The sequence below is a fragment of the Aerococcus sp. UMB1112A genome (assembly GCF_030230715.1).
GTDB lineage: Bacteria > Bacillota > Bacilli > Lactobacillales > Aerococcaceae > Aerococcus.
This window is the reverse complement of sequence record NZ_JASPDS010000002.1, coordinates 173,015-224,824: the sequence shown is the minus strand read 5'-3', so window position 1 is coordinate 224,824 and position 51,810 is coordinate 173,015. Positions and strand designations below refer to the sequence as shown.

Here is a 51,810-nt window from a genome sequence, read left to right as displayed (position 1 = left end):
TATGAGAAATCGTTAGTAAACGTTTTCTCATAGTTCGCTCCAGTGGTTCAGGCCTGATCGACTTTTGTCACACTCTCATATCTTTTCTCTTGACCTTATAATTCTGTAAATTTGACAGGCAAGTTATTGCAAAGTGAAATTGAATTATATATCATGTAGTTAATGTTTAAATTAACTTTGGTTCATCCAATGAAAGAGAGTTGGAATATTAAATGGAAAACGAACAAGCTCCGATTCGTTCGGATGCTGCCGAGCGCATGAGTTCGGGCTCAGCCTGGATGACAGTGGGGACCTTTGCTTCCAGATTACTCGGCTTGCTTTATATTATTCCTTGGGTCCGCTGGATGGGAGATCCCCAAACCGCGGCCGAAGCCAATGCCCTTTATGATATCGGCTATAAATACTATTCAATCTTTTTGGTCATCTCTACAGCCGGTGTGCCTTCAGCCATCGCTAAACAGATGGCCTACTACAATGCTCGTAAGCAATATGATACGAGCCAGCAGCTCTTCAGGAGTGGGACCATTCTAATGTTAGTGATGGGCCTCGTTTCGGGCCTCGTCCTCTTCTTCGCAGCGCCCTGGCTGGCAGAATCGACGCCAACACGGGAGGTCAGCCATGCTGTTCTTACTATTCGGTCTTTAGTGCCTGCTTTGGTTCTCTTCCCCTTACTTTCTATCTTTAGGGGCTACTTCCAAGGACATCAGGATATGAAGCCAAGTGCCATTTCCCAGATTACGGAACAATTTTTCCGTGTGGCTTATATGCTGGCTTCGGTTTATGTCATCCGTCGCATCTTCGATGGCTCTGTTGTCACGGCGGTTAGCCATTCGACCTTTGCCGCCTTTATCGGTGGGGCAGTGGCCATTTTGACCCTAGCTTTCTATTATTTGCGCCACCGCAAGGAGTATCCGGTGTCACTGACTAAGAAGGCCAGCTACCAGGTCAAAACGTCCGGGATGATCAAAGAAATTATTATGATCGCTATTCCTTTTATCATTACAGGCTCTGGTATCGAACTAACCCAGTTGATCGATACCAATACCTTCATGCCTATCATGGAGAAGGTGAGCAATTTAGGGCAGGCTGATATCATTTACGAATACGGGATCTTTTCCGCTAATATTAATAAATTAGTGACTGTCCTTGTCTCCCTGGCCCTGGCTATTGGAGCAACATCTATCCCAGTGATTGCGAATACTTATTCACGGGAATTAGACCACCAGGAGCGATCAACTAGCCAACCTATTCTAAGCGAGACTAGCCACTTGGTCATTCATAACTTGCAACTCTTCTTAATGGTTATGTTGCCAGTAGCGCTAGGTCTCTTTATCTTGGCCGGCCCCGTTTATAATTTAGTTTATCGGCCGGATGCCCTGGGGAGCATGTATTTGAGAATTTCTTGCTTCACCGCTCTGGGAATGGGCGCTTACTCGGTCCTAGTCTCCGTCTTACAGGCAATGGACCACCATAAGCAAGCGGTAATCGGCCTAGCTTTGGGTTTGGTGATGAAGTTAGTATGGCAATATCCTTTGATTTTCTTCCTCGGAACACCTGGGGCTATGCTAGCAACGATTATTTCTTTCACAACGATTTCCCTCTACTATCTCTACCACATCCATCGTTTAGTTGGCTTCCGCTACCGGGAACTCCTAAATGAAAGTTTACCGATTGTTCTCTCTGCCTTTATTATGTTCCTTGTGGCAGGGCTGCTCTACTTGATTCTAGCTTATCTCCTGCCCATGCCTAATCTGCTCGGCTCAATTGTCATTAGCCTCTTGGTAGTTGCCGTTGCGGTATGGGTGTACCTCCTCTTAATGCTTAAGAGCCACAAGTTAGACCTGGTTCTCGGTGTACGCGCTGAAGACCTGCGCCGCAAGTTAGGGCTTAGCTAGTTTTTAAAACACAGCGAACTACTTCTAAAGTTCGCTGTGTTTTTATTTATCCTAAATATGAAAGCGCTAGCATTAAATTTTGCTTTACGTTATAATAGGGATAGGAAGGGAAGTCTCCCTATAAATTTAATTAATGTTACAAATGTTACAATAACTATGAAACATTTGTAACAAAAGCCTTCCTATTCCTCTTGGTTAGCGGTATGATAGAAGCACTTAGAAGATTAAATGTTAAAGCGAGGGGGTTTTAACAATGGAAGCAATGACAAAGAACAAAGGACAAGTTATTAAGAAATTATCACTTGCATCACTTGCCTTAGTATCTACTACCGCTTATCAATTATGTCGAGAAAGTGTAAAAGCTGATGAAATTAACCAACACCAGGTCCAAGCGGGAGATTCGCTCTGGAAGATTGGGAATACTTATGGCGTCAGCATTGACCAATTGAAGAACTGGAACCAACTGAAGGATAACTATGTCTTGCACCCAGGGGATACCTTGTATATTCAAGACCAAAACCCTGCAGTTAAGACAGAAGAGCCAGCTAGTCAACCCGCAAAGCCTGCTAGCCAGCTAGAAAATCAAGCACCAGCTAGCACGAGCACACCAACAAGTCCTGCGCCAAAAACTGAGACAGCAAAACAAGCTGAATCTGCGGAAACAACTTACCAAGTTAGGGCAGGCGATTCGCTCTGGCGGATTGCTAAGAATAATGGGGTCAGCTTGGAGGATTTATTGGCATGGAACCAACTCAAGACGGACAGCCTGATTCTTCCTGGTAAGCAACTCGTGGTCAAGGCTCCGGCTAAAGCACCAAGCAAAGAAATAGCAAGTAATAAAGAAACAGAACAAGCTGCTGAAGAGACCGGAAAGCCTTATGTTCGTGACCAAAAGACCTTTAAGGATGTCAATGCAGCAGTTAAATACGCCCGCGACCATTTTGATTACAAGCGCCATAAACAATTCTATGTGAATTGGCAAGCAGATGGCACTTACACGGTCGATTGGGAAATGCAAGCGGGTCAAAGACAAAAACCTGACCTTCGTCAAGATAATAAGAAGCTCCCAAGCGCAGCCACTTATGCTGTGAAGGCGGGAGATTCACTCTGGGCAATTGGCCAACGTTATGGTGTCAGCATCCAAGACCTGATGAAGTGGAACCATTTAACCGCTCAAAGTGTTATCCATCCTGGACAAAAGCTAGTCCTTCAAGCCCCTCAAGTAGCTGCAAATCATCAAGCAAAGCCCACTCCTGCTCCTGAAGTCACAGCACAAGGACGCTTAGTTGATCCTAAACGTTTTGATGATGTGAAGACAGCGGTTCAATATGGACGGGGCCACTTTGATTACACCAAGCACAAAGAGTTTTATGTAAACTTAGGCAAGGATGGCCGCTATGTTCTCGAATGGGAAATGAAGGATCAAGTCGCCAAGCCAAAAGAAGTGAAAACAAGCCATCAAGGCAAGGACAATTACAAAGTCAAAGCAGGCGACTCACTCTGGGCCATTAGTCAAAGAGAAGGCGTAACGGTTAATGATCTGATGAAGTGGAACCAACTGGATGCCAATTCTGTGATCCATCCTGGTGACCAACTGATTGTTAAGAAAGCAGCCACCCAAAAGAATCAAAGACCTGCTCAAGCAGAAAAGAGTACAAGTCCTTATGTCAGAGATGCCAAGCATTTCCAAAGCATTAATGATGCAGTCCGCTACGGCCGTCAAAATTTTGATTACAAGCGCCACAAAGAATTCTATGTCAACTGGGATAATGGCCACTATGTGATCGATTGGGAAATGAAGCCAGGAGTTAAAGAACAGATGGCTGATACTAGCCCCGAAAAGACGAATTATACCGTCAAAGCAGGGGATTCGCTTTGGTTGATTGGGGTTCGTCATGGTGTTAGTGTCGACCAATTGAAGGAATGGAACCATCTGACATCTGATTTCCTACAAATTGGTGACCAATTAGTGATTAAATAGGAGACTGTAACAAAAGTTCGTTAATTAATAGGAGGCTGGAGCTTTTCCTCAGCCTGATTCAGATAAAGAGGCAGACTAACTTGCCTCTTTATTTTTATAAAAAAGATAAAAATTATAAAGTTTTTAAAGCTTTCATATAGTAAGTGGCTTTAAACTGAAAGGAAATATGCTATAATTGATAAAAAAGATGGAGGCGTTTACCTTATGACAATTCATTGGACACAAGAAGCACAGAAACGCTATGAGGCTTATTATGAAGACCTCTTTACTTTACTGAAAGTGGATAGTGTACGAGATGACAGCCAGGCTAGTGCAGAAGCACCGGTTGGACCAGGCCCTAAAAAGGCCTTAGAGACCTTCCTTTCTATGGCTGAGCGCGATGGTTTCCAAACAGCTAATATCGATAATATTGCCGGCCGGGTTGAATTTGGTGAGGGCGACGAAATCCTGGGTATCTTAGCCCACGTGGATGTGGTGCCTGTGGATAAATATTGGGAGACGGATCCTTTTGATCCTGTGATTAAGGACGGCAAGCTCTATGCCCGGGGAGCAAGTGATGACAAGGGGCCTCTCATGGCTGCCTACTATGCCCTAAAGATTATTAAAGACTTGGAACTTCCTGTTTCTAAGCGGGTGCACTTTATCGTAGGGACCGATGAAGAAAGCGATTGGAAGTGCATGGACCGCTATTTCGAAAGCGAAGTGAAACCGGACTTTGGCTTCTCGCCAGATGCTGAATTTCCTATTATTAATGGGGAAAAGGGCCAGTACACCAGTCATCTCACTTTTTCACCTTTCCAAGGGGACTTAGTCAGCTTTGAAGGTGGGCAACGTGAGAACATGGTGCCTGCTGAAGCCCAAGCCCGTTTGGCGAACCAAGATCTCGACCGAGTTCAAGCTGCTGCAGCAGACTTCCAAAATGATCATCCAGCTGCCAGTTTAACGGTTGAAGCAACAGACCAAGGACAAATCCTTGTCGCTTGTGAAGGGAAAGCAGCCCATGCTATGGACCCTTCTCAAGGAGAAAATGCAGCAACTTACCTGGCTCTTTTCTTGCAGGGACTGAGTGACGATTTAGCTAAGAATCGCTTTATCAGCTTTACGGCAGACCGCCTTCATGAAGACTTCTATGGGAAAGAATTAGGCTTTGCCCACCATGATGACGTGATGGGAGATCTCACCCTTAATCCAGGTGTCTTTGCAGTTGAGGGCGACCAAGTTAAGGTCACTTTAAACATGCGGGTGCCACAAGGTATTAGCTATGAAGAGATCGGCAGCCGTTTGGATGAGCTCGGCCAAGACTATGCCTTTAGCCGGGAAGATGGCAAGTCGAATAAGGCTCCCCACTATGTGCCAGCTGATGACCCATTGGTAACTACCTTACTCGATGTTTACGAGAAATATACTGGTGAAGTTGGCCAAGAAAAAGTGATCGGGGGCGGAACTTACGGGCGTCTCTTCGAACGTGGCGTGGCCTTCGGTGCGCTTTTCCCTGATTCACCAGATACCATGCACCAAGCCAATGAATTTGCTCGCCTCAAAGACCTTGAGAAGGCGATGGCTATCTATGCTGAAGCCATTTACCGCTTAATCAAATAAGATGATGATTGAATCCAAACAGAACCCGCAGATTAAAGCCATTAAGAAATTGCAACAAGCGAAGGGGAGACGGAAGGCGAAGCGTTATATTCTGGAAGGGCCTCACTTACTGGAAATGGCCCTAGAGGCGGGAAAACAGCCTGAATTAATCTTGTGCACGGAGGCTAGCTTTAAGGCCGATTATGCGAACTATAACTATCAATTGATCAGTCCACAGTTAGCCGACTATCTGGCAGAAACGGAAAGCACTCAGGCGGTTTTTGCGGTGATGCCCTTGCCTGAGCCGCTTAGTCTTGAACAATTGACATCTTCTGCCATTCTCCTTCTCGATGGCCTCCAGGATCCAGGTAATTTGGGCACCATTATCCGGACAGCAGATGCCCTGGGTTACCACAGCCTGATCCTTGGTAAAGGGAGCGTTGATCCTTATAATAGTAAGGCCTTGCGCGCCATGCAGGGGAGCCAGTTCAAACTCCAACTTGTCCAGGCTGGCTTGGACCAAGCCATCCCTCAATTGCAGAGCCAGGGTTACCAGATCGCTGCTTCCACCCTGTCCAGTGATTCACAGAGTGTCAGGGATTACCGTTTGACAGATGGCAAAAAATGGGGCATTATATTAGGTAATGAGGGTAATGGGGTTAGCCCTGACTGTATTGAATTGGCGGATGTCAGTCTGCATATTCCTATGACAGGGCAGGCTGAATCCTTAAATGTCGCCATTGCAGCTGCAATTATGATGTACGAATATCGTCCCGTGATTTAGAAAGTAGAAAGAGTGATGAGTGAATGCACAAACACACACGACCATGGGAATCTGACAGCGACTACTTAGAGCTCGTAGCCGATATTAAAGACCATCAATTTATTAAAGATTTGGAACGCTTCCCCCAACATATTCATGGAAACCGGATGATTCATTCCTTTCAAGTATCCTACAAGAGCTATAAGATTGCGCGTAAGTTAGGTTTAGACTACCGGTCGGTGGCACGTGCAGGCTTAATGCATGACTTGTTCTATTATATGCCTGGCGAGTTATCATTTTCACACGGCAATCACTTAAGCAACCATCCCTACATTGCCTTGCAGAATGCACGTGCTTTAACGAGCCTCAATCCAATCGAAGAAGATATTATTGTTAAGCATATGTGGTTGGCAACGGCTGCACTTCCTAAATATCGGGAATCTTATGTGGTGACCATGGTTGATAAGTGGGTAGCTTGCGAAGATTTTGCTTATCCGCTTTTCCGTAACTTTAGCACAAGCTTCCAGTGTAAAGTTTATAAATACTTCTTGGGCTTAGACCTGAGAGAAGAAATGAGAGATTAAGATGACAACAGAGAAACACGTGCCGACACTGTGTCCTAAATTTGAACGTGGTTTTCAGTTGATTGGTAAGAAATGGAACGGTCTAATCATCCAAAGTTTATTAAATGAGCCTTTGCGATTTGGGCAATTGCGTGACAGTATCAATGGCATTTCTGACCGGGTGTTAATCGAGCGCTTGCGCCAACTGGGCCGTTTAGGTATCGTTTGTCGCAAAACTACAGAAATTGATTCCCACCAGGTGGCGCTCTATAGCCTGACCGAAAAAGGTCTGGAGCTAGAACCTGTTCTTAACAATCTTCACCAATGGGCTGATGAGTGGATGGCTAAAGATGATAAAATTTAATATAAAAATCAAGGGCTGGGGCAAAATGCTTCAGCCTTTTCTAGTCAGAGTTGCTTATAGCTTCTGTTTTAAAACTTTGGCCTGGTAATGGCTTTATACAGGATTTGAGTTGACGCTAAGTTGAATTTTGCTTATAATAAGTTGTAATATCACGTTGATAGAAGACGGAAATAGTCACAAGTGTAGCCAGGAAGAGAAATCAGCGACTGAGAGTTTCTTCTACACGGACTAGGCCCTTTCACTTCTTGAGTAGGCACCGGGACCGGATGGAAAAGGTGTCCGCAAGCCAGCGTTAAAGGCTTTGAGTGTCAGCAGTAATTTTTGTCAGCTGAAACAAGGGTGGTACCGCGGTCTTTCGTCCCTTTGAGGGATGGAAGGCTTTTTTGTTTTCTATTAAATTAAATGGCATTGAATAAAAGGAGTTATCATGGATATCATTGAACAATTGAAAGCTTTAGAGAAGGAAATGCATGATCAATTATCCCAGCTAACGGATCTTGATGGTGTTAAACAATTACGGATTGATTATCTCGGTAAGAAGGGGGCATTGACCCAAACCTTACGGGGAATGAAGGACTTGTCCAATGAAGAACGGCCTAAAGTGGGGGCCTTCGCTAATGAATTAAAGACCAAGTTAGCGGACGCACTGGACCAGAAAGAGGAAAAATTCCAAGCTGAAGCCCTAGAAGCAGCCTTGGCAGCTGAAACAATCGATGTTAGCCTGCCTGGCCAAGAAGTTCAGCTCGGTAAGCCGCACATTATTGCCCAAGTTATGTCGGATATTGAGACTCTCTTTGTTTCCATGGGTTATGAAGTTGTCGAAGGTCCAGAAATTGAATCCGACTATTACAACTTCCAGCGGATGAACCTACCAGAAAACCATCCGGCCCGTGATATGCAGGATACCTTCTATATCAATAAGGACGTCCTCTTGCGGACTCACACCTCACCTGTCCAAGCACGGACCATGGACCAGCACGACTTCTCCAAGGGCCCACTTAAGATGATCAGTCCAGGTAAGGTTTACCGTCGTGATGATGATGACGCTACCCACTCCCACCAATTCCACCAAATTGAGGGTTTGGTAGTGGCTGAAAATGTAGGTTTGGCTGATTTGAAGGGGACCCTCGAAGTCTTCGCTCAACACATGTTTGGTGCAGACCGGGAAATTCGTCTTCGCCCATCTTACTTTCCATTCACTGAACCTTCTGTTGAAATCGACATTTCTTGCTTCAAGTGCGGGGGTAAGGGCTGCAATATCTGTAAGCAGAGTGGTTGGATTGAGATCCTCGGTGGAGGGGTTGTCCATCCAAATGTCTTAGAAATGTCAGGCGTAGATAGCGAGCGATATACTGGTTTTGCTTTCGGGATTGGGCCGGACCGGGTGGCTATGTTGAAGTACGGAATTGAAGATATCCGTCACTTCTACCAAAATGACCTACGCTTCTTAACACAGTTCCAAGAAAAGGGGTAAGCAAGTAAATGAAAGTATCAATTGAATGGTTAAATGAACTCATTTCTCTAGAGGGAATTACAGCGGAAGAACTCGCTGATAAGATGTCGCGGACAGGGATTGAAGTTGATGGATTGGAAAATCTGGGGAGTGTCTTGAAGAAAGTTGTTGTCGGCCATACCCTCGAAGTTGTCGACCATCCAGATTCAGACCACCTCCATATCTGCCAAGTCGATGTTGGTGAAGAAGAGCCTTATCAAATCGTCTGTGGCGCGCCTAATATTGCCAGCGATCAAAAAGTCATCGTCGCTCTCCCTAACTCACGGATTAAAGACAATGTAAAGATTAAGAAAGGGAAACTGCGCGGCCAAGTGTCCCAAGGGATGATTTGTAGCTTAGAAGAAATCGGTTTTGATGAAAATGTTGTAGCTAAAGAATTTGCTAATGGGATTGCTGTCTTACCAGAAGATGCACCAGTCGGAACTTCGATTGTTGACTATCTCAAGCTCGATGATCCGATTCTTGATTTGGATGTGACGCCTAACCGGGCAGATGCCTTGTCAGTTAGAGGGAATGCCTGGGAAGTGGCTGCTATTTATGGCCGTCAGCCTGAGTTTCCTAGTGAAGATGTTGACGCATTCGCCAAGCAATCGGACCTGGCAGAACATGTCTCCATTCAAGTGGATGATTCAGATATGGTGCCTGAATACAATGCCTTCTTGGTACGCAATGTGAAGATCCAGCCCAGCCCATTAGCCGTCCAAGTGCGCCTAATGAAGTCAGGTATTCGTCCCATCAATAATATTGTAGATGCGACCAACTATGTCTTGCTCGAATACGGCCAGCCTCTACATGCCTTTGACTACGATAAATTAGGAACAGGCAAGATTGAAACACGGATGGCCCAAGCGGGTGAGGCCCTGCAAACCCTTGACGGCGAAGAACGGCAATTGACGGAAGAGGATATCGTGATTACAGATGGCCAAAAACCGATTGCTTTAGCGGGCGTTATGGGGGGCTATGATACGGAAATTGATGAGTCCACACAAAATGTCTTGCTTGAAGCAGCGATGTTTGAGCCCATTCATATTCGTAAGACGGCCCGCCGCTTAGGTTTGAGAAGTGAATCTAGTATGCGTAATGAACGCGGGGTCAACCAAGCGACGATCGCAGAAGCGGGCTATTATGCCGCTCAATTAATGGTTGCCTGGTCTTCGGGAGACTTAGAACCAGGATTTGCCCAAGTTTCTACATTAGATCATGGGGATGTTAAAGTGCCTTCTTCTTTGGCTTATATTTACCGTGTCTTAGGGACCTCATTAACTTACCAGGATATTGAACAAGTCTTTGCCGACTTGCAATTTGGCTTAGAAGGGGATGCCGACCACTTCACTGTAACTGTTCCACCACGCCGTTGGGATATTCATATTCCGGCTGATCTAACAGAAGAAGTTGCCCGCATCTATGGTTATGACAAGATTCCTTCCCACCTTCCTAATGCCCAAGGCTACAAAATTGGCCTGACTGAGCGCCAACAGTTCGATCGCCGGGCTCGTCAGACCATGCAAGCTCTCTCCTTCAACCAAGTCATTGGCTATAACTTGGTCAGTGCGGAGGCTTTAAATGTCTTGCAATTAGAAGAAAGAGCAGCCGTTGAGCTGGACTTCCCGATGAGTGAAGACCACCGTTACATGCGGACCAATCTGCTGACTACTGATCTCGATATCACCCGTTACAATGTCGCACGCAATATCAAAAATGTTGCCATTTATGAGAGCGGCCGCATTTCCTACTGGGAAGATGGCCAGGCAGTTGAAGAAAATCACTTGGCAGCCGTTTGGACTGGTAACCGCATCGACCAATCTTGGCAAGGTCAAGACCAGGCAGTTGATTTCTTCGCGATGAAGGGGATCGTTGAAGCCTTACTCGCTTCCATGAACCTGGCTTGCAGCATCCGCTACCAGGCTGCGCATGATATCGCTGATACCCATCCTGGACGGACTGCCCGTATTTTAGCTGATCTTGGGGAAAAAGAAACGGTGCTTGGTTTTATCGGCCAGCTCCATCCACAAACGGCGGATAGCTATGACTTGGCTCAAGCCACTTACGTCTTTGAACTGTCCTTAGACCGGCTCTTTGACCTACCTAAGCAAAGGATTGTCCAAGAAAGTATTCCAAAATTCCCAGGCATTAAGCGGGATATTGCCCTCCTCGTTGATGAAAGTGTCAGTCACGCTGAAATCCAAGCCTGCATCCAAGAGGCAGGGAACAAATACCTGCGTGATATCCAAGTCTTTGACCTCTATACCGGCGACAAGATTGAAGCAGGCAAGAAATCTTTAGCTTATCAACTGTCTTACCTGAACCCAGAAGCCACCCTCCAAGACGACGAGGTTACGGCTAATGTGGACGCTATTATCCAAGCCCTAAGTCAGGAATTGGGAGCCCAAGTTCGCTAAGAATTGAGTGAGAATTAGGCCACTTCAAGAGGAATTTTGGTCAAAGTATGATAAGATAAAAGTAGACATATGATAATAAATTAGGAGGTCAAAATAATGGATATGTTTGAGAGCTTAAAAGCTAAAATTCAAGACAAAAAAGTGCGCATTGTTTTCCCTGAAGGTGCCGAAGAGCGCATCCAAGGAGCCGTTGTCCGCTTGAAGCAAGATGGTTTAGTTGAACCTATCTTATTAGGTAATCCTGATGACTTACAAGCTAAGGCAAAAGGATTTGGCTTCGATTTGTCTGGAATTGAGATTGTAGATCCCAATAACTACGATGCTTTTGACGAAATGGTAGATGCCTTCGTGGAACGCCGTCGTGGCAAAGCAACAGAAGAACAAGCTCGTGAAATCCTTAAAGATGAAAACTACTTCGGGACAATGTTAGTTTACCAAGACAAGGTTGATGGCTTGGTATCTGGGGCTGTCCACTCAACAGGGGATACCGTTCGTCCTGCCCTCCAAATCGTTAAGACTAAAGAAGGCGTTCGTTCCACTTCAGGTGCCTTCATCATGGTTCGTGACGATGAACGCTATGTCTTCGCAGACTGCGCTATTAACATTGATCCTGACAAGAATGCTCTGGCTGAAATTGCCATTGAATCTGCAAAGACTGCTGAATTGTTCGATATTGAACCAAATGTGGCTATGCTAAGCTTCTCTACCAAGGGATCTGCTTCTGCTCCCCAACAAGAGAAAGTTGCTGAAGCAGTGGCGATTGCCCAAGAAAAAGCGCCTGAACGCTTCAACATCGATGGTGAATTACAATTCGATGCGGCCTTCGTTGAATCTGTCGGCAAACAAAAAGCACCTGATTCTAAGGTAGCAGGCCAAGCAAAAGTCTTTGTCTTCCCAGAAATCCAATCGGGTAACATTGGCTATAAGATTGCCCAAAGACTCGGCGGCTTCGAAGCGATTGGGCCTATCTTACAAGGGATGGCTAAACCAATTTCTGACCTCTCACGCGGTTGTAATGAAGAAGATGTTTATAAGATTTCAATCATTACCGCTAACCAAGCTTTGTTGGATGACTAAGCGAGCTGATAAGAATTTACAAAAGGGACTGGGATTAAAGGACCAGTCCCTTTACTTTTTGCTCCCTTCTAGCTTTGGTGATAAAATAAGACTAATCGACAATTAATGAAAGGAGTGGATAGGATGTCTGCGACTTTGAATTGGCAGGGAGAGGCTGATACGCAATCCTTTGCCCATTATTTAGCTTCCTATGTCAAAGCGGGCGATATTATTTGCTTGGCTGGAGACCTAGGAGCAGGAAAGACCACCTTCACTCGTTACTTAGCAGAAGGGCTGGGAATTTCTGGGAATATTAAGAGCCCAACTTTTACTATTATCCGTGAATACCAGTCTGGCCGGCTTCCGCTCTACCATATGGATGCTTATCGCTTGGAAGAGACAGGGGCTGAGGGTATGGGCCTGGAAGAGTATCTAGAAGGGGACGGCTTAACGGTTATCGAGTGGCCACAATTTATTGAAGAGGACTTATCGACGAATTATTTGTGGTTAACCATTAGCAAGGGCCAGGAGGATGACCGCCAAGTCCACTTTGAAGGCTTTGGACCGCGGGGTAAGCAACTGGCCCGGATTATAGAAGAGGAGTATTGCTAGTTATGAAGAAAGAAGAAATCGAAATTGTTTTTGAAGATGGTCAAGCCAAGCATGCCAAGCAATTATTAGATTTTTACCGCCAAGTTGGAGCTGAGAGCCCTTACTTGACCTTCGATGAAGAAGGTTTAGGGATTAACCAAGAACAGGAGACACGTTATCTAAAACAAATTCAAGAGACGACCAATAATCGTCTCTTGCTGGCTAGCCTTAATGGGGAGATTATCGGGGTCGCTAGTATTGGTGCACCGACCAATCCCAAGACAGGTCATGTCGGTGAGATTGGCATTTGCCTTCTCCGTCGCTTCTGGGGCATGGGTCTCAGCCGGGTGATGATGGAAGATATGATCGAGTGGGCAGAGGAGAGCCCTTCCTTACGCTATCTGCGCTTGGAAGTGAATGCGGAGAACATTCGTGCCATCAAGCTCTATGAACACTTTGATTTTGAATTGATTGGAAAGACCCCCGCTGCAATGTTCTGTCAAGAAAGTTACCAGGATGTCTTGATGATGGGACGTCGGGTGGATGACAGCGAAGACCAATAAAAAATAGCCAGTGACCGGGTCCAACTTGGACTTCATTCTGAAGTCGGAGGGGACTTGGGTCCTGGCTATTTTTACCATGCTTTAAAGGTGATAGCGAGCATGAAGAGAAATAAGAAGAGATTAGAGAGGGCGAGGCCCCAGCGCCAACGAGCAGCCTGGTCATTAAGTGAGAAAATGATGCCCACGATGGGGATGAGGAGGCTCAAAATGAGGTTCCAGTGGTTCAAGGACTGGGGGTCTGCCATCAATTGTTTAGCTGAAAAGAAGAGACTGAGGGCAGTCATCAAGAGGGCCTGACGTCTTTCTTTGGTCATGAGTCATTGTCCTTTCTTATAGTATTTTGGCTAAGAGCTGGTCAATGCATCTATTTTAGCAAATTATAAGGCTTAAGACTAGGATGGGCCAAATATTTAAGCTATCTTTTCATTTATTTGGACTTGTGGTATGATGGAGGGACGAAAGTATCGATTAGGCGGGAAAGGTGATCGTTAAGTGATGAAAGAAAAATTTCTTGAGCATTTTCCTCAAGCAAGGGTTAAGTTCGATGAAGCTTTGAGCTCTTATTCCTATACACGCACAGGGGGGCCGGCGGATATCCTGGTTTTTCCTCAGACCATTGCGGAGGTTCAAGATTTTGTGTCATACGCTAAAACCGAACAGATTCCTATCATGGTATTGGGCAATTCCAGCAATTTAATTGTTCGGGATGGTGGCATTGAAGGGATTGTCATGATCTTAACAGATATGAAGGCAGCTGAGGTCCAAGACCAGACTTTGGTTGTTGAAGCGGGAGCTCGCTTGATTGATGTCAGCCGCTTAGCTGCCGACCACAGCCTCGGTGGGCTAGAATTTGCCTGTGGGATTCCGGGGAGTCTGGGTGGCGCCGTCTTTATGAATGCGGGCGCTTATGGCGGCGAGATGGCTGATATTGTATCCCGTGTGGACTATGTCGATCAAAGAGGCAGTCTGCGTCAGCTCACTCTTCAAGAACTTGACTTTGCTTACCGGCATAGCTGTTTTCAGGAGAATGGCGGGGTTGTCGTTAGGGTGCATATGCAGCTCCATTCGGCTGATTCAGACGCTATTGAGTCGCGGATGGCTGAATTGACCCACTTACGAGAATCCAAGCAGCCGCTGGACCTGCCTTCTTGTGGCAGTGTCTTCAAACGGCCTGAGGGGCATTACACGGGTCAGCTGATTCAAGAGGCCGGCCTCCAAGGCTATACGGTTGGTGGGGCCCAAGTTTCATTAAAACATGCGGGCTTTATCGTGAACATCGGCCAGGCCACAGCGACTGACTATTTAGCCGTCATTGCCCATGTTCAAGACGTGATTAAGGACCGCTATGGCGTCGACTTAGAGACAGAAGTGCGGATTATTGGCCGCGACTAGAGATAAAACTTAACATGAATCAATCAGATAAACTTCTTCTGTGTTAAAATTATGTTAAAATACATGGAGAAGTTTATTTGTGTTTTTTATTTTAAATCACTGCTGGAGAGGAATAAGGCCTTGGCAGTATTTGGCGAAAGGAGTTGGCAAGGATGGGGGAAGCCTGGATTAAATTTAATAATTTTTCTTTTACTTATGCTGGGGCACAGTTTCCAGCCCTTAAAGACATTAACTTGACCATTGAAAAGGGAGAAAAGGTCCTTGTTTTGGGGGCAAATGGGTCAGGCAAGACAAGTTTTCTTAAGGCTTTGAACCAAGAATTAGGGACAGCGGCTAATCCTGGAAAGATCGAAGGCAGCGTGAGCTACTGTGACCATAACGTGGAAAGCTTTAAAGGGAAGGATATCGCTGACTTTATTTCAGAAGATTCAGCCGACCAAGAGCTAGTGGACCTAGCCCCTCAAGACGAAGGAGATTTTACCAAGCAAATTTGGTCTTTACTGGCTAAGGATTCCCAAGAACGTTCCTTCAATGATTTGTCTGCTGGCGAGCAAGACCTCTACCGGATGATGGACCATATCAAGGACCATAAGAAGGTCTATATCTTTGATGAGCCCCTGGCAAATTTGGCACCGAGAGCGGCGGAGCACTTTGTCGATGCCTTGGATGACTTCCATATGAAAACTCAGTCGACAATTGTGGTTGTTGAACATCGTTTAGAACAGATGATGTACCGGCATATTGACCGCGTCCTGGTCTTACTAGGCGGCCGTCTGGTCTTCGATGGTTCTTTATCAGACTTACTCCACCATGCGATCCTAGCCAATCTTAATGTGCGGGAGCCCCTCTATGTGACAGCCATGCGATATGCCGGCTATCCCCTCGACCAAGTCCATCATATCGCCCATGTCAACCATATATCTGGCCCTAAATTAAAAGACGTTATGGAAGACTGGGCCCTCTCTATTCCTAGTTTTCGTTATCAAGAATCGACGGAAGAACTTATCCGCTTGGAAGATGTTTCCTACCACTACAATCATAAAAACCATGCCCTTAAAAACCTTGATTTGAAGCTTTGTCAGGGGGAAATGCTTAGTGTAGTTGGCGCCAATGGAGCGGGGAAAACAACTCTCAGTCGGATTCTCAGTCAGTGCTTAGAAGCAGACCAAGGACAGGTCTTCTGGCATGGGCAGGAAGTAACCGCCGCTAACCGGCAAGAGGTTAAAAATAAGATTGCCTATCTGCCTCAGAATTTTAGGCCTTTGATTGTTGGGGCGACCCCATGGGAGCAATTGGAGAAGTTCTATGCCAACTATCAAGAAGCTGGCTGCCAGCTCTCACTAGATAAGGAAGCCCTCTTCAACCAGCTTCTTTCTGCAATTGGCTTTGACCATCTTAAGAATTATCCCTTGAAATTTTTAAGCTATGGCCAGCTCAAACACTTGGTTCTGGCTTGTGTGCTCTTGAAGGACCCCGAGCTCATTATTATTGATGAGCCGACGGAGGGCCAAGACTACAAGCATATGGTTGACTTTATGGGTAGCCTTTACCGGATCAATCAAGAAAAGGGAATTGCTGTGATTATGAACACCCATGATGTGGAAGTGCTCTTAGCCTATACCCGACGCTGTCTCGTGATGTCAGAAGGGGAAATCATTGCAGATACAGATCCTGTTTATGTGACCTCTAACGAGGATTTAGTCGACCAAGCAGCCTTGAGGGAAAGCTCTCTTTCTGTCTTTGCCAAGCGCATCGGCCTTGTGGATCCCTATACCTTTATCCGTAAATTTATGGACTATGACCGTGAAGTCCAACAAAGTTAGAGGAGGAGGGATTGTATGAACCATTACTTCAAGCAGGCTGTCCAACGGGCTTGGCCAGTTATCATTGCCTATATTCCTTTGTCCATCGCTTGTGGGGTCCTCTTAGCCAGTGCAGGTTTGTCTTACTGGCAGGTTGCTCTTAGCTCTCTTTTAATCTTTGGTGGGTCAGCACAATTTATGCTAGCTTCTTTGGTCCTAGCTGGCGCCTCAACTTGGGTGATTATCGGCTTAGTCTTACTGCTTAACTCCCGCCAGATGCTTCTGACCTCTTCCCTAGCTTCCTATTTACCTCAGGAAAAGACTTGGAAGTTAGCCTGGCTTAGTCAATTTACAGCTGACGAATCCTATGCCCTCAACGTTGTGAACTTCCAAGAAGCTGACCAGGGGCAAGGAGAGTGGACCTTCGACCAGGCCTTCTATCTTGCCCTGACCACCTATCTCACCTGGCTGTGTGGGACGGTTGCGGGGGCTATCTTGGGTCAGTTCTTTGCCTTCCCAACGGTTATCGTAAACTATGTGCTCATTGCCATGTTTATTGGCCTTTTGCTTCCTCAGATTAAGAGCCGCAAGACTTTCTCAATAACCCTCATCAGTCTAGCGATGAGTCTGGTCTTAAGGTTCTTGGCACCTTCGAGTCTAGTGATTGTCCTGGTGACGCTTTTAGCGAGCTACCTGGCTTATCGCATAGACCGGCATTTATTGGAAGAGAGAGGAGACCTGTCCTTATGAAGCTAACTTTTCTTATTCTAATCATCGGAGTCCTATCGGTTTTGATGCGGGTCATCCCGGGTATTTTGACCCGTAAGGCTAACTTACCCTTGTCTATTCGCTTGGCTATGCCCTATGTACCGATTACACTATTTACAGCTATGATTACTTGTGATATTTTCTTCTGGGAGGAAGACTTTAGCTTGAATCCCTTGGTCAATCTCAAGCTCATCGCTTCGCTGCTTGCTATTATTGTGGCATATAGGACCAAAGACTTAATCAAAACGGTTTTAGCCGGGGTGCTTACGATTAGTTTACTTTATTTTATTTTTTAAGAAAATGCAGACCTTGGAGTCGACTTTGACTCTAAGGTCTGCATTTTTGCTTGTCTATGAATTAGAGGTCTCTCTGCTGTGAGCGTTGGGCTAAGGCCTGGACGTCAATACCCCGGACTTGGGCCCAGTGCCAAGGCCCAGCGCTGAGGACTAGGTCTAAATGTTTGAGATCTTGGCTGTTGCGGCAGTTAAGCAGGAGGTAGATCAGCTTCAGCTTGTCAGTGAATTCTTGGACATATTGCAGGCTGTCTGCTAGATCATGGTTGAGAACGAGCTGGAGGAAGTAGCCGCTCATACCGACTGCTTGGGCGCCTAGGCTCAGTGCCTTAACCATATCGAGGGGCTGACGTACCCCTCCCGAAGCTAGCAGGGTGAGGTCAGAGGGTGCCTGGCTGGCTTCTAAGAGACTGACCACGGTGCTTTGTCCCCAGTCAAAAAGTTCGGCAAAGTCTTGGTCAGGTCGTCTCTGGTTTTCGATTTGGGCAAAGTTAGTCCCACCTCGCCCACTAATATCGATGGTCGAGAAGCCTAATCGGTAGAGTTCATTAATGGTCTCTCGGCTCATGCCAAATCCCACTTCTTTAATGACGATGGGGACTTTTACCTGGTCTTTGATATCCAGCAAGTGGTCCCTGATCCTCCGAAAATCGCGATCGCCTTCGGGCATGACAATTTCCTGAGGGAGGTTTAGGTGGACTTGGAGGGCGTCTGCTTCTAGAATTTCAACGGCTTTTTTGGCGTCCTGGCCATTCCGGTCAGCTCCCACATTGGCTAAGATGAAGCCCTCCGGATATATCTCACGAATAATGCGAAAAGAAGCTTCTTGTTGAGGATCCTTGAGGGCAGCTGACAAAGATCCGCTAGCCATAGGGAGTTTGAGAGCCTGGGCTAATTGAGCTAATCGTCCATTAATTTCGCGGGTCCATTCGCTTCCCCCCGTCATAGCATTGATGTAGAAGGGGAGGGGGAAGTCTTGACCCAACCAGTGACTGGACAGGTCAATGTCTTCTTCTGACAGTTGACCGATACTGTTGTGGACGAAACGTACATGGTCAAAATCGCTGATCTTTTCTTCTTTATAGTTGGCAGCAGCTTCTCTGACATGGTCATCTTTCCGGTTAGTCATTGTAAATATCACCTCTATCTTTTTATATGGAATAGATATCTAAGGCTAAATGTTTCAAGCCACTTGTCTGAGCCTTTTCAAGGAAGGCCTGTCCACTGGAGCGATTGGGAGCGATAGCGATGGCACAGTCGCCTTGGCCGGCACCCGATACCTTGGCAGCTAGGCCAGCTTCTCTGGCTGAGTTGACAACCTCTTCTAAAGCCGGGCTGGCATAGAAGGAGCCCTGGCTCTGTAATTGGTCTTCAATCAGGTCTTGGTTAGCACTTAAGTGGCGGTTAAAGTTAGGGAAATCTCCCTTTTCTAAGTCTTGGGCAAGGGCTTCGACAAGTTCTTGAGACCGGTCCAAAAAGTCCTGGCTGAGCTGGGTCTGCTGGCGCTTAAGGAGCTTTTCAGTTGAGGCTTCCCGCCCCACCCAGAAGGCATAGAAGGCCCAATCATCGGGGAAGGCTAAGCTTTGGATAGTGAGGCCAGGCCAGTCGCTATCTAATAATTTGAGAACATCTTGTCCAGTTGTTTTCTTGGCCCGGCGGAACCAGGTTCGGTCAAAATTTTGATAGAGGAGGAGGCCCCCATAACTTGCGGCAGCTAAGTCGCCGAATGAGCCTTTCATCTTTAAGCGAGACTCTGCAATGGCTGCTAGTTTAAAGACTTTGAGCCGGTCAGCGGCTGACGGACTTTCTGGGATGTCAGAGAAGGCTTGGAGGATCCCCCAGAGACAGGCTACCAGAACAGCCCCGCTAGAGCCTAGGCCATACTTGTGGCCTTCTTGATCATGGAGCTGGCTTTTTATGCGGAGCCGGTAGCTGCCAAGTTCGAGATCAGGATACTTAGCTTGCAAGTACTGTTCAGCCAGGCGAATGCCCTCCCAGATGAGGTCGAATTTATCGGCTCCTTGACTGGTGCTGACAATTTTACCAGCATTGGTTCTGGACCAAGTGAGCCTTTCAGCAGCTAGGTCGCTGAAGACTTCATTCTGGTCACTTGCTTCAATTTCTAACTTGAGAAAGGCATCGACAGCTGCAACAAGGGCCTTCTGCTGGCTTTTGGTCACGGCATATTCTCCTGCCCAGAATAATTTTCCAGGAACTTTAACATGACAAGTGTTCATAAACAAATCCTTTCTAATAAAAATGTTTTTAATAGGGCCAGTGGTCAAGGGATTGGATACCAGGGCCTACCTGGCTTGTGATCACTTGGGCCTCTGGGAAGGCTTCTTCCATAGCCTGGGCAATATCTTGACTTTCAGAAGCCGGGCAGAGGACTTTGATATTAGGGCCTGCGTCCATGGTAAAGTAGGCTGTATAGCCTTGGTCACGCAGGCTTCTGACCTGGTCCATGGCCTCCAAACTAGCCGGTTCAAAGTAAGTAAAGGGCGGGTCAGAAGCGAGCATGGTCGCATGCATAGCCATAGCGTTGGCTTCCGCAATCTGTCCGATAGCTTTTAGGTCGCGGCGCTGGATAGCAGCCTCTATCTCTTTGAGATGTTTCTCGGCGAGACTGGGCCAAGCGGGATAGAAGGCAGAGGTCTCAATAGTATGGGCCATGCCTTGTCGAGAAGGGATTTTTTTGTGCTGGGTATTGAGGGCTAGGATAACCATAGCTACCCCCCAGTCAGCTGGATCCAGCGGGACGGCACGTGAGTTTTCATGGCGGCCTCCTTTTTCCCATTTGACAAAGCCTGGGAAGATGCTGCGGGTGGCTGAACCTGACCCTCGTCTAGCATAAGTTGATAGTTCTTGGTCGGTCAGGTCTAAGGTCAAAGCCTGGCGACAGGCGGCTGCTAGCGCTGCAAAGGCGGAAGCCGAACTGGCTAGGCCTGCGCCTGTTGGCACATGGTTGACACTCTCCACCCGGCAAGGCAGGTCAAGTTGGGCTAGGTCTCTGAAGAAGTCTAAAAAGCGGCTAATTTTAGCGACGGCCCCTTCAGCTTGTTCTTCCCCATTCAGACAGAAGCTATCTTGTTTTAACTCTTCTGAGAAGCAAACTTTGGTATCCGTATATAAGGCATCTAAGGTGAGGGAAAGGGAGCTATTCATGGGGATGAAGAGTTCGCTATCCGCCTTTCCCCAATATTTAATCAGTGCAATATTTGTATGGGCACGCGCCATGCCTTGGTAAGTCGTCATAATATCCTCCTTAGCTTGGTTCCGGACTGGCTAGTGGGATAAGCCAGTAGTCAACAATCATTTCTTTAACAACTAGGCTTTGGCCTAGGTCTTCTGCTTCTTTTTGTGTTGGCATGAGGGCAATAAAGCAGCCTCCCTTGCCTCCTCCCGTGAGCTTAGCGGCAGCAGCCCCGTGGTCGAGGCAAGAGCGAATGCCCATATCTAGTTCGGGACTGGAAACTTGGAGGGTTTGGAGGTTGATTTGGGAAGCCTGCATACTTTGCGCAATAGCTTTTAAGCTAGTTGGAGCCTTTCCGCTTAAGTGCTGGTAGAGATCCTCGCTTGCTTGGCCGAGTTCTTCTAGAGCTGCTTTGGCGGCTAAGTGGCGGGATGGATGCTCGCTGTCCAGAGCTTGGCGAATGCCTGCCACCGCTTCCTTAGTATTTCCCGGAATCCCGGTATCAGCTACCAGCAAATAATAAGGTGTTTGGAAGTAAAAAACTTCCATACTTTGTCCTTTCTGGTAGGAGAGGGGGCGGTTTAAGACAGTTAAACGAGCATCTAGACCGCTGGGATTACCATGGCTAATCGTCTCTGCCAGGTCAGCATAAGCCAAGAGACTTTCCTGGTCTAAGCCCTCATTGTAAAAATCATAATAGGCTCGGATCAAGGCTACTGCAACAGCTGCGGAACTTCCCATACCGCGTTCGGCGGGAATATTACTGTCGATGCGGATCAAAAAATTAGCTCGGTCGCTGTGGTCTTCCTGTAGACTTTGCCAGAGTTGACGGAGGTTATCTAAATGACTAGGTGCCGCTGTTAGGGGCCCCTGGTAGAGTTCACTCATAAGAAAAGTCGGCCCAGAAGATTCTTCTAGGCTAACTTGGATGGTGACGGCTTCAATCGGTAGGGCGAGGGCACGATAGCCATAGACCACACTGTGCTCACCGCTTAGAATAATTTTACCGTGGGCTTTACCTATTCCTCTTTTCAATTTGTCTCACTTCCATTTCCATTCCTATCTATTGTACAATATTTGTAAGCAAAACACGAAGGGGAATGGTGAATCTCAATTGAATTCATCAAAATATTAAAAAAGATTTATTGCATCTTCGTGGCTAAACGTATACACTACATTATAATGAGACGCTTATGTATTGAGCTGTCCAGGAAATAAAGGAGAGTGGAAAAGTGGCAGTAAATGAAAGTATGAAAGCTGTAGAAAAAATTATTGTGCTCGACTACGGCAGTCAGTACAATCAGTTAATTACCCGTCGCATCCGTGAGTTTGGTGTGTATTCAGAACTACTATCCCATCGCTTGTCGGCAGAAGAGATCCAAGCAGAAGGTAATGTCAAAGGGATTATCTTATCTGGAGGACCTAATTCTGTTTATGCTGATGGAGCCTTTGATGTCGATGCTGGCATCTTTGACTTAGGTATTCCTATCCTCGGTATTTGTTACGGGATGCAATTGATTACCCAAAAACTGGGTGGCCGAGTTGAAGCTTCCGATAAGCGGGAATACGGCCAACAAGAAATGACCATCAAGAAAACAGCTTCTAAAATCTTTGCTGGTTTAGAAGAGGAAGAGCAAGTATTGATGAGCCATGGAGACCGGATTGCTGAAATTCCTGAAGGCTTTGAAATTACTGGGGTTGCTCCCCATAGCCCAGCCGCTGCTTTTGAGAATGAAGCGGAAGAGATTTACGGTTTCCAATTCCACCCAGAGGTTCGCGCTTCTGTAAACGGTAACCAAATGTTACGTAACTTTGTCTTCAATATCTGCGGTGCTTCAGGGGATTGGTCTATGGAAGACTTTATTCAAATCAAGACAGCAGAAATTCAAGAACTTGTGGGCGATCGCAAGGTGCTCTTGGGACTTTCTGGCGGTGTTGATTCATCCGTAGTAGGTGTGCTTCTCCAACGGGCTATTGGCGACCAGCTTGTCTGCATCTTTGTGGACCATGGGCTCCTGCGTAAGGGTGAAGCTGACCAAGTGATGGAAACTTTAGGTGGCAAATTTGGCTTAAACATCATTAAAGCGGATGCTGCAGACCGCTTCCTTGGCAAATTAGCTGGAGTTGAAGACCCTGAAAGAAAACGTAAGATTATCGGTAATGAATTTATTGAAGTTTTTAACGACGAAGCGACCAAGCTCAATGGGGTAGACTTCCTTGCCCAAGGGACCCTCTATACCGATGTCATTGAATCAGGGACAGAAACCGCTCAAACAATTAAATCCCACCACAATGTTGGTGGCTTGCCAGAAGATATGAGCTTTGAATTAATTGAGCCGCTGAATACCCTCTTCAAGGATGAAGTCCGTGCTTTAGGGACAGCCTTAGGTATGCCAGATCCAATTGTTTGGCGCCAACCCTTCCCAGGTCCTGGTCTAGCCATCCGTGTAATTGGAGAAGTTACGGAAGAAAAATTACATATTGTGCGTGAATCCGATGCTATTTTACGTGAAGAAATTGCTAAGAATGGTTTGGAACGCGATGTTTGGCAATACTTTACGGTATTGCCAGGCTTCAAATCCGTTGGCGTCATGGGCGACCAGCGAACCTATGAATATACGATTGGTATCCGGGCCATCACATCTATTGATGGGATGACAGCCGAATGGTCCCGTTTACCGCATGAACTCTTAGATACCATCAGCCGTCGGATTGTCAATGAAGTCTCCGGGATCAACCGCGTCGTCTATGATATCACCAGTAAGCCACCATCGACCATCGAATGGGAATAAGAATTTAGAACCATATTCACCAAAGATCAGCTAGAGGGTGCTATACCCTATTAGCTGATCTTTTTTCTCTGCCTATATAGATTGGATAAATAATAGATATAAAAAAGAAGCGCTTTCGTTTTAAAACTTTCTTAATAATTGTTATACTAAAACTATCATAAGAATAGGAGGAATAAGAAATGGATGCTATAAATGCTTTTTTAGAGCCGATTCTCTCGGCGATTCCTAATATTTTAGGAACGGTTTTACTCTTACTGGTCGCTTGGATTATCGCTGTGATTGTTCGTAAGTTAACCTTCAAGGGGCTGGAAGCTATCCACGCTGACCAACGCTTCTTAAGCTGGGGAGTAGCCCAGGATGAAGGGGATGCTAGGGGCTTGCTCCAGACGATTGCCAAGGTCGCTTACTTTTTAGTTTTTGTCTTCTTCCTGCCTGCCATCTTACAAGGCTTGAATATTGGAGGGGTCATGGAACCAATCACTAATATGTTCGATAAGTTCTTTGCCTTCATCCCTAATATCATTGGTTCGATTCTGATCTTAGTATTAGCTTTCTACTTCTGCGGTTTTGTCCGCGATATTGTACAAAATCTCTTAGAGCGGGTCAATATTGATGGTAAGTTGGCAGGGCTTCTGCAGACTGATCCTGAAGAAGGGCAGACCCGCAGCAAGGGCCAACAAGTGGCTAAGGGTCTAGCTATGCTGGTTTATGTCTTACTCTTTATCCCCTTATTGACGGCTGCGTTAGAGGTTTTAGGGATTGAATCGATTGCGAAACCAATCGTTAACCTACTCAATACCATGTTGGCTGCTATTCCGAATATCTTAATTGCCCTGGTCCTTGTGAGTGTAGGTGCTCTACTTGCCAAGTTGATCGGAGACTTAGTGGAAAACTTACTGAGTGCGGCTAATATTGACCGTTTCACCAAGTATCTTAATGTTAAGGAAGATGCCCATTCCCTTCAGCTTAGTGCTATCTTAGGGCATGCAGTAAAGGCTGTTATTGGTATTTTCTTCTTAGTTCAAGCCCTAAATGTCTTACAGCTTGATGTTCTCTCACAGATCGGCCAAGCGGTGATTGCCTACTTGCCTTTAGTTCTGTCTGCTATTGCTATCCTTTGTCTGGGCGTCATTGGTGGGAACTTGTTGGCTAATTTCCTTAGAGAATCGACAGGGTCTAAATTTTTAGCTAATACTGTTCAATACGCTTTGGTCATCTTAGCCATCTTTATGGCCTTAGACCAATTACAATTCGCCGCCTCTATTGTCAATATTGGCTTCATGCTAATTGTGGGCGGAGCTTCGGTTGCCTTTGCACTGGCCTTCGGTTTAGGGGGACGCGATTTTGCCCGCAAACAATTGGAACGTCTCGACTACAAAATCAACCAAAAAGATGAAAAGTAAATGACAAATGAAGAAGAGTGCGGTGCACACAAGTTGTGCACCGGCTTTTTTTATAAAAACAATACATTAATTGTTCGACATTTAGTTCCTGACCATGTACAAAAAATACAATAGTGTCTTCCTATAAGATTATGAAAGCTTGATATTAAAGCTTTCTTTAATAATTTTTAAAATAATTTTTGCCAAAAGGGTGACAAAAGCATTTTAAGGGCATAGACTATAGATAAGAAATGATACATAAATTGTTTCTTTTTTGTTTTATATCATCCTTGTAAGCGCTTAGGGTGATTGCTGGTGTTGTCACTTAGTTTATCGTGAATTTAGGAGGAAGATGAAGATGAATAAATCTAAAGCTCATTCACATACTATGTTAAGTCGTAAGGTAAGTTTGGGTGCCGCATCTTTGGCATTCGGTATCGGTTTACTCTTTGCTTCACAAGAGGCTGTGTTAGCAGCTGAAGTTGACCAAGCTGGCGCAGGACAAGCGGACGTGGAATCAAGCGTTGAAGTTGAGCCTGCTGAAACTGTTAACCCCGTTGTTCCTGAAAAAGAGCAAAGCATTGAAGCAGAAGCAAAAGCTGAAACAGCTCTACCAGAAGAAGAGCTTAAAGCTCTGGAAGCAGAATTAGCTGAAATGGCACCTGAAAATCCTGTAGAAGAAAAGGTATCTGAAGCTACTGTTTCAGACCAAACTCCAGCAGCTCCTGCTGAAGCAGTTGAAAAAGAAGACGCAGCTCATCCTGAAGCTCCAGCCAAGGAAGCTACAGATTCAGTAGAAGAAAATAAAGTTAGTGAAAAAGCTGACAGCAAAGACGCTGACAAAGAAACAAACAAGGAATCAAAAGCAGAAAGTAAAGATGGCAGTGAAGAAGCTGCAAAAAGTGAAAAAGAAACAGTAGACGTTGACGAAGCGCCTGCAGAAGAAGAGGCTATTAATTTTGCTGCATTAGAAAATTTCGCTAAGGAAAATCCTGAAGGTTTCAATAAAGTTCTATCTGTTGCTATTGCTGTGTCAGTTCAAGACGAAGACCGTGCGGCTAGTGAAGACGTTCTGAAGACCTTAGGGGAAGTTCTCGTAGATAATAAATTAGATCACGAACTTCTAGAAGAACTTTCTAAATTTGTGATCCGTTACGGCGAATTAGGTCCAGATGAAAGTGAAGTTCACCATATTGTGGAAGGCCAACCAAGTGTTAGCCGGGCTTCTGGCTTCTCCTTCTATGCAGCTGGTGAAGACAAACCTGCCTTTAGCTTTGAAGATTTTGAGAAATTAGTGGGCAAGGTAACTGGGACAACAGATAGTGTCCTTAGCCTATTAGAAAACTTACAAAAAGGGGAACGGCCTGCTGCTGGTATCGGGGCGATCATGGATTCGATCCTACCTGTTAACTTAAACTTCACTAAGATCGGTGAATTAATCCAACGTATCGCTGAACTTAAGGCCGAAGCTGTTCGTCAAGATGTTTATCTTTCAACAGAAGTAGTCGGTGCCATTGCTGAATTAATTCCTTCTGAAGTGACTTTCAATGGGACACCTGTGAACTATGTTTTAGATAAGTTAGGGCAAATGGCTATGGATATCGGCCGTAGCGTTGCAGACGGTATGGTTGTTAGCTACCACCCAGGCAGCTTCTATAACCCAAACACCTTCCGTTTACGCGCTCGCGTCTTGCGCAAGGGTGCCGAATTAATTAAAACAGCTACGACAGAATGGCGGATGAAGCCACAAATCGTTCACTCAAAAGCTGGTTTAGAAATTACTCATGCCTTTATGTCTGTTGTTGATCCTTTCTCAACCGCAGAACGTTTGACTAAGCGTTTAAATGAATTAGAAGCCTTAGAAGTCTTCGGTAATGCTTACCGGAATATCACCCCTAAAGATATTGCTACGACTTATATCAAGGAAAAATTGGACAAGGCTATCTGGGACACCCGCTTCAAACGTGACGAATACATTCTTTCTAAAGTACCATTTGAAGTTTACCACAAGCTAAACAAGGCCATTACACGAGCTGTTGGAGTTCAATTATACTCAGAAACGCGCGTTTATCAAATTGACGACGCGGTTGCTGAACTTGAGGCAGCTTACGGGGAAGCCGTTTCTTACTTAGAAAGCATCCCAGCTGACCAACAAATCGCTCCAAATGCCCTTAAACGCGAATTGAAAGACCTTATTTGGAACACCCGCTTGGAACGCGATGGGTCATTCTTAGCTAATGTCCCAACTGAAGTTTACACGGCACTCAATGCAACATTAACTAAGGCTGTTGGCCTACAATTAGACCTTCATGCTAAAACAGTCGATGTTCAAGCCGTGATGGGTGAAATTAAGACGCAAGTAAATGAGGCTCGTGAAATTGCACAAGCTACCTTAAATACCCGTGCTTCTAAAGAAAGAAAACATGAACTTCGTGACTTGATCCGTGAAGTTCGGAGCATCCGCGATAGCGAATTGCTCGGCAAGGTTTCTTTCAATGCCTACAATAATTTAAATAAAGTGATCACCAAGGCTGTAGGAACTCGCCTCAGCTTGAAGGCCAGCAACGCTGAAGTTGATGAAGCAGCTAATGCCCTTCGTCAAGCCCTCGTTGCAGCCCGAGCTGAACTCGCATAATTGATCAGCTTCCAACTAGCAGACCGCTCTCCTAGAATCGGTCTGCTAGTTTTTTGTTTGTTTGTGGCGATTAGGGACGTTCGGAAAAAAATCATAACAAGATTTGAGGGCTTTTGCCTTGACCTGATGGAAGATTCCATCTACAATAAGGACAACTAACAAAAAATAAGTTAATCTTAATGAGGTGACCTAAATGATTTATAATAATGTATCTGAAGCAATCGGCCATACTCCTGTCATTAAATTAGATCAAACGTCAGAAGATGTCGCTAGTATCTATGTTAAACTCGAATCCCGTAACCCAGGTGGTTCTGTCAAGGACCGTCCGGTTAAGTATATTTTACAGAGCTTGATTGATAGCGGGGAAATCGAAGAAGGCGGGGCCATTGTCGAATCGACTTCTGGTAATACTGGGATTGCTCTAGCCATGTTAGGCGCGGCTTTAAAACTGCGTGTGATTATCGTTATGCCTGAAACCATGAGTATCGAACGTCGCAATCTGATGAAAGCTTATGGTGCTGAACTTATCCTCACTCCTGGTGCTGAAGGGATGAAGGGAGCCGGGGCCAAGGCCGAAGAGATTGCTAAAGAAATTGGTGCTCCTGTTTTTGGACAATTTGTACGTGAAGCCAATGTCCAAGCCCATGTGGAAACAACAGCCCGTGAAATCCTAGAAGATTTGCCAGAGATTGATGGCTTCGTAGCTGGGATCGGTACAGGAGGGACTGTAACGGGTGTTGGCCGTGTGCTTAAAGAAGAGAAGGCGGATGCTAAAGTCTGGGGGGTTGAACCTGAAGCGTCACCACTCCTTACTGAAGGGACGGCAGGCTCTCACAAGATTCAAGGCTTGGGGGCTAACTTTATTCCTAAGATCCTTGACCAATCTGTGATCGATTATATTGATAAAGTGTCTAATGAAGACGCTATTGCAGGGGCTGTTGAATTAGCACATAAATATGGTATTTTAGCTGGCTTCTCTTCCGGGGCTAACTATGTATCTGCCCAGCGTTTAGCTAAAGAATTAGGTCCTGACCACCATGTGTTGACTGTCCTACCAGATACAGGTGAACGTTACTTATCATCTGGAGCTTATAGCAATGAAGACTAAGGATCTGGACGAGACGCGCTGGATAGAACTCGCTCAATATATTTATAAGGAAGACCCAGCGGCAACATCTTGGCAAGAGGTTTATGAGCTCTATCCCGGCATCCGAGCCCTGCGTGACCATGCCCTGGCCCACGCCCTTTACCTAGAAGGGGAACAATTTGAAGCCCGTCGCCTGTCTGAAAAAAGCAAACGGGAAACAGGCATTGAAATTCATCCTGGGGCAGAGATAGGTGATAATCTATTTATCGACCACGGCATGGGTATTGTCATCGGGGAAACTGCTCAGATCGGTAACCAGGTTAAAATCTATCATGGCGTAACTCTGGGTGGGACCGGTAAAGAAAAAGGACGTAAGCGCCATCCAACAATTAAGGACTATGTGGAAATTGGAACAGGTGCAACTATTCTAGGTAATGTAACGGTCGGCCACCATAGCAAAGTAGGGGCTGGCGCAGTTGTTCTAGAAGACGTCCCACCTTATGCAACAGCAGTAGGAGCTCCCGCTCGCATCATCCTCCACGATAAAAATTGGAACCGAATTGGCGAATACGAAATTTAACAAGGGTGTGAGCAGTTGCGTTCAGACTTGAATGACTGGAATCCAAACGGAAAAGAGTGGCTTTAGCCGGTCGTTCCGATTGGGTGAAGTCACTTCAAGACTGCAACTGCGAACCCAACTAACAAGGGTGTGAGCAGTTGCGCCCAGACTTGAATGACTGGAGCCCGAACGGAAAAGAGCGGCTTTAGCCGGTCGTTCCGATTGGGTGAAGTCACTTCAAGACTGCAACTGCGAACCCAACTAACAAGGGTGTGAGAGGATGCGAGAGAAAGGAAGCTCTGGAGTAAAAGGATAGAGAAGGCTATAGGCCTTCGACGGACTTTTACGAAGATGAGCCCTTTCTGCATCCTCGAACCCGGTTACAGGGGGCCAGCAAGAGCGTTGACTTCTCGCCTTTCCCCCTAAATAAATAGACTTAACAAGCGGAGCTAGCTACGTCCTGGCTCCGCTTTTATTAATCGATGTTATCAGTAGGTGGATATGCTATAATCAAGTAAGTAAAGGAGGCTATCTATGATTGGTAAAGTAATATTTGGACCGAAAAAGGCTAATACTTGGGTGATTATCCAGGTTGAATCTCCCAAGGTCCTACAAAAACACCTTGTCACTTATGGAATCGATGCTGAAATGGCAGCCTATGCCCTAGACCGCAATGAAAGGGCTCGGGTCGAATACGACGATGACCATGATTGTTTGCTTCTCATTTATAATGCGCCCAAACGCCGTCTGTCTAATAGTTTTAATGAGACTTTTCCAGTAACTTTCTTTATTAAGGATCAACGAATTATTACTATTTCTAATGAAGAAAACCAATATATTATAGATGGCATGCGGGAAATTTTAGCGGCAGAGAAGAATTATTCCATTCATTCTTTCTTATTTGAGTGTCTCTACTTTATCACCACCTCCTACTTCCCTATTGTTGAATCTATGGTCCAAGAGCGTAACCGTTTGACTAAAGAATTACGGGAGCGGACGACTAAGGATAATTTGCTGGCCTTATCTGACGTTGAAACAGGGACTGCATACTTTCTGACTTCTGCTAAGCAAAACGTCTTACTTCTTGAACAATTCCGTCTTGGTCGAGTCGTTAGGGGCTTAACGGACGATGAAGTGGATGAACTAGAAGACGTTCAAATCGAAGCCAAGCAGCTGGTCGAAATGACCGAGCTTTCTTCACAGATCTTGGAACAACTGGGCTCGACTTTTAATAATGTCTTAAATAATAATTTGAACGAAACCATGCGGGTACTGACTGTCCTATCCATTATTCTTACTATACCTACTATTGTAACGGGCTTTTTTGGAATGAATATGCCTCTACCTGGTGTTGATTCGCCACTGAGCTGGATAGGAACGATTGTATTCAGTATAGTCATTGGCATTATCGTTCATCTTTTGATCAAGTTTTACTTTAAGGATTAGCATGGTGCTAGTCCTTTTACTATTCAACTTATGAATAAATGATAAAACATAAATATTACATATGAAAATGATCTTATATCGGTATTGTCAGATGCTAACTTTGCCGTCCTAAGAATTGACAAGCTAGGAAATAATTGATAATCTTTTAACATTAGAAAATAATAAGAGGGGGAATGTCTGAGTGGATTTAACGGGCACAATGGAAGAAAAAAACAATGAATTGTTTATTGGTGGAATAGGGGTTAAAACACTAAAAGAAAAATATGGCACACCTCTTCAAATTATTGATCAGAAGGCCTTAAAGGAGAAGATTTCTTGCTTTAAGGATAATTTCCAGGTAGATGGACTGGACTGTCGAGTGGTCTACGCTTCAAAGGCCTTTTTGAATAAGTATATGGTCCAATTAGTCAAAAGTTTAGGACTCCATATCGATGCGGTGAGTGGGGGCGAACTCTATACGATTCTCGCCTCTGGTATGCCGGCTGAGCGGATCTATTTCCACGGCAATAATAAGCTAGCTAGTGAGATCCGTGAGGCACTGGAAGCGGGCGTGGGGACCTATGTGGTGGATTCTATTGCCGACTACCAACACCTTAGAGAGGTCGCAGCAGAAGCTGGTCAAAGGATCCGCCTCCTGCTCCGGGTCAATCCAGGCATTGCGGCAGAAACCCACCAGTACATCCAAACCACCACGGAAGATTCTAAGTTTGGGATGTCAATGACGGATTCTAGAATCGAAGGCCTAATCCAGAATATGCTGGCTGATCCCCAGGTTGATTTGGCGGGATTCCACTGCCATATTGGCTCTCAAGTTCTCAAGGAAAACTTCTTCTTTGAAGAAGCTGAAAGTGTCATCTCTTTTGCTAAGAAAATGTCTGAAAATTACGGGATGAAGGTCCAGGAGTTGAATCTGGGTGGCGGCTTCGGTGTCTACTATGCTGAAGGTGATCAGCCTTTTGACTATGCAAGTTTCTTAACCGACTATGCTAAATATATTAAGGAAGAAGCTGCTAAGCAAGGCTTAAGCGAGCTTCAAGTGATCAGTATTGAGCCGGGACGTTCCTTGATCAATGCCAGCGGATCAACCCTTTATACTGTCGGTCAAGTCAAAGTGACAAAAGCAGGTCTGCCCTTTATCTTTGTGGATGGTGGGATGTCCGATAATATCCGACCTGCCCTTTACCAAGCAGAGTATGAAGCAGTACTAGCCAATCGCTTAAAAGATCCTGTTCAAGCGACCTACCGGGTAGGCGGTAAGTTATGTGAGAGCGGGGACGTCCTCTTGAAGGCAGCAGCTCTGCCCGAAGCGGAAGCTGGTGACTTGCTCTTAATGCCCAATACGGGAGCCTATACCTATAGTATGAGTTCTAACTATAACCGGATGGGACGGCCCGCAGTGGTTTTTGTGGAAGATGCTAAGGATCGCTTGGCGGTTAAACGGGAGACTTATGCCGATATGATGCGGAATGATCTCAGCTATGAAATGGATGAATAGAAAGTAGTGATAAAAATGGCGAAAGTTGGAATTGTAGGTTATGGAAATTTAGGGCGTGGTGTTGAAGCAGTTCTTAAGTCAGCCTCAGATTTAGAATTAGTAGGTATTTTTAGCCGGCGCGACCCAGCACAATTGGACACCGAAAGCCCCGCTTATGCCTTAGCTGATATCAGTCAATTTGTTGATAAGATTGATGTCTTAATCCTTTGCGGGGGTTCGCGCTCAGATATCCCAGAACAGGGGCCAGCCCTAGCTGCTAAATTTAATACCGTCGATGCCTATGATAACCATGCGGAAATCCCTGCGTATTTTGACCAAATGGACCAGGTAGCCAAGGAGAATAAAACTGTCGCTGTGATTTCTACAGGTTGGGACCCTGGGCTCTTCTCCTTAAACCGTTTACTCGGTGAGGCCATCCTCCCTGAAGGCAATACCTATACTTTCTGGGGTAAGGGGGTCAGCCAGGGCCATTCTGATGCGGTACGCCGGGTGGAAGGCGTCAAGGATGCTGTCCAATACACTATCCCTAACCAAGCCCTCATTGAAGCCCTCCATGCTGGGAAAAGCATTGACTACAAGCAAGGCACAGCCCACAGTCGTTTAGTCTATGCAGTCTTAGAAGAAGGTGCTGATGCTGACCAAGTAAAAGAAGAAATTGTCAACATGCCAGACTACTTTGCGCCTTATGACCAAGTGGACGTTCATTTTATCAGCCAAGAAGAACTAGACCGTGACCACTCAGGGATTCCACACGGAGGGACGGTTATCCGCCAGGGACAAACGAGTCCTGAACATAAGCAGGTCTATGACTTTACCCTCAAACTAGACTCTAATCCAGAATTTACGGCGGCTGTTAACGTGGCCTACGCTCGGGCTGCAGCTCGCTTAGCCAAAGAGGGGCAATATGGGGCCAAGACCGTCTTCGATATTGCACCTGCCTATCTTTCAGCTAAAGATGGTCAGACCCTGCGCCAAGAGCTCTTATAATCCCAGATAAAAGTTGGAAAACTTGCTCTTATCCTTATCAGATGAAGGAATTATAATGGTTTTTGCTAGAAAAATATGTTATTCTAAAGCTGATAATACTTGGAAAGAGGCGTATATATGAAAGAGACTTATCTATCAATTAGTCCTGAAGTGAAAGAAGCACAAGCTGCAGGGAAGCCAATTGTTGCTCTCGAATCGACGATTATTTCTCACGGCATGCCCTATCCACAAAATGTGGAAATGGCTAAGCAAGTGGAACAAATTATCCGTGACCACGGAGCTACCCCAGCTACCGTTGCGATTATGGATGGTAAGATCAAAATTGGCTTGACTGAAGAAGACTTGGAACGTCTTGCTAGTGAAAAAGACGTGGCTAAAGTTTCTCGCCGGGATATGGCAGAAGTTATTGCCAAGGGCGGTCTCGGTGCCACAACCGTAACTACTACTATGATTGGGGCCCACATGGCAGGCATCGATGTCTTTGTGACAGGCGGTCTCGGTGGGGTTCACCGTGGTTATAATGAACATATGGATGTTTCCGCTGACCTGGAAGAACTTGGCCAAACGCCTGTAACTGTTGTTTGTGCTGGGGCTAAGGCCATCTTGGACCTACCAAGAACCTTGGAATATCTTGAAACAAAAGGTGTGCCAGTGGTTGGCTACCAAACAGATAAACTACCCGCTTTCTTCTCTTCAAGCTCTGATTATGAGCTCAACACACGGGCTGATTCTCCTGAAGCAATTGCCCGTATGATGAAGATCTCACGTGATCTTGAATTGGGGCAAGGGATGTTGGTAACTAACCCAATTAAGAAGGAAGACGAAATTCCTCACGAAGAAATTGACCAAATTATTGACCAAGCCATTCGTGAAGCGGATGAAGCTGGTGTTAAAGGAAAGGATACCACGCCATTCTTACTAGCTAAGATTGTTGAATTAACAGATGGACGCAGCTTAGATGCCAATATTAAATTGGTTTATAACAATGCGGTTCTAGGTGCCCAAATTGCGGTTGCCTATAATGAAATTGCAAATTCATAAGCCATCACATAAGGGCTGGGCATTGAGGCCCAGCCCTTTTTCCAAGTAAAGGAGCATCAGAATGGAAATTCAACCAATCGCTTACATCTACACAGCTTTCAAAGAGAAATTTGGAACCCCCCGACAGAGCTCCTTGGCGACTGATTTGGAGGCCCGGATTGAATTTACCCCAACTTACCGGCAGAAGGACTATATCCGCGGCATTGAGGACTTTGATTATCTCTGGCTCATTTGGGGCTTTTCTCAAGTGGCAGCTGAGCAGACCAAAGCAACGGTGCGTCCACCTAGACTCGGTGGCAACCAGCGCTTGGGTGTCTTTGCGACGAGATCTCCCTTTCGCCCTAACCGTCTAGGCTTGTCTTCTGTGCGCTTGGACCGGATCGAGTGGACTCAAGACAAGGGGCCCCTTCTCTATGTCAAAGGGGTGGATATGGTGTCTGAAACACCGGTATACGATATTAAACCTTACTCAGTTGAAGCAGATTCGCATAGTCAAGCTGCCTCGGGTTTCGTCGACCAAGCAAGTTTTGAGCGCTTAGATGTCAATTTTCCGCTAGCCGAATTAGAAAAGATTCCTGAAGATAAGCGACCGGGTGCCTACCAGGCCTTAGCCTTGGATCCTCGGCCAGCTTACCAGCAACATTAAGAGAAGCGCTACGGCATGCGTTATTATGAACAGAATATTATTTTTACAGTCGCAGATGGCAAGTTACAAGTGATCGAAGTACAAGAATTACCTGAACGTTAAGAAATAGAAAGAGGATCATTATGGGAATGATAATTGGACTCGTTGTTTTAGCACTTATTGCCTTAGTTGTGGTATGGGCTATTGGACGCTATAATCAAATGATTGGCACAGCTGAAATGGTAGACAATGCCATGGCCCAAATTGCGGCTCAAGTGGAATCGCGCTGGGATGCTTTGAGCAATTTAATTTCAGCTACTAAGTCCTATCAGAGCCACGAAGCGGACACTTTGAAGCAAATTGTCCACGAACGCTCTGGGGTCAGCCGCCAGTCGAGTGTCAGCCAAATTGAAGAAGACCAAGCCCAGTTCGAACGAGCCATGCGGGCCATTGACGTGGTAGTCGAACAATACCCAGATCTTAAAGCATCAGGTGTTTACCAACAGACCATGTCGAACGTCGACAAGTATGAAAACAATGTCCGCCAGTCGCGTATGGTCTTTAATGACATGGTGACTAAGTTTAACCGCTTGATCAAGGTCTTTCCTAATTCCATTATTGCTAACTTAACTGGTTTTCAGCCTAAGGATTACTTCAAGTCTAGTCCTGACAAGGCGGAGATGCCACAATGGTAAAGCCTGGACACCAGCGCTTCCTCCTCTTCTTAGTCAGCCTTATCCTTACTGTTATGGTCCTGCCTGGAGAAATAGTCTGGGCCAATGAGAATAAGGGGATCCAGGTCGACGTGACCCTCCAGCCAGATGGCAGTGCCAGGATCCGAGAAGTCTGGGATATGGTTGTCGATGAAGGGACGGAGCTCTATAAACCAATGACCATGCTGGACGACCAAGAACTAGTCGATTACCAAGTTAAAGTTGACGGCCAGCCTTTGACCTACCAAGAAAATTGGGATGTGGAAGGCTCCCAAGAAGAGAAGTCAGGCCATTATGGTCGAGCAGATGGAGAATTAAACTGGGGGATAGGGGCTTACGGGCCTCATACTTATGAAATCTCCTATCAAATTAATAACTTTGTCGCTCAGAGCCAGACCGAACAGATGGTCTTCTGGAAGTTGGTCAATGACTCTATGTCGCCGGCTCCAGAGCAAATTAAAATTAGTCTGCAGTCAGATCTAGAGCCTCTGACCTTAGAGAATAGCTATCGAGCCTGGGCCTTTGGTTTTAGGGGAAAACTCTCCTTTGAAAATGGCAAGATCATAGCTAGCAGTCAGGGAGATTTCGATGGCTCTAATTATGCTACTCTCCTCCTTCGTATTCCGGCTGGGACCTATCAGACCGGCCTCAAAGTGGACAAGTCCTTTGAAGACTATCTCAAGACCGCCTTTGAGGGCAGTGATTATAACTATGAGGACTACGACCCGGAAGCTACTTATGAAGATCTCCAAACCGGGAGTTTGAATGCCAAAGGGCCCTCAGCCTTTGACCGCTTTATGGACCGCCATCTAGGGAAAATCATCCTAGCGGGCCTTGCCCTTGTCGGAGTATCTGGAGCTATGGGCGCTTACCATATCTACAAGCAGCGTAAACTGAAAGCTCGTTATTATCCGACCATGGCCCAGGCAGAAGAGCGTTTGGAGGGCCACTACCACCGGGAAACACCGGCGGAGGATGTCTATCAAATCTATGCCTTATTGGAAGATATGGAAGTTGAAGACCTCAAGGCAAATTATCTCACCGTTGCCTTGCTTGACCTGGTTGCTTCAGGGGCCTTACTTATAGAGACCAACCTAGAATCTGGTCTCTTTAGAAGCAAGGAAGAGAGTCTCTTTAGCCTAGTTGCTGACCAGACACCATCTGGACCAGCTGGGAGTATTTACCAGCTAATGGCTAAGGCTCAAGGTAAGAGAGACCAGCTCAGCCAGTCAGAATTCAGCCATTATGTGGAGAATAACCCAGAAAAATTCATCCAGGCCTTGGCTAAGATGAAGACCCACAGTAAGTCCTATCTGAAGGAAGCTGGCTATTTGAAGTCATTACGAGCTAAAGCAGCCAAGGAAAAGACAGAACGCGACCAGGCGGATGACTTGGTAGACCTGCCACTGACTGATCAAGGTTTTGTCTTTAGAGACCAAGTCGTAGGCTTTAAGAATTATCTTGCCGACTACTCCTTGCTCAATGAAAGAGGGGCTAAAGAAGTTGGTCTCTGGGACCAAATGATGCTTTATGCCGGCGCCTATGGGATCTTGGAAGAAGTAGAAAAGGAATTTGAAAAAGTTTATCCTAACTACTACCAGTATTCTAGCTTCAACCAAGTCCCTCTAATGAATTATTACTGGATCAGCCGGTCCATCAACCAGTCTTATGTGAAGGCAACGAGCATGAGCGAAGTTTCTAGCTCTGGGGGCGGCGGCTTTACTAGTATCGGAGGAGGTGGCGGTTCCTTCGGCGGCGGTAGCGGCGGAGGTGTCCGCTAAGCCTGTCTTTTGAGCTCTCTTTCTTAGGCCTAGGTCTAAGGAAGGGAGTTTTTCTTAGCTTATAAAATTTTAGTCTTCTTTAATTAAATTTATCTAGCTTTCATGTATAATTGAGAAGTTAAGTGAAAGATTATGGAGGTTTAAATGTGAAAAATCAAGAGATAAGTAATGATTTATTTTCTAAAGATTGGTTTTTTAGGATATTCAAAGGTGCCCTAGTTGGGATCGGTGGCATCCTGCCTGGCCTATCGGGTGGGGTCCTCGCAGTTATCTTTGGGCTCTATGATGAAATTTTGAGTTTTTTAGGCAACCTAACCAAGAATTTCTGGCAGAATGTCCGCTACTTTATTCCAGTTGGGATTGGCTTTGTGTTGGGGATCTTGCTTTTCTCCTTTGTGGTTAAGGAAGCCTTTGGAGCCTATGAAGGGCTCTTTACCTGCTTATTTATCGGTTTTGTGATCGGTACCTTTCCTTCCCTCTACCGGCAAGCTGGGGAAGAAGGGCGGTCAACAGCTGACCTGGCTATTATGGGGGTCAGCGCGGTCTTACTCTTCTTGCTGATGGTTGTTGGCGGGAGCGCGCTCACAGCGGTTGAACCGAATTTCTTTGTCTGGTTAATGTCTGGGGCCTTAATTGGTCTAGGTGTCATTGTACCGGGGATGAGCCCAAGTAATTTTTTGATTTACTTTGGTCTCTATGAGAAGATGTCTGCGGGTATCGCAGCTTTGGATTTCTCAGTGATTATCCCTCTCGCTTTAGGGGGCTTATTCTGTGTATTGGCTCTAGCTAAAGTCGCCAATTGGCTTTTTGCCCACTTTTATTCCAAGATGTACCACTTTATCTTAGGAACAGTCATCGGGTCTTCGCTGGCGATCTTCCCGACTGTCGTCTTTCCAACCTTTACCGCGGGGGGGCTGGCAGCTTCTGGATTGAGCTTCTTCTCCAACTTACTTTTATCCGTTTTAATGCTGGTTGCAGGGGTGCTTTTCTCCCTGTGGTTCGCCAAGATTGAAGCTAAATATTCCAAATAAAAAATTGGCAGTCCTAGTTTTTAAACTAGCTACTGCCAATTTTTCTTATTTTTCAGCTAAATAGCGGGTTAGGAATTCTTTCGTTCGTTCATGTTTAGGGTGGTTGATCACCTGGTCAGGTTCGCCATCTTCTACGATGTACCCCTTATCCATGAAGCAGATGCGGTTGGAGACGTCCCGAGCAAAGGCCATCTCGTGGGTAACAACGATCATAGTCAGTCCTTCTTCGGCTAGCTGGGTCATAGTCTGGAGAACTTCGCCGACCATTTCCGGGTCTAAGGCAGAAGTGGGCTCATCGAAGAGAAGTAATTCTGGATCCATGGAGAGGGCCCGAGCAATGGCTACCCGCTGCTGCTGTCCCCCCGAAAGTTGGTGGGGCATGGCATCACGGTAGGGGGCCATGCCGACTTTTTCCAGGTTAGCTAAGGCCACTTGTTCCGCATCTTTGCGGTTGCGTTTCATAATTTTTTCTTGGCCAATCACACAGTTTTCAAGAACGTTCATATTTTTGAAGAGGTTGAATTGCTGGAAGACCATACCAACTTTGGCTCTAAATTTATTTTGGTCAAAGTGGCTGGCGAGAATTGATTGGTCATGGAATCGAATGTCTCCTTCAGTGGGTTCTTCAAGCAGGTTTAGACAGCGCAAGAGGGTTGATTTACCTGATCCGGATGAACCAATAATGGAGATGACTTCACCTGAACTGACTGAGAAATCGATATCCTTAAGTACGACATTATCGCCAAATGCTTTCTTTAAGTGGTCAACATTTAAGATTGCATTAGTCATGAATTTCCACCTCACTTGTTGATGATTGGTAAACAGTATAGGAGTCGCTGCCGCTCATCTTGTGTTCGACGAGACGCAAGATACGGGTCGTGGTGAAGGTTAAGACGAAGTAGATGATCGAGGTAATGAAGAAGGTTTGGAAGGTAAGATAGGTTGTCCCGGCGGCTGAACGGGTCACGAAGAAGAGCTCCGTTACAGCGATTACGTTAAGGACAGAGGTATCTTTGATGTTAATCACAAATTCATTACCCAGGGCAGGTAAGATTGAGCGGATAGCTTGGGGAAGCACCACATAGGTCATAGTTTGGAAATGGTTCATCCCGATTGCCTTAGCAGCTTCACTCTGTCCATCGTCAACACCGATAATCCCGCCCCGGATAACTTCGGCTAGGTAGGCTCCGGTATTCACAGACACGATCAGTAAGGCAGCAAACATGGAGCTCATATCAATATTGAAGAAGAGCTTGGACCCATAGAAGATCAGCATGGCTTGAACCATCATTGGCGTGCCACGGAAGATTTCGATATAGGCCATGATAATAAAGTCAACGATCTTATATAGTGTTTGCCCCAAACGATTATGTTTAGGCACTTTAATGGTCCGGTAGATGGCGATTAAGAGGCCAATGAAGAAGCCCACTAAGGTTGAAACGAGGGCAATGAACATGGTATTTGTTGCCCCTTTGATGAATTGGGAACTGTAGGTCTTCCAGATCCCAGCGACTTCGCCCCAGAAACCTGCTTCTTGGTTTCTTTGGTTGAGATCAACCATGTCTTCCATGATTTGGTTTCGTTCATCTTCAGAGATAGTCGCTAACGCGGCATTGATCTCTGAAGTGAGAGGGGAGGACTTGCGCAAGCCAACCGAAATTGAGCTGGATTGGTCGCCGAGGTCAAAACCTTGGCCTTCTTCAAAGCTCACCATAGTTAAATCATCATTAGCTGCTAAGGCAGCTAGGGCACCTGGCCGTTCGGAGATATAGCCATCGATCTTATCACTGAGTACGGATGAGATCATGGTAGGGAAGGAATCCATGGCGGTCTCTTTTTTAACACCTGGCACCTGGTCGATTAAGTTATAGTGGAAAGTATTTAATTGGCCAGTAAGGCGGCCGCCGTTGAAGTCTTCCAAGCTCTTGGCATTGGCATAAGGGCTGTCCTTGCGGGTGACGACAACGATATCCGAATTATAATAAGGATCTGAAAAGTCAATCTGGCGGAGTCGTTCAGGCGTTGGGGACATGCCCGCGATAATCGCATCAATCTTGCCTGATTCCAGGGCTGGGGGAAGGCCATCCCAATCCAGTTTGACAATTTCCAGCTTGAGCCCTAGCTTGTCAGCCAGGCGCTTAGCAATCTGTAGGTCGTAGCCATTGGCGAATTGGCCGTCTGCATTAGAAATTTCAAAACCACCATTGGCATCGGAAGTTTGGGTCCAGTTGAAGGGCGCGTAGTTAGCTTCCATTCCGACTCTTAGGATCCCCGGGCTTTCCAAACCCTGTTCAATTTTTTCTTGGTTAAACTGCGTGCTAGCTTCTGATTCAGCAGCTTGGGCTGGCTGGGGCAAGACACTTGCAATTGCCAGAAAAACTGTCATAAAAACAGCAAAAAAGGACAATACCTTTCTTGTCATATGTATTCTCTCCAATCTTGATGAAAATTCAACCGACAGAAGCGGTTGACATCTAGTATGTCGTTCTCAATGATACCATGGAACGCCAGGTTTTTGTCAAAAAAAATCATAAAAGCTGAGATTTCTGAAAGGATAAATACAATGGAAATAAAAGCGACTGACTAGCGCCTTTAATCGACTCATGCTAAAATAGATAAAGAATGACCAGTTAAGGAGAGAAAGGATGCCTATGACGAAGAATAAAAAAATGCGTCATCAAGTCGTAATTGCTAACCAAGACTATACCATTGTCAGCGATAAGTCGCGTGCGCATGTCGACCAGGTAGTTGAAATTCTTAACCAACAAATGAAGGAGATGCAGACTAGCCATTATGCTATCTCAACTGAAGAACAAGCCCTCTTAGCGGCAGTCAATGCTATTTCTGACCGCTTAGACCTTGAGCTGTCAGTTGAAAATCGTAATCAGAGCCAAGAAACGGCCAGCGATATTGGAGGGTTAGAAGCTGAAGTCAAAGCTTTAAAAGAGGAAATTCATTTTCTCCATAAAAATTTTGCTAAAGCTTTTCAACGTTTGTTAAAAGAGCGGGATGCTTCTGAGTCAGTCAGTCCAGTTGATCGTCACGACCAAAGCCAAGAAAAGACAGCGAGTCAGCCGAGCGCTTCATCGGATCGCAAACAGGGAGGCTTGACTAAGACCCGCCGCCACTAGTGCAAAGGAGCGCATCTGGCTATGATTCTTATCTTATTTTTATTGCTTAGTTTGATCAAGGGCTTAGCCTATTATCGAAGACCCTATTTATTGGGAGGCTGGGGAGCAGGGGCCTATGCCTTGACCTTGGCCTCCGCCTTTAGCCTGGCTCGTGTTTTGAGCCCAACTTTAGTAGGCCCCTTGGAACTTTTCCTTCCTCTGCCAGGCCATGACTTAGATACGACTTACGCTTTTTATCCAAGAGAACTGATTCCTAACTTGGATACAGCTTTTTTCAGATTAGCGGCTTTTTGTTTCGTTTTCGTTTTTACTCTACTTCTTTTGCGCCGCTTGACTAGGCCTCTACTTGTTCTTACTTCGAGTCAGCAGTCGGCGCAGCTAAGCAAGTCCCAGCTAAGCTTAGTGGGGATTTATGCCTTGCTAGATAGCTATTTTTTAATTTTTTTCAGCTTACAGCTGCTAACTTTCATAGGGCTCCCACAAGTGCAGACTTTTTTAGGCGACGATTTTTTGGTTTCTAGACTTTTATTCCAAAGTCCCCTTTTAAGTCAGTGGATGTTTGCTTTTATTTTTGATGGATTAGCCCTAAATCTCTAGTGTTTGCGAAGGAGGATGCTCTGTTTGAATCATAAAATATTTGAAACACTTGAATTTGATCGTATTCGTCAGGAGGTTAAGGGATATTGCCAACACCCGCTAGCTAGCGAGAAGAGCCAGTCTCTTACAGCCATGACAAATCGAAAGGAAATCCAACAAGCGCTCGATGAAGTTGAAGAATTTTGCCGCTTGGATGCCTTGACCTTGGAAATGCCATTGGGTCGGGTGAACGATATCCGTCCTAGCCTAAAGCGCCTGGAGATCCAAGCTTCTTTAAATGGCCAAGAGCTAGCAGGAATTCTACAGCTACTGACCCTAGTTAAGGGCTTGCTTAACTTCCAAGGACGGCTCCAGGAAGAGGAGGAAGCCTTTGAATGGATCCAAACTTACCTGGACCAGTTAGTCGCTTTGGCGGAAGAGAGACGGGCCTTGGAAGCGGCCATTGAAGTTGATGGTACTGTCAAGGATGGGGCAAGCAGCCGCTTAATGCAGATCCGCCGCCAACTCCACAACGAGGAGAACAATATTCGCCGCCAACTGAACCAAATTATTAAATCCAATAAAAGCGCCTATTTGAGTGACCAGCTGGTAACGATTCGAAATGATCGCTATGTTCTCCCTGTCCAACATTCCTACCGCCATGCCTTTGGGGGGATCGTCCACGACCAGAGTGCTAGTGGACAAACTTTATATATAGAACCCCAAGTGGTAGTGGAAAGCAACAACCGTTTGCAGGCTCTCAAAAGAGAAGAGAAGGAAGAAATTGAGCGGATTTTGGCCGAACTCTGTGCTAACTTAGTCCCCGTTCTTGCGGATTTAGCGTCTAATAACGAGCTGCTTGGCCACTTAGACTTTATCCACGCTAAATTTCAATTGGCTAAAGCCTACCAGGCCAGTAAACCTGTACTTGCACAAGCAAGCGACCAGCTTGCCCTTAAGGCAGCCTACCATCCCTACCTAGATGCCGATACGGCCGTAGCCAATGATATTTACTTCAGTTCGGACTATCGAATGATTATTATCACTGGACCCAACACAGGTGGGAAGACCATCACCCTTAAAACAGTGGGCCTGATTCAGTTAATGGCTCAGTCTGGTCTATTCATTACGGCTAAACCAGGTTCAAAGCTTGAAGTTTTTGATGAAATCTTCGCTGATATTGGTGATGAGCAGTCGATCGAACAGAACTTGAGTACCTTCTCTGGGCATATGACCAATATTATTCAGATCTTGGAGCGAGTGGATAGCCAAAGCTTGGTCTTAGTCGATGAGCTGGGCTCTGGGACAGATCCTCAAGAAGGGGCAGCTTTGGCCATGGCGATTCTGAACCGCTTATCAGATAGTCAAGCCAAGGTGATGGCAACCACCCACTATCCAGAACTTAAAGCCTTCTCATATGAACACCCAGCCAGCATCAATGCCAGTGTCGAATTTAATGAGAAGACTTTGAGTCCAACTTACCGACTCTTGATCGGGGAACCCGGACGGTCTAATGCCATTGATATCGTTAGTCGTTTGGGTCTCGACCAGGACATTATCCAAGAAGCTCGCTCCTATATCTCTAGCGATAGCCACAATCTTAATGATATGCTCCTCTCCTTGGATGAACAGCGGCAGAAGTTTGAACGCAAGTCCAAGCAACTCAATCAGAACATGCAGAAAGCCGATGACCTCCTCCATGATTTAAAATTAGCCTACCAAGCCATGCGGGAAGATAAGGAAAAATACCTACAGCGGGCTAAAAAAGAAGCCAATGAGATTGTGGAAAAACGTAAGAAACAATCCGATAAAATCCTGCAAGATATCCGCCAATGGCAGCTTGATCAAGGCAAATCACAGGTCAAAGAACATGAGATGATCGATAAGAAGAAAGCTCTTGACGATTTAACCTACGAAGAACAGCAATTGCAGCAGAATAAGGTGCTTAAGAAAGCTAAAAAAGAAAAAGCGGCCCAAGAGGCGGCTAAAACTTTAGAAGTTGGCGATGAAGTGAAGGTGATTCCTTATGGTCAAGAAGGCGTCGTTATGGAAGAAAGGGAAGATGATGAGTGGGTAGTTCAGATGGGGATCTTGAAGATGACCCTGCCACGCAAGGATCTTAAACTCCTCCGTAAGAGCAAACAGGCAGCAACAGACAAGCCAGCAAGAGCTAGTGTTAAAGCCTCTAAAGCTAAGTCAGTGTCATCCAGCCTCGACTTGAGGGGAGAACGTTATGATGATGCCATGAAACGTTTGGATGCCTATATTGATGCTGCGCTCCTGGCTAATTATGGCCAGGTCACGATTATCCACGGCCATGGGACAGGGGCCTTGCGCAAGGGCGTGCAAAACTATCTCAAACGCCATTCTCGGGTGGTGGATTTCCACTTTGCTCCCTATAATATGGGCGGCAACGGTGCGACTATTGTTAAGTTTAAGGAAGACTAAAGCCAGGCAAAACTTATCTAAAAATCAGCAGCCTATGTTATACTAAAATTATACAAGCAAAGAAATACTAAGGAGGTATCTTATGGTACAAGCACTAACTGATGCAAACTTTGAAGCAGAAACTCAAGACGGACTGGTCCTGGTTGACTTTTGGGCAACTTGGTGTGGCCCTTGCCGAATGCAAAGTCCAGTCATTGAACAATTAGATGATGAAATGGGCGACCAAGTGAAATTTACTAAGGTCGATGTGGATGAAAACCAAGAAACAGCTCGTCAATTTGGCATTATGTCGATTCCAACCCTTCTTATTAAAAAGGATGGCGAAGCAGTTGAGACTTTAATTGGTTATACACCAAAAGAAAAATTGGAACAAATCTTAGAACAATATCTATAAGATAAGCAAAAATTGAGCGGTTGGGCTAGGCCTAACCGCTCATGTGCTTAAATATGATTGATTGTTTGATAAGGTCCCTTAGTGATAGCTCGCTTGTTCTTGCGAGGGAGGCAGGCTAGTCTCATACCCTGTAGTTGGGTTCGCAAGAGCAGCCTTGAAGTGATTTCAGCTCATCGAAACGTCTGACTGACGTCAGCCTTTTTCGATGAGCCTCCAATCATTCAAGTCTAAGCGCTCTTGCTCACACCCTTTGCTTATTTGATTGGTCGGTCTGGGTTGCCGTGGGCGAGGTTGGCGCGGATGTCTTTGTTGATAGCGCCTTGGTCGTATTGGGTCCGCCAGTCTAGGTAACCTGCTTCAAGGCCGCGGATGAGAACTTCTGCTGTTCCGATGTTAGTTGCTAGCGGCACATTGTAGACGTCGCAGAGACGAATTAGCGCATTGACATCAGGCTCATGGGGCATGGCAGCTAGGGGATCGCGAAGGAATACCACTAAGTCCATTTCATTTTGCGAGACCGCTGCACCGATCTGTTGGTCACCACCGAGGGGGCCAGATTGGTAACGATGAACCTTGAGTCCTGTTGCCTCTTGGATCTTCTTTCCTGTCGTGCCGGTTGCAAAAAGCTCATGTTCCTGTAAAATTTCCTTGTAGGCTGTCGTGAAAGCAATCATAAGATCTTTCTTGCTATCGTGAGCAATTAAAGCAATTTTCATTTAAAAGCCACCTTTCAATTAAGTAAAAAATCTATAATCATCTTCTAATCAATTGTAACACGAATTTGAAAATAAAGGATTTGAGAAGTTTATGAATTTACCTATTGCCTTTCTGGATTCGGGGGTCGGGGGCCTAACGGTTGTTAAAGAAGCCATGCGTCAACTGCCCAATGAGTCCCTAATCTATATCGGTGATAATGCTCGTTGCCCCTATGGCCCGAGACCTGAGGAGGAAGTTTCTTTCTTTACCAATCAATTGGTCGATTTCCTGGTCAAGCAGGGGGCTAAAATGCTCGTTATTGCCTGCAATACGGCCTCTGCGGTGTGTCTGGAAGAGGTGCGCAAGCGCTTGGATATCCCGGTAATTGGGATGATCCAGCCTGGTGCCCGAGCCGCCAATAAAGCCACACGTAAGGGACGCATCGGGATCTTGGGCACCCAGGGAACGATCGAAAGCGGGGCCTACCAGGAAGCTTTATGGGCTAAAAATAACCACTTAGAGCTTTTTCCCTTGGCTTGCCCCGCTTTTGTCCCTTTAGTCGAAAGTCACCAATACCAGTCCTCTTTAGCTAAGAAATTAGTGGCTGAGACCCTAGCAGATTTGCGCAAAAAAGATCTCGATACCCTGATCCTAGGTTGTACCCATTTTCCTCTATTAGAACAAACCATCCAACATGTTATGGGGAAAGAAGTTACTTTGATCGATTCAGGGGCGGAAGCCGTGTCAGAATTATCGATTTTGTTGGACTATCTGGGCTTGGCAGAATCTCGGCCGGGACATGCTAAACAGCATTTCTATACGACAGGCTCGGTTCGCTTGTTTAAAGAAATCGGCCAGGACTGGCTGGGCCGAGAAATGGCTGTGAAACAAGTTAAATTAACTGATTTATAGGAGGATAACGGATGAAAAAAATTGTCATTGCTACTAAAAACCCAGGTAAGGCCAAAGAATTTGAAATGATCTTTGCCAATTACCAGGTAGAAACCCTTTTAGACCATCCAGAAATGGCAGATATTGAGGAAAATGGACGCAGTTTCTTGGAGAACGCCGGGATAAAGGCGCGGACTGCTGCTCAAGCTTTAGGAGAAATCGTGATTGCGGATGACTCAGGCTTATCTGTGGATGCCTTGGACGGAGCCCCCGGTATTTATTCCGCGCGCTATGCAGGTCCAGAAAAATCGGATGCTGCTAACCGCGCCAAACTATTAGAGGAATTGCAGGATGTTGATCCAAGCAAGCGGCAAGCTGCCTTCCACTGTGTCTTAGTCGTCGCTGGAGCCAATGGTGAAATCCTAGCAGACTATGAAGGAAAATTAGAAGGCGAAATTTTAACAGAAGAGCGAGGAACGAATGGGTTTGGTTACGATTCCCTCTTCTATGTGCCTAGCAAGGGGATGACTACCGCTGAAATGACAGCAGAGGAAAAAGCAGCCATTAGCCACCGTGGTCAAGCCCTGGCAGCCCTCCAAGAGGACTTAGACCAAGGCAAGTTAAAGCTCTAAACACACAAAAACCAGCTCCTTTAATTTGGAGGCTGGTTTTTTCGATTAGGCATTTTCATTGAACTTTTCTTCCCTAGCTTGGAGCATGGCCATGGAAGTATTGAATTGAGATTCGGGTTGGCTGATACCTGCTTGGTCTAAGGCTTCAGTAAGTTTGCTGTAGTACTTGCCTTCGACATCTAGCTGCATGCCATTAACCGCAAAGAGACGGACCCGGTAAATCAGGTTGAAGCGGTTGCTACCGCGGAAGACTCCCAGATAGATGGGATCTTGAGCGAGTAGGGGATCCGGTTGTTCTTTTTCCATGCAAGCTCTAAGCACGGCTTCAATTTGGTCAGCATCCGAATCGGGATAAATTCTCAAGTCGATATCGCAGCGGATAGGGTAGCGGGAGCGGTTGGTGACATCTGTAATATTACGGTTGGAAATAAAATGTAGGTCCCCGTTAAAGTCCTTAATGACTGTGGTTCGGATGCCTAGCTTAGAAATTTCGCCTTCATAATCGTTGATGAGAACCGTATCACCCACATCAAATTGGTGTTCTAAGAGGATAAAGAAGCCGTTAACAATATCGTTAACGAGACCTTGAGCCCCAATACCAATCGCCACACTGGCAATCCCGGCACCAGCCATCAGTGTAGCGACTGGAACGCCCAAGATCGCTAAGACAGAGTAGATGACGAGGAAGTAATAGGTATACTGGATAAAATTTTGTACCAAGGTACGCAAGGTTTGTTGACGGGCAGGATTCTTCTCAAAACGTTCGGCCTTGTCGTAATAAAAATCAACCGAGCGAGTTAACAAGCGGCGGACGATCGAGAGAATCAAGACAGTGATAACAATTTGAATGATATTACCAAACCAAGAGCTGATGACTTGGTCCCATTCAATTTTAGAAAAATAATTAGTAAAAAAAGTTTTGATTTGTGACATGGCTGCCTCCTACTTTCTTTTAAGTATTCTAATTTTAAGGAGAAAGCATGGAAAAGTAAAGTTTTCTGATTGGCTTGCCGCTTTTGCTATAGGAAAAAAGATTTTTTTTGTATTCTCTAAAGAAAAATGGTATGATTATCCTATGAAAATGGGAAGCAATGACTATAAATCTGAAGAGCTTACCCGATAATATAAGGGGTGATGTGCAAGATGACATGGGGCGGAGCTGCAGCCTTAATTGCTGCCATAGCTTTTGCAGTCTTGGTTGTTTTTTTGGTTCTTTTAGTGAGAGAACTCACAACAACCATTAAGAATGTGAGTCAGACAGTTGAAGAAGTTAATGATACCTTGGCTGTTTTGCGGCGTGATGTCGATGACTTATCTATTGAAGCACAGGGACTTTTGAATAAGACCAATGTGCTGATGGATGATGTCAATGGTAAGGTGAGCACCGTGGATCCATTATTTAAGGCAATCGGTGACCTCGGCGTATCAGTTTCTGACGTCAATGATGCAACTCGGGATCTGGTAGTCAGCATCCGACAAAAAGACCAAAAAGCTCAGGATAAGTCGGCTAGCCAAATTAATAGCCAACTTTCAGCTGGGACAGCTAAAGAAAAGTCAGGCGCTGTTGAAAAACTCGGTCAGACCGCTAAGCGGCTCAAGCAAAAGCGCTATATACGTAAGGTAAAAGAAGCATCAGAAAGTAAAGCATTTTAAGAGTTAAAGGAGTTATTATCATGAGTAAAAATAATTTAGGATCATTCTTATTAGGCGCCTTCGTGGGAGGGACTGCAGCAGCAGTGACAGCCTTACTATTTGCACCTAAGTCTGGTGAAGAATTACGCCAAGATATCAACGAACAAGCTCGTCAAGCTCGCGATACAGCCCGCGATTACAAAGATTTAGCCTTAGAAAAAGGCGCTGCAATCTATGACACCGCTTATGTTGCTGCTGATGATATCCGCATTAACTTAAAAGAATCTGCAAGCAATATTAAGTCGCAATTAGCTGAAACAGGCGAAGAAGTTAACCAACAGTACCAAGCAGCTAAGCACGATATCGCCGAGGCTTACAATGAAGCATCTGATTCTGTTAAAGAAAGCGCAGAAGAGGGTAAGGAAGCAGCAAAAGCTGCTGGTAAAGAAATTAAGGATGAAGCTAAAGCAGCCGGCGAAGAAGTCAAAGCAGAAGGCAAGGCAGCTAAAGACCAAGCCGAAGCTGATGCTAAAGTAGCTAAGGATGTCGCAAAAGAAGAAGGCAAAGATGCTAAAGACCAAGCTGAAGCTAAGTCTAAAGCTTAAATCAAGAAAAAATGAGAAAAAAGGAGGCTGGGACAAAAGTTCCGGCTTCCTTTTTTAAAAAGCAAAATTTTAAAAACGTGTTCCAAAAGTCAGGCTTGACATCCACTTTATGCAGGGGAGAGACTTGGCGCTTAGGCTTGGATGGTTGGAGCAAGTTAGAATAAGAACGAAGAATTCGCTTGTTTATGCCTTAGCGAATCCTACTACGACCTATGTCTAAGCCTTTACCAACGATTTCCCATAGTTCGCTCCTATGGTTCAGGCCTGATCGACTTTTGTCACACGCTCTTTATGTAAAATTTTCATTAATAAATGTAAAAAAATTCAAATTTTAAGCAATTATGTATTGTATTTATCCGCACTTAGTGTCAAAATAGTACTTGTGCTTATTTTAGTGAAAACGCTATAACTCATTTGAAAAAGAGATGAAAGCTTATAAGAATCTTATAGTAAACGCTTGCATTTCTTTGAAGACTTGCTTATACTTACTGTGACTACATGTGGAAAAATCGAGGAGGGAAAGCATGAACAAACAAACTGTAACAATCTATGATGTTGCTCGTGAAGCAGAAGTCTCCATGGCAACGGTATCGCGTGTGGTTAATGGCAATACCAATGTCAAACCATCCACACGTGAGAAAGTTATGAAGGTCATTGAAAAATTAGACTACCGTCCAAATGCTGTGGCAAGGGGGCTAGCAAGCCGGCGGACCACCACGGTTGGGGTTATTATTCCGGATATTACGAACCTGTATTTTTCAAGCTTTGCATTAGGTATTGACGATATCGCCGCTATGTATGATTATAGTATCATCATGGCCAATGCTGACCAAGGTCGGGAAGAAAAAGTGGTAACGGATATCCTATCCCGCCAAGTGGATGGCTTGGTTTATTTAGGCCACACGATGACAGATAAGATCCGCCATGAGGTTGAACGGACTCGGACACCGATTGTCTTGGCTGGCATGATTGATCCTGAAGGCAAGATGCCTTCTGTCCACATTGATTATGAATCAGCTGTAGCAGAAGCTGTTTCTCGCCTTTTCGACCAGGGTATTGAGGATGTGGCCTTTATTTCAGCCCCCGAATATCAAGTCGATGATGAGCTAGGTCGCTTTAATGGCTATAAGAAGGCCTTAGCTAGTCACAACAAGGACTTGGATTCGGCCCTGTGCTTAACGGCCGAAAACTCCCGCTACCGGGCAGCTGAAGAGGTTGGCCAAGAGCTGATCGATTCTAAGGCCCAAGCCGCTATGATTATCGGCGATGAATTAGCAGCAGGCGTCAGCAATTATGTTCAAGACAAGGGACTTAAGGTGCCAGAAGATATTTCGATTGTGTCATCCAATAACTCTATCATCACAGAAATTGTCCGCCCCCAACTTACAACTATTGCGCCCCCGCTTTATGATATTGGAGCAGTTGCCATGCGAATTCTAACCAAGTTAATGGGTGATAAGTCAGTTGAAGAAGAAGTCATTGAAAACAAAAACATTCTGCCTTATAAAATTATCGTTCGCGATTCTACCAAATAGCTAAAACTAGCTTTATTTCTTAGTCATGCAGAATAGTAAAGCCCTCAAAGCTTTCTCAGGAAAAGCTTGAGGGCTTTATTTATGGACTTAATTAGGCGGCTTCACTTGCGTTAGCCTGGTCACTTGAGGCTTGATCTTCCTTTTCTTTAATGGCATCAAATGGTCGATTAAAAGCTCTCTCCAAGCGTCGCCGGTAGCCTTGGAGGATGGAAAGAAAGCGCTGGTTAGTCGCTTCTGAATCTTTAATCCGGTAGTCTTCTAGCTCAAAGGCTAGCTCATCCAGCTCAGCCCCGATGGCATAGTTAAAGCTAGCATTAGGCAGGGGCATGTTTTGGGGGAAGAGCTCAGTTTTCTTTGCCTCTTCAGCTGGGATATGATAGCGACTTTGGTAGGGACCTGGGAAGTCTCCAGCGGCTTGACCGCTTTTCTCTACGATAGGGAATTCACGGACACTATCCGGTCGGTTAAAATGCTGGCCAGCGCCCAGAAGCTGGGCGTTATTAGCATAGAGGGTATTCATAGCTGACAGCCAGTACTTGGCATGGCGGTCTGAGGGACGGCCGAAAGCTTGGTTATCATCCGCCTGGTCGAGGCTCTGTTGAATGCTTGGATTGTCGTAGCCAATCCAGGAGGCGAGGCTGACCGCTGGAGTGCTACCAACAACCCAGCTATCAATGTAGCCTTCAGAGGTGCCTGTTTTAACTAGCCAGTCTAAGTCTGCCGGTAAGGCTTCCTGATGGTCTTGCCAGAGGCCTTCTGTTTTAACCGACTTAAGCATATCAGCCAGGATATAGGCCACATCTGAGTTAAAGGCCCGCTTATTTTCTTTTTGGGCTTGGTAGTAAAGCTTGCCATGCCGGTCGTGGATGCTTTGGATGAGGTGGGGCTTGTGGTAGACCCCACCATTCGCAATAGTGGCGTAGGCAGCGGCCATTTCAGCAACTGTTGGACCCGTTTGCGTTCCACCCAAGCTAAGTGCCAG

At 45.7% G+C, this 51,810-nt stretch carries 46 protein-coding genes (1 of these 46 running past the window's edge); 36 read left to right on the top strand and 10 right to left on the bottom strand.

Annotated features, from left to right (window positions below):
- Window positions 1-212 precede the first annotated feature (212 nt).
- The 11 genes from QP860_RS02205 (at window position 213) to QP860_RS02155 (ending at window position 13,266) form a co-directional block, all read left to right on the top strand.
- The gene (locus tag QP860_RS02205; protein ID WP_070616832.1) at window positions 213-1,895 is read left to right on the top strand and encodes a putative polysaccharide biosynthesis protein; all 1,683 of its coding nucleotides are present in this window, start codon (window positions 213-215) and stop codon (window positions 1,893-1,895) included.
- A 253-nt stretch (window positions 1,896-2,148) separates the two neighbouring features.
- A complete protein-coding gene (locus QP860_RS02200) occupies window positions 2,149-3,876 on the top strand; it encodes a muramidase family protein (protein ID WP_070616834.1) in 1,728 nt (575 codons plus the stop codon).
- A gap of 204 nt (window positions 3,877-4,080) precedes the next feature.
- Window positions 4,081-5,475, top strand: a complete 1,395-nt coding sequence (pepV, locus tag QP860_RS02195; protein ID WP_070616836.1) for a dipeptidase PepV — start codon at window positions 4,081-4,083, stop codon at window positions 5,473-5,475.
- Between the two features lie 4 nt (window positions 5,476-5,479).
- A complete protein-coding gene (locus QP860_RS02190; protein WP_284912088.1) occupies window positions 5,480-6,238 on the top strand; it encodes a TrmH family RNA methyltransferase in 759 nt (252 codons plus the stop codon).
- Window positions 6,239-6,261: 23 nt separating this feature from the next.
- Entirely contained in the window at window positions 6,262-6,801 is a 540-nt protein-coding gene (locus tag QP860_RS02185) for an HD domain-containing protein (RefSeq protein ID WP_070616839.1), read from the top strand.
- Between the two features lies 1 nt (window position 6,802).
- Window positions 6,803-7,144, top strand: coding sequence for a winged helix-turn-helix transcriptional regulator (locus tag QP860_RS02180; protein ID WP_067975730.1), 342 nt, complete (start codon window positions 6,803-6,805; stop codon window positions 7,142-7,144).
- A gap of 427 nt (window positions 7,145-7,571) precedes the next feature.
- Window positions 7,572-8,618: a phenylalanine--tRNA ligase subunit alpha gene (gene pheS, locus QP860_RS02175; RefSeq protein ID WP_070616841.1), complete on the top strand. Its 1,047-nt coding sequence runs from the start codon at window positions 7,572-7,574 to the stop codon at window positions 8,616-8,618.
- An 8-nt stretch (window positions 8,619-8,626) separates the two neighbouring features.
- Window positions 8,627-11,056 carry a phenylalanine--tRNA ligase subunit beta gene (gene pheT, locus QP860_RS02170; RefSeq protein WP_284912087.1) on the top strand — a complete coding sequence of 810 codons (2,430 nt, stop codon included), beginning with the start codon at window positions 8,627-8,629 and terminating at the stop codon, window positions 11,054-11,056.
- A 96-nt stretch (window positions 11,057-11,152) separates the two neighbouring features.
- Entirely contained in the window at window positions 11,153-12,133 is a 981-nt protein-coding gene (pta, locus tag QP860_RS02165) for a phosphate acetyltransferase (protein WP_070616844.1), read from the top strand.
- A 123-nt stretch (window positions 12,134-12,256) separates the two neighbouring features.
- Window positions 12,257-12,724 (top strand): tRNA (adenosine(37)-N6)-threonylcarbamoyltransferase complex ATPase subunit type 1 TsaE, encoded by a 468-nt coding sequence (gene tsaE, locus QP860_RS02160; RefSeq protein ID WP_070616846.1) that lies wholly within the window; start codon window positions 12,257-12,259, stop codon window positions 12,722-12,724.
- 2 nt (window positions 12,725-12,726) lie between these two features.
- Complete coding sequence (locus tag QP860_RS02155; RefSeq protein ID WP_070616848.1) at window positions 12,727-13,266, top strand: GNAT family N-acetyltransferase; 540 nt, start codon at window positions 12,727-12,729, stop codon at window positions 13,264-13,266.
- A 71-nt stretch (window positions 13,267-13,337) separates the two neighbouring features.
- Here QP860_RS02155 and QP860_RS02150 read toward each other — a convergent pair whose 3' ends face one another.
- Window positions 13,338-13,580, bottom strand: coding sequence for a hypothetical protein (locus QP860_RS02150; protein ID WP_070616850.1), 243 nt, complete (start codon window positions 13,578-13,580; stop codon window positions 13,338-13,340).
- Between the two features lie 178 nt (window positions 13,581-13,758).
- Between QP860_RS02150 and murB the strand changes: the two genes are divergently transcribed.
- From murB to QP860_RS02130, 4 genes are all read left to right on the top strand, one after another.
- Window positions 13,759-14,658, top strand: coding sequence for a UDP-N-acetylmuramate dehydrogenase (gene murB / locus QP860_RS02145; protein ID WP_168162684.1), 900 nt, complete (start codon window positions 13,759-13,761; stop codon window positions 14,656-14,658).
- Window positions 14,659-14,810: 152 nt separating this feature from the next.
- Entirely contained in the window at window positions 14,811-16,481 is a 1,671-nt protein-coding gene (locus QP860_RS02140; RefSeq protein WP_284912086.1) for an ATP-binding cassette domain-containing protein, read from the top strand.
- A 15-nt stretch (window positions 16,482-16,496) separates the two neighbouring features.
- On the top strand, window positions 16,497-17,210 hold the full coding sequence (locus QP860_RS02135) for an AzlC family ABC transporter permease (RefSeq protein WP_284912085.1): 714 nt from the start codon (window positions 16,497-16,499) through the stop codon (window positions 17,208-17,210).
- Complete coding sequence (locus QP860_RS02130; protein WP_070616857.1) at window positions 17,207-17,524, top strand: AzlD domain-containing protein; 318 nt, start codon at window positions 17,207-17,209, stop codon at window positions 17,522-17,524. Before QP860_RS02135 ends, QP860_RS02130 begins: the two co-directional genes overlap by 4 nt.
- 61 nt (window positions 17,525-17,585) lie before the next feature.
- Here the strand turns inward: QP860_RS02130 and fni are convergent, their stop codons facing one another.
- The 4 genes from fni to mvk are packed head-to-tail and all read right to left on the bottom strand — an operon-like array spanning window position 17,586 to window position 21,749.
- Window positions 17,586-18,650 (bottom strand): type 2 isopentenyl-diphosphate Delta-isomerase, encoded by a 1,065-nt coding sequence (gene fni, locus QP860_RS02125; protein ID WP_284912084.1) that lies wholly within the window; start codon window positions 18,648-18,650, stop codon window positions 17,586-17,588.
- A gap of 22 nt (window positions 18,651-18,672) precedes the next feature.
- Entirely contained in the window at window positions 18,673-19,758 is a 1,086-nt protein-coding gene (locus tag QP860_RS02120; protein WP_083294281.1) for a phosphomevalonate kinase, read from the bottom strand.
- 28 nt (window positions 19,759-19,786) lie between these two features.
- Complete coding sequence (mvaD, locus tag QP860_RS02115) at window positions 19,787-20,776, bottom strand: diphosphomevalonate decarboxylase (protein ID WP_284912083.1); 990 nt, start codon at window positions 20,774-20,776, stop codon at window positions 19,787-19,789.
- A gap of 10 nt (window positions 20,777-20,786) precedes the next feature.
- Entirely contained in the window at window positions 20,787-21,749 is a 963-nt protein-coding gene (mvk, locus tag QP860_RS02110; protein ID WP_070616862.1) for a mevalonate kinase, read from the bottom strand.
- A gap of 215 nt (window positions 21,750-21,964) precedes the next feature.
- Here mvk and guaA point away from each other — a divergent pair, with 215 nt between their 5' ends.
- The 13 genes from guaA (at window position 21,965) to QP860_RS02045 (ending at window position 38,288) form a co-directional block, all read left to right on the top strand.
- The gene (gene guaA / locus QP860_RS02105; RefSeq protein WP_070617117.1) at window positions 21,965-23,506 is read left to right on the top strand and encodes a glutamine-hydrolyzing GMP synthase; all 1,542 of its coding nucleotides are present in this window, start codon (window positions 21,965-21,967) and stop codon (window positions 23,504-23,506) included.
- A 179-nt stretch (window positions 23,507-23,685) separates the two neighbouring features.
- Window positions 23,686-24,909, top strand: coding sequence for a mechanosensitive ion channel (locus QP860_RS02100; protein ID WP_284912082.1), 1,224 nt, complete (start codon window positions 23,686-23,688; stop codon window positions 24,907-24,909).
- A gap of 337 nt (window positions 24,910-25,246) precedes the next feature.
- Window positions 25,247-27,523, top strand: a complete 2,277-nt coding sequence (locus QP860_RS02095; RefSeq protein ID WP_070817351.1) for a CAMP factor family pore-forming toxin — start codon at window positions 25,247-25,249, stop codon at window positions 27,521-27,523.
- 193 nt (window positions 27,524-27,716) lie between these two features.
- On the top strand, window positions 27,717-28,631 hold the full coding sequence (gene cysK / locus QP860_RS02090; RefSeq protein ID WP_070616935.1) for a cysteine synthase A: 915 nt from the start codon (window positions 27,717-27,719) through the stop codon (window positions 28,629-28,631).
- Complete coding sequence (gene epsC, locus QP860_RS02085) at window positions 28,621-29,190, top strand: serine O-acetyltransferase EpsC (protein WP_070616936.1); 570 nt, start codon at window positions 28,621-28,623, stop codon at window positions 29,188-29,190. The genes cysK and epsC overlap by 11 nt, the downstream gene beginning before the upstream one ends.
- Before the next feature lie 513 nt (window positions 29,191-29,703).
- On the top strand, window positions 29,704-30,615 hold the full coding sequence (locus QP860_RS02080; protein WP_284912081.1) for a magnesium transporter CorA family protein: 912 nt from the start codon (window positions 29,704-29,706) through the stop codon (window positions 30,613-30,615).
- 181 nt (window positions 30,616-30,796) lie between these two features.
- Window positions 30,797-32,110 (top strand): diaminopimelate decarboxylase, encoded by a 1,314-nt coding sequence (lysA, locus tag QP860_RS02075; protein ID WP_070616938.1) that lies wholly within the window; start codon window positions 30,797-30,799, stop codon window positions 32,108-32,110.
- Between the two features lie 15 nt (window positions 32,111-32,125).
- On the top strand, window positions 32,126-33,097 hold the full coding sequence (locus QP860_RS02070; RefSeq protein WP_070616939.1) for a diaminopimelate dehydrogenase: 972 nt from the start codon (window positions 32,126-32,128) through the stop codon (window positions 33,095-33,097).
- A 117-nt stretch (window positions 33,098-33,214) separates the two neighbouring features.
- The gene (locus QP860_RS02065) at window positions 33,215-34,138 is read left to right on the top strand and encodes a pseudouridine-5'-phosphate glycosidase (protein WP_070616940.1); all 924 of its coding nucleotides are present in this window, start codon (window positions 33,215-33,217) and stop codon (window positions 34,136-34,138) included.
- Window positions 34,139-34,199: 61 nt separating this feature from the next.
- Entirely contained in the window at window positions 34,200-34,784 is a 585-nt protein-coding gene (tsaA, locus tag QP860_RS02060; protein ID WP_284912080.1) for a tRNA (N6-threonylcarbamoyladenosine(37)-N6)-methyltransferase TrmO, read from the top strand.
- Between the two features lie 122 nt (window positions 34,785-34,906).
- Window positions 34,907-35,458 (top strand): LemA family protein, encoded by a 552-nt coding sequence (locus tag QP860_RS02055; RefSeq protein ID WP_246818912.1) that lies wholly within the window; start codon window positions 34,907-34,909, stop codon window positions 35,456-35,458.
- Entirely contained in the window at window positions 35,452-37,257 is a 1,806-nt protein-coding gene (locus QP860_RS02050) for a DUF2207 family protein (protein ID WP_070616942.1), read from the top strand. The genes QP860_RS02055 and QP860_RS02050 overlap by 7 nt, the downstream gene beginning before the upstream one ends.
- Before the next feature lie 146 nt (window positions 37,258-37,403).
- Complete coding sequence (locus QP860_RS02045) at window positions 37,404-38,288, top strand: DUF368 domain-containing protein (protein WP_210382775.1); 885 nt, start codon at window positions 37,404-37,406, stop codon at window positions 38,286-38,288.
- 45 nt (window positions 38,289-38,333) lie between these two features.
- Here the strand turns inward: QP860_RS02045 and QP860_RS02040 are convergent, their stop codons facing one another.
- On the bottom strand, window positions 38,334-39,077 hold the full coding sequence (locus QP860_RS02040) for an amino acid ABC transporter ATP-binding protein (protein ID WP_070616943.1): 744 nt from the start codon (window positions 39,075-39,077) through the stop codon (window positions 38,334-38,336).
- Window positions 39,070-40,710, bottom strand: a complete 1,641-nt coding sequence (locus tag QP860_RS02035; protein WP_070817350.1) for an ABC transporter permease subunit — start codon at window positions 40,708-40,710, stop codon at window positions 39,070-39,072. Before QP860_RS02035 ends, QP860_RS02040 begins: the two co-directional genes overlap by 8 nt.
- A gap of 229 nt (window positions 40,711-40,939) precedes the next feature.
- Between QP860_RS02035 and zapA the strand changes: the two genes are divergently transcribed.
- The 3 genes from zapA (at window position 40,940) to trxA (ending at window position 44,837) form a co-directional block, all read left to right on the top strand.
- A complete protein-coding gene (zapA, locus tag QP860_RS02030; protein ID WP_284878562.1) occupies window positions 40,940-41,419 on the top strand; it encodes a cell division protein ZapA in 480 nt (159 codons plus the stop codon).
- 621 nt (window positions 41,420-42,040) lie between these two features.
- A complete protein-coding gene (locus QP860_RS02025) occupies window positions 42,041-44,443 on the top strand; it encodes an endonuclease MutS2 (RefSeq protein WP_070616947.1) in 2,403 nt (800 codons plus the stop codon).
- An 82-nt stretch (window positions 44,444-44,525) separates the two neighbouring features.
- Window positions 44,526-44,837: a thioredoxin gene (gene trxA, locus QP860_RS02020; protein ID WP_067975842.1), complete on the top strand. Its 312-nt coding sequence runs from the start codon at window positions 44,526-44,528 to the stop codon at window positions 44,835-44,837.
- Window positions 44,838-45,091: 254 nt separating this feature from the next.
- Here trxA and mgsA read toward each other — a convergent pair whose 3' ends face one another.
- Window positions 45,092-45,553: a methylglyoxal synthase gene (gene mgsA / locus QP860_RS02015; protein WP_070616949.1), complete on the bottom strand. Its 462-nt coding sequence runs from the start codon at window positions 45,551-45,553 to the stop codon at window positions 45,092-45,094.
- A gap of 91 nt (window positions 45,554-45,644) precedes the next feature.
- On the opposite strand from mgsA, the gene racE reads away from it, so the two are divergent.
- On the top strand, window positions 45,645-46,445 hold the full coding sequence (racE, locus tag QP860_RS02010; RefSeq protein WP_070616950.1) for a glutamate racemase: 801 nt from the start codon (window positions 45,645-45,647) through the stop codon (window positions 46,443-46,445).
- A gap of 11 nt (window positions 46,446-46,456) precedes the next feature.
- Window positions 46,457-47,056, top strand: a complete 600-nt coding sequence (locus tag QP860_RS02005) for an XTP/dITP diphosphatase (RefSeq protein ID WP_070616951.1) — start codon at window positions 46,457-46,459, stop codon at window positions 47,054-47,056.
- Window positions 47,057-47,101: 45 nt separating this feature from the next.
- On the opposite strand, the gene QP860_RS02000 is transcribed toward QP860_RS02005, so the two are convergent.
- On the bottom strand, window positions 47,102-47,989 hold the full coding sequence (locus tag QP860_RS02000; RefSeq protein WP_284912079.1) for a mechanosensitive ion channel family protein: 888 nt from the start codon (window positions 47,987-47,989) through the stop codon (window positions 47,102-47,104).
- A gap of 210 nt (window positions 47,990-48,199) precedes the next feature.
- Here QP860_RS02000 and QP860_RS01995 point away from each other — a divergent pair, with 210 nt between their 5' ends.
- From QP860_RS01995 to QP860_RS01985, 3 genes are all read left to right on the top strand, one after another.
- Window positions 48,200-48,709, top strand: coding sequence for a DUF948 domain-containing protein (locus tag QP860_RS01995; RefSeq protein ID WP_067975865.1), 510 nt, complete (start codon window positions 48,200-48,202; stop codon window positions 48,707-48,709).
- 20 nt (window positions 48,710-48,729) lie between these two features.
- Window positions 48,730-49,293, top strand: coding sequence for a YtxH domain-containing protein (locus QP860_RS01990; RefSeq protein WP_070616954.1), 564 nt, complete (start codon window positions 48,730-48,732; stop codon window positions 49,291-49,293).
- Window positions 49,294-49,817: 524 nt separating this feature from the next.
- A complete protein-coding gene (locus QP860_RS01985) occupies window positions 49,818-50,828 on the top strand; it encodes a substrate-binding domain-containing protein (RefSeq protein ID WP_067975873.1) in 1,011 nt (336 codons plus the stop codon).
- Between the two features lie 91 nt (window positions 50,829-50,919).
- Here QP860_RS01985 and QP860_RS01980 read toward each other — a convergent pair whose 3' ends face one another.
- A protein-coding gene (locus QP860_RS01980) for a transglycosylase domain-containing protein (protein ID WP_070616955.1) crosses the window boundary here: on the bottom strand, window positions 50,920-51,810 show its final stretch. It continues 1,605 nt past the right edge of the window; 891 of the gene's 2,496 nt are visible here — the last part of the coding sequence; its start codon lies off the right edge, out of view — the gene reads right to left on this strand; its stop codon occupies window positions 50,920-50,922.

Coding starts and splice junctions, on each gene's coding strand:
- QP860_RS02205 (WP_070616832.1), top strand. CDS start 213: ATGGAAAACGAACAAGCTCCGATTCGTTCGGATGCTGCCGAGCGCATG.
- QP860_RS02200 (WP_070616834.1), top strand. CDS start 2,149: ATGGAAGCAATGACAAAGAACAAAGGACAAGTTATTAAGAAATTATCA.
- pepV (WP_070616836.1), top strand. CDS start 4,081: ATGACAATTCATTGGACACAAGAAGCACAGAAACGCTATGAGGCTTAT.
- QP860_RS02190 (WP_284912088.1), top strand. CDS start 5,480: ATGATTGAATCCAAACAGAACCCGCAGATTAAAGCCATTAAGAAATTG.
- QP860_RS02185 (WP_070616839.1), top strand. CDS start 6,262: ATGCACAAACACACACGACCATGGGAATCTGACAGCGACTACTTAGAG.
- QP860_RS02180 (WP_067975730.1), top strand. CDS start 6,803: ATGACAACAGAGAAACACGTGCCGACACTGTGTCCTAAATTTGAACGT.
- pheS (WP_070616841.1), top strand. CDS start 7,572: ATGGATATCATTGAACAATTGAAAGCTTTAGAGAAGGAAATGCATGAT.
- pheT (WP_284912087.1), top strand. CDS start 8,627: ATGAAAGTATCAATTGAATGGTTAAATGAACTCATTTCTCTAGAGGGA.
- pta (WP_070616844.1), top strand. CDS start 11,153: ATGGATATGTTTGAGAGCTTAAAAGCTAAAATTCAAGACAAAAAAGTG.
- tsaE (WP_070616846.1), top strand. CDS start 12,257: ATGTCTGCGACTTTGAATTGGCAGGGAGAGGCTGATACGCAATCCTTT.
- QP860_RS02155 (WP_070616848.1), top strand. CDS start 12,727: ATGAAGAAAGAAGAAATCGAAATTGTTTTTGAAGATGGTCAAGCCAAG.
- QP860_RS02150 (WP_070616850.1), bottom strand. CDS start 13,580: ATGACCAAAGAAAGACGTCAGGCCCTCTTGATGACTGCCCTCAGTCTC.
- QP860_RS02140 (WP_284912086.1), top strand. CDS start 14,811: ATGGGGGAAGCCTGGATTAAATTTAATAATTTTTCTTTTACTTATGCT.
- QP860_RS02135 (WP_284912085.1), top strand. CDS start 16,497: ATGAACCATTACTTCAAGCAGGCTGTCCAACGGGCTTGGCCAGTTATC.
- QP860_RS02130 (WP_070616857.1), top strand. CDS start 17,207: ATGAAGCTAACTTTTCTTATTCTAATCATCGGAGTCCTATCGGTTTTG.
- fni (WP_284912084.1), bottom strand. CDS start 18,650: ATGACTAACCGGAAAGATGACCATGTCAGAGAAGCTGCTGCCAACTAT.
- QP860_RS02120 (WP_083294281.1), bottom strand. CDS start 19,758: ATGAACACTTGTCATGTTAAAGTTCCTGGAAAATTATTCTGGGCAGGA.
- mvaD (WP_284912083.1), bottom strand. CDS start 20,776: ATGACGACTTACCAAGGCATGGCGCGTGCCCATACAAATATTGCACTG.
- guaA (WP_070617117.1), top strand. CDS start 21,965: ATGAAAGCTGTAGAAAAAATTATTGTGCTCGACTACGGCAGTCAGTAC.
- QP860_RS02100 (WP_284912082.1), top strand. CDS start 23,686: ATGGATGCTATAAATGCTTTTTTAGAGCCGATTCTCTCGGCGATTCCT.
- QP860_RS02095 (WP_070817351.1), top strand. CDS start 25,247: ATGAATAAATCTAAAGCTCATTCACATACTATGTTAAGTCGTAAGGTA.
- cysK (WP_070616935.1), top strand. CDS start 27,717: ATGATTTATAATAATGTATCTGAAGCAATCGGCCATACTCCTGTCATT.
- epsC (WP_070616936.1), top strand. CDS start 28,621: ATGAAGACTAAGGATCTGGACGAGACGCGCTGGATAGAACTCGCTCAA.
- QP860_RS02080 (WP_284912081.1), top strand. CDS start 29,704: ATGATTGGTAAAGTAATATTTGGACCGAAAAAGGCTAATACTTGGGTG.
- QP860_RS02070 (WP_070616939.1), top strand. CDS start 32,126: ATGGCGAAAGTTGGAATTGTAGGTTATGGAAATTTAGGGCGTGGTGTT.
- QP860_RS02065 (WP_070616940.1), top strand. CDS start 33,215: ATGAAAGAGACTTATCTATCAATTAGTCCTGAAGTGAAAGAAGCACAA.
- tsaA (WP_284912080.1), top strand. CDS start 34,200: ATGGAAATTCAACCAATCGCTTACATCTACACAGCTTTCAAAGAGAAA.
- QP860_RS02055 (WP_246818912.1), top strand. CDS start 34,907: ATGGGAATGATAATTGGACTCGTTGTTTTAGCACTTATTGCCTTAGTT.
- QP860_RS02050 (WP_070616942.1), top strand. CDS start 35,452: ATGGTAAAGCCTGGACACCAGCGCTTCCTCCTCTTCTTAGTCAGCCTT.
- QP860_RS02040 (WP_070616943.1), bottom strand. CDS start 39,077: ATGACTAATGCAATCTTAAATGTTGACCACTTAAAGAAAGCATTTGGC.
- QP860_RS02035 (WP_070817350.1), bottom strand. CDS start 40,710: ATGACAAGAAAGGTATTGTCCTTTTTTGCTGTTTTTATGACAGTTTTT.
- zapA (WP_284878562.1), top strand. CDS start 40,940: ATGACGAAGAATAAAAAAATGCGTCATCAAGTCGTAATTGCTAACCAA.
- trxA (WP_067975842.1), top strand. CDS start 44,526: ATGGTACAAGCACTAACTGATGCAAACTTTGAAGCAGAAACTCAAGAC.
- mgsA (WP_070616949.1), bottom strand. CDS start 45,553: ATGAAAATTGCTTTAATTGCTCACGATAGCAAGAAAGATCTTATGATT.
- racE (WP_070616950.1), top strand. CDS start 45,645: ATGAATTTACCTATTGCCTTTCTGGATTCGGGGGTCGGGGGCCTAACG.
- QP860_RS02005 (WP_070616951.1), top strand. CDS start 46,457: ATGAAAAAAATTGTCATTGCTACTAAAAACCCAGGTAAGGCCAAAGAA.
- QP860_RS02000 (WP_284912079.1), bottom strand. CDS start 47,989: ATGTCACAAATCAAAACTTTTTTTACTAATTATTTTTCTAAAATTGAA.
- QP860_RS01995 (WP_067975865.1), top strand. CDS start 48,200: ATGACATGGGGCGGAGCTGCAGCCTTAATTGCTGCCATAGCTTTTGCA.
- QP860_RS01990 (WP_070616954.1), top strand. CDS start 48,730: ATGAGTAAAAATAATTTAGGATCATTCTTATTAGGCGCCTTCGTGGGA.
- QP860_RS01985 (WP_067975873.1), top strand. CDS start 49,818: ATGAACAAACAAACTGTAACAATCTATGATGTTGCTCGTGAAGCAGAA.